Raw genomic sequence first — 48,651 nt, forward strand, 5'->3', positions numbered from 1 at the left:
GCATTGTCGGCATCTACATCTCCGCCGACGCCAAGCTTGGCGCGATGGTGGAAGTGAACTGCGAGACCGACTTCGTGGCCAAGAACGACGAGTTTCTGGCTCTGGTCCAGAATGTCGCCGAACTGGTCGCCACCAAGAATCCCGCCGACGTGGAGGCGCTGTCTGCGCTCGAGATCAACGGTCAGAGCGTCGAAGAAGTCCGCAAGGCGCTGATCGGCAAGATCGGTGAAAACATGTCCATCCGCCGCTTCGTGCGCGTGGATGCCAAGGGCGCTGTCGCCAGCTACATCCACGGTGGTTCCAAGATCGGCGTGCTGATCGACCTCGTGGGCGGCGACGAAGCCCTTGCGAAGGACCTGGCCATGCACATCGCCGCGTCCAAGCCGAAGTCTCTCGACGCCTCCGGCGTACCCGCCGAGCTGCTCGAAGTCGAGCGTCGCATCGCCATCGAGAAGGCCCGCGAAGCCGGCAAGCCGGACGCCATGCTCGAGAAGATCGCCGACGGCACCGTCCAGAAGTTCCTCAAGGACGTGACCTTGCTGGATCAGGTCTTCGTCAAGGCGGAAGACGGCAAGCAGACGGTCAGCCAGCTCCTGAAGGCCAAGGGTGCATCCGTGGCCGGCTTCACGCTGTTCATCGTCGGTGAAGGCATCGAGAAGAAAGTGACCGACTTCGCTGCTGAAGTGGCTGCCCAGGCCGCCGCGGCTGCGCAGAAGTAAGAGGTAGATCACAATGAGTCAGCCTGCCTACAAGCGAATTCTCCTCAAGCTCTCCGGCGAAGCCCTGATGGGCGACGACGCCTATGGTATCAATCAGGATGTCGTTGGCGGGATTGTCCGGGATGTGGTCGAGGTGACCCGTCTCGGTGTCGAGGTCGGAGTCGTTATTGGAGGCGGGAACATCTTCCGTGGAATGGCAGGGGCGGCATCCGGTATGGATCGCGCTACTGCCGACTACATGGGGATGCTGGCCACCGTGATGAACGCCATGGCCCTTGCGGACGCATTTCGCGCCGCGGGGGTCAATGCGCGTGTCCAGTCCGCATTGCGGATCGACCAGGTGGTCGAGCCCTACATACGCGGCAAGGCAATTCGTTACCTCGAAGAGGGACGTGTCGTCATTTTCGGTGCCGGAACAGGTAACCCGTTTTTTACGACCGATACGGCTGCCGCGCTGCGCGGCTCCGAGATCGGTGCAGATATCGTGCTTAAAGCCACCAAGGTGGATGGCATCTACACCGCCGATCCGAAGAAGGATCCGACAGCGACGCGCTTTCAGCGGATTTCCTTCGACGAGGCAATCAGTCGGAATCTGGCGGTGATGGACGCGACTGCGTTCGCTTTGTGCCGTGATCAGCGTCTGCCGATCAATGTCTTCAGCCTCTTCAAGAGCGGCGCGCTGAAGCGCGTCGTGATGGGCGAGGATGAAGGTACACTGGTTTATTGCTGAGGATGAACCGATGATTTCGGAACTCAAGAAAACTACTGAAGCCAAGATGCAGAAGTCCATCGAGTCGCTCAAGCTGGATCTCGCCAAAGTGAGAACCGGACGCGCGCATACCGGGATTCTGGATCATGTTACGGTTGATTATTACGGCAGCCCCGTGCCGATCAGTCAGGTTGCCAACGTGACGCTGATCGACTCCCGCACGCTGGGTGTTCAACCGTGGGAAAAGCCGATGGTCGGCAAGGTTGAAAAGGCCATCCGCGACGCTGATCTGGGGCTGAATCCTGCGTCCCAAGGCGAAATTATTCGCGTTCCCATGCCCGCACTGACCGAAGAGCGCCGCAAGGAACTGATCAAGGTGGTCAAGGGCGAAGGCGAAGGTACCAAGGTTGCTGTGCGCAATCTGCGCCGTGACGCCAATGCTTCGCTCAAGGACGCGCTCAAGGCGAAAACGATTTCCGAGGACGACGAACGTCGGACTCAGGACGAAATCCAGAAGCTGACCGACAAGGCTGTCATTGAAATCGACAAGCTTCTCGCACAGAAGGAACAAGAGCTGATGCAGATCTGACACGCGTGTCAGTTGCTGCTTTTACGGTTCTTGTCAGGCGGAGATAACATGGTGCGATTGCCGTTTACGAGCTCCACGCGGAGCGTGCCCGAGGCCGTTCAGGTCCCGCGGCATATCGCGATAATCATGGACGGCAACGGGCGCTGGGCGCGAAAGCGTTTTATGCCGCGGGTCGCTGGTCATGCAAAGGGTGTCGACTCCCTGCGCGAGGTTATCCGGACCTGCCTCGATCGGGGCGTCGAGTACCTCACCGTCTTTGCCTTCAGTTCCGAAAACTGGCGTCGGCCTCAGGACGAGGTGTCTTTCCTGATGCAGTTGTTCGTGAAATCCCTCAAGGCGGAAATCGAGCGGATTCACCGAAATAACATTCGTCTGCGCGTGGTGGGTGAGCTCGAGCGTTTCGACAAGGCGCTGGTGGATCTCATTCGCGACGGGGAGACGCTTACCGCCGGCAACACCAAGATGAATCTGACGATCTGCGCGAATTACGGCGGACGCTGGGACATCATGCAGGCCGTCGGTAAAATGATCGCTGCAGGCCAAGGCAGTCCTGGCGGGTTCTCGGAAGAGGATCTGGTGCCCCATCTCGCTCTGGGTTTCAGCCCTGAGCCTGATCTCTTCATCCGTACGGGTGGCGAGAAGCGGATCAGCAATTTCATGCTCTGGCAGCTCGCCTATTCCGAATTGTATTTCACCGACAAGCTGTGGCCGGAGTTTGGTGAAGCCGAACTCGACGAGGCGATTGCGTCTTACCAAGGACGCGAGCGTCGCTTCGGCAGGACCAGCGAGCAGCTCGTCAAGGGCGAATCCGACCCCTCAGCGCCCGGCCATGCTTAAGGCGCGGGTCATCACCGCGCTGCTCCTTCTTGCGGGCCTGCTTTCCGCTGTATTCCTGCTTCCAGCCTTCGGCTGGCTTGTTTTCGTGTCGGTCGTGTGTGGCGCGGCGGCTGCGGAGTGGGGCGGAATCGTCGGTTTTTCGGTTGTCCGTCAACGTGTGTATGCGCTCTTGCTCGGACTCATCTGCCTGGCTGGTGGGCTGGTTGCAGGCTTGCACCGCGAAGAAACCGTAGCCCCATTCAGCCTGATTCCAGTTTATGCAGTCAGTGCGTTGTTCTGGATACTCTGCGCTCCGTTCTGGTTAAGGGCTCGCTGGGCCTTGTCTGGCAACGCAGCATCGGCCATCGTCGGTGTCGTCCTGTTGTTGCCTCCCAGCCTGGCGATGGCTCATCTGCGACTCCTCAGTCCGTGGCTCTTGCTTGGCGTGATGGCGGCAGTGTGGGTCGCCGATATTGCTGCCTACTTCACCGGTCGTGCTTTCGGGAGGCGCAAGCTTGCCCCTTCGATCAGTCCCGGCAAAAGCTGGGAAGGTGCTTACGGTGCGGTGGTTGGCGTGGTGATTTATGGCTTCCTGTGCCTTTCATTCACAGGTCACGGCGTGACCGACGCCGGCACGGTTGCTGTCATCGTTGGCGCCTTGGTTGCGTTCACGGCGATCAGCATCATGGGTGACCTGTTTGAATCGATGCTCAAGCGTCAGGCCGGAGTCAAGGATAGCGGAACCCTTCTTCCTGGCCACGGTGGAATTCTCGACCGGATCGACAGTCTGACGTCGACCTTGCCTTTTGCCGGTCTGCTGGTGCTCTGGTTCGCACGATAAGTCATGGCCCACGACAAAAAATTCATCACTGTTCTTGGCGCGACGGGCTCCATTGGCGTCAGCACGCTTGACGTAGCGTCACGTCACCCTGAGCGCTACGGGGTTTTTGCATTGACTGCTCACCGTCAGGTGGACAAGCTTTTCGAGCAGTGCATGACCCATCGTCCCGCCTACGCAGTGCTGGATCGCACAGAGGACGCCCAGCGCCTGCAGTCGCGCCTCGATAGTGCCGGGTGCTGCACCGAAGTGCTTGCTGGACCCGGTTCGCTTGCTGCTGTGGCGTCGGCACCAGAGGTGGATATGGTGATGGCGGCGATCGTGGGTGCCGCCGGTCTCGTTCCGGCTCTCGCCGCTGCGCGTAGTGGAAAGCGCATCCTGCTCGCCAACAAGGAGGCGCTTGTGATGTCGGGAGCGCTGTTCATGCAGGAGGTTGCATCCAATGGTGCAACCCTGCTGCCCATCGACAGCGAACACAACGCGATATTTCAGGCCCTGCCGGCTGGCTTCCGGCAGAAGATAGACGGAACCGAAGTCACCCGTATCCTGCTCACCGCTTCAGGAGGGCCGTTCCGATGCAAGCCTGTTGAGGAGCTCGCAGCCGTGACGCCGGAAATGGCCTGTGCTCATCCGAACTGGGTCATGGGGCGGAAAATCTCAGTCGATTCGGCGACGATGATGAACAAGGGGCTGGAGGTTATCGAGGCGCACTGGTTGTTCAGCGCGCCTGCCGAACGGATCGAGGTCGTCATCCACCCTGAGAGCGTGATCCACTCGATGGTGGCTTACGTGGATGGCTCCGTTCTCGCGCAGCTCGGTAACCCTGACATGCGCACGCCGATTGCACATGCCATGGCCTATCCGGAGCGCGTGGATGCTGGCGTCCGGCCGCTGGATCTCTTTGCAATAGGGCAGCTCAACTTCGAGCGCCCTGACCTCGAGCGTTTTCCTTGTCTTGCGCTCGCCTATCGCGCGCTCGAAGTGGGCGCCACGGCACCGGCTGTGCTCAACGCAGCCAATGAGGTGGCGGTGGGGAGTTTCCTTGAGGGGGGGCTGCGTTTCGACCGGATCTCGGGCGTTATCGCTGCAACTCTCGATGCCATGGAAATGCAGCCTGCCGATTCGCTGGATAGCGTGCTGGAGGCTGATCGGCGCGCCCGGCTGGTGGCGGCGAATTTCGTTCGCCAGTTCCTTCAGTGACGGGTATGCGCCCGGCGCTTCCGAAGGGCGCGCGTCGCCTGTGTCTTGAGGTCTCCCGATGAGTCTGCTGGATTACGTCCTGCCTTTCCTGCTGGCGCTCGGCATTCTGATTGTCGTGCATGAGTTTGGCCACTATCTGGTGGCCCGCTTGTGCGGTGTCCGCGTGCTGCGTTTTTCCCTGGGTTTCGGAAAGCCCCTTTTGGTGTGGCGTGCCGGCGCGGACAAGACGGAATGGGTGTTGTCGCTGTTCCCGCTGGGCGGCTACGTAAAAATGCTCGATGAGCGCGAGGCGCCCGTGCATTCCGATGAGCTGCATCGGGCATTCAACAGGCAGAGTGTGTGGCGCAGAATTGCCATCGTGGTCGCGGGGCCGGTTGCCAACCTCTTGCTGGCTATCGCGCTTTACTGGGGCCTGTACGTAGGTGGAGTCGAGGAGTTGCGGCCGCGCCTCGGTGCACCTGTGGCTGGGAGCCAGGCAGAGCGGGTCGGTTTCCGGGATGGTGAGCTGATTCGTTCGGTGAATGGACGAGCGGTTGAAACCTGGCAGGAGTTTCGCTGGCGTCTGCTCGACGATGCGCTTGAGCGCCGCGGAGCACGTATCGAGACGATCAATGGTGCTCGGGAAATCGTGATTCGAGATCTGGATCTGGTGGCCGTCGACGTGGATCAGAGCCAGAGTGATGTTGCCAGCCAGCTGGGCCTGCAGCTTTACCGCCCCAATCTGCCGGCGGTGCTCGGCAAGCTGACTCCGGACGGCCCCGCTCAGGCAGCCGGCATGCGATCGGGTGACCGCGTGTTGCGTATCGGCGAAAAGCGGGTCAATGGATGGGGAGACCTGGTGGCTATCGTGCGTGATGCGCCGGGGCAGTCGCTCGAAGTGGAGGTCGAGCGTGACGGTCAGTCTGCGGTCTTCCGCCTGGAGCCCAGGGGGGTCGAAGAAAACGGTCGCAGGATCGGCCGTATCGGTGTTTCGATGGCCGATGCCGAAGCGCAGCGCGAGCTGCTCTTCGTGACCGTGCGCTACGGTGTGGTCGATGCGCTGATCAAGGGGTTCGACCAGACATGGGATACTGCAGCCATGAGCCTGAGCGTAATGGGGCGCATGATAACGGGTGACGTTTCCGTAAAAAACCTCAGTGGCCCTGTGACGATCGCCGATTTTGCAGGACAGTCGGCGCGTATGGGTTTGTCCCATTACATCAAGTTTCTCGCGCTCATCAGCATCAGCCTGGGGGTTCTCAATCTGCTGCCGGTGCCTGTGCTTGATGGCGGGCACTTGCTGTATTATGTGATCGAGATCATCAAGGGCGGCCCGGTTTCCGAGCGGATTATGGAGATCGGTCAGCAGATTGGAATGGCTCTGCTGGCGGCGCTAATGGCTTTTGCCTTCTACAACGACATCAACCGCCTTGTTGCTAGCTGAAATCGGATGAAATCCAAGCTCCTCTCCGGGGCGATCGCTGCGCTTTTCGCTGCGTCGCCCGTCTTGGCCTTCGAGCCATTCGTCGTCAAAGATATTCGTGTTGAAGGAATCCAGCGGACCGAAGCCGGGACGGTGTTCAGCTATCTTCCTGTCAAGGTGGGTGAACGCTTCTCCGAGGACAAGGCGTCCCAGGCGATCAAATCCCTTTTCGCGACCGGCTTCTTCAAGGATGTACGAATCGAAGTCGAAAGTGACGTGATCATCGTGCTGGTTGACGAGCGGCCTGCCATTTCCCAGGTTGATTTCGTTGGCATCAAGGAATTCGACAAGGACGCCTTGAAAAAGGGTCTCAAGGAAGTGGGTCTGGCTGAGTCCCGCATTTTCGACAGGGCCGTGCTCGAGCGCGCAGAGCAGGAGTTGAAACGCCAGTATCTCTCCAAAGGCCTTTACGGCGTCCAGATCACCACCACCGTCACACCGCTTGAGCGAAACCGGGTTGGTGTGAACTTCAATGTGGTCGAAGGTGACGCGGCGAAGATCCGGCAGATCAGTATTCTCGGGAACAAGGTCTTCAAGGAAAAGGAACTCATCGAGCTGTTTTCGTTGACGACGCCGGGCTTGATGACCTGGTACTCGAAATCCGATCAGTATTCGAAGCAAAAGCTTTCGGCCGACATCGAGGCGCTTCGCTCCTTTTACCTGAACCGCGGCTATCTGGATTTCAGCATCGACTCGACCCAGGTGTCGATCACGCCGGACAAGAAGGATATCTACATCACCCTCAGCATCACAGAGGGTGAAAAATACACCGTTTCCGACGTGAAGCTGGCGGGCAACATGGTTCTGCCCGAGGCTGACTTGCAGAAGCTCGTCAAGCTCAAGGCGGGCGAAACCTTTGTTCGTGATGATGTGACCGCGACGACCAAGGCGATCAGCGACCGGCTTGGCAACGAGGGTTACGCTTTCGCCAACGTCAATGCGGCACCCGAAGTGGACAAGGTCAAGCGTGAAGTGGCTTTCACCTTTTTCGTCGATCCGGGGCGTCGCGTGTACGTGCGCAAGATCAGCTTTGCAGGCAATGCCCGTACCCGCGACGAAGTGCTGCGTCGCGAGATTCGCCAGATGGAAGGTGCCTGGTACGACGGAGCCGCCATCAACCGATCCAAGGTGCGCCTGGACCGCCTTGGCTATTTCGAGGATGTGGCGATCGATACGCCCGCAGTGGCTGGCGTTACCGACCAGGTGGACGCCAATTTCACGGTCAAGGAGCGCGCGACGGGTAACCTGATGCTCGGCGCGGGTTTCTCCAGTGCCGAAAAAGTCATCTTGTCGGCGTCGATTGCCCAGCAGAACCTGTTTGGTACCGGCAATGCAATGACCCTGCAGATGAACACCGGCAGGATCAACCGGACAATCGCTCTGTCCTTCACCAATCCTTACTGGTCGATCGACGGCGTCAGCATGGGCTGGGATATTTATCAGCGGAACGTTGATCCGACCTCCCTGTCCGTGGCCACCTACAAATCGTCGTCCATTGGCGCCGGGGTGCGGTTCGGTTATCCGATTGCCGAGGATGACCGGATCAACTTCGGTCTGTCCGTCGATCAGACTACGATCAAGGTCTACGATACGAGCCCGGCGCCGTATATCAGCTTTGTGAATACCTTTGGCGATACCGCCCGGAGCCTTGTAGCAACGGCGGGTTGGGGTCGGGACCGGCGCGACAGTTTTCTGTACCCGACGTCCGGCGTCTATCAGCGTGCCTCTGTCGAGGTGGCTACGCCGGTGCTCGACATGCGTTATGCGCGCGCCAGCTACCAGCATCAGCGCTGGTTCCCGTTTGGTGGCGGCCATGCGTTGATGCTGAACGGAGATATCGGCTACGCGCACGGCTACGACGGCAAGGAGCTGCCGTTCTACAAGAATTTCTATGCCGGTGGTATCGGTTCTGTGCGTGGCTACCAGCAGAGCACGCTGGGTCCGCACTACACGGATAGCTCTGGTTACGTCCGCTCCTTGGGGGGTAACCGTCGCGCTATTGCCAACGCGGAGTACTATTTCCCGATGCCGGGAGGCGGCAAGGACAAGTCGATGCGGCTTTCCGTGTTCGCCGATACAGGCTACGTGTGGGCGGCGGACGACAAGGTTCGTGCCTCGGATTTGCGTTACAGTGCGGGGTTGGCGTTCAGCTGGAGTTCTCCGGTTGGTCCGCTCAAGTTCAGTCTTGGGCATGCACTCAAGAAGGAAGAGGGCGACAGGACGCAAAAATTCCAGTTCCAGTTGGGTACGGTTTTCTGATTGCTGCCGTATTGCATGAAGATGGAGGTTTCAATGAAGGGTATCGGTTTATCTGCGCTGGCAGCAGTCATGCTTGCCGCGTTCGCTCAGACGGCAGTTGCCGAGGTCAAGGTCGGCTTTGTCAATTCCGATCGGGTCATGAAGGAAGCACCTCCGGCTAAGAAGGCCCAGCAGAAGCTCGAGAAGGAATTCGAGAAGCGTGATCAGGAGCTTCAGCGCCTGGCCAAGCAGCTGCAAGGCATGCAGGAGGCGCTCGAGAAAAACGGCATGACCATGGCCGAAGGCGATCGCCGCAACAAGGAGCGCGAGTTCAATGAACTTAACCGGGATTTCCAGCGCAAGCAGCGGGAGTTTCGTGAAGATCTGAACCAGCGTCGCAACGAGGAACTTGCGGGTGTACTCGAGCGTGCCAACAAGACGATCAAACAGATCGCCGAGGCCGAAAAGTACGACATCATTTTCCAGGAAGCTGTTTATGCCAGCCCGCGCATTGATATCACCGACAAAGTGATCAAGGCGCTGATTGAAGCCAAGTAAGCGTTCGCTCCGATGGAATTTTCCCTTGGCGAACTTGTGTCCCGGCTGGGTGGAGAACTGGTCGGAGACCCGTCTTTACGCGTACGGCAGATTGCAACGCTGGAGAAGGCGAGGAATGGCGATCTGGCTTTTCTCGCCAATCCCAAATACCGCTCTGCACTTGAGTCGAGCCAGGCTTCTGCATTCATCCTTTCGCCCAAGTCTGCCGCGCTGACTGATCGGCCGAGCGTCCTGACGCCTGATCCTTACCTGTACTTCGCACGCGCGGCTCAGTTGTTCAATCCTCCGAAGCGTCCGGCGCCCGGGATTCATCCGTCTGCGGTCGTGGCTTCAAGCCTCCCTGCATCGGTGTCGGTTGGGCCGAATGCCGTCATCGGCGAGGGGTGCGTTATTGCCGAAAACTGTGTGATCGGCCCGGGTTGTGTTCTCGGCGACGGGGTCGCTCTCGGCGCTGATTCGTTACTGCACGCAGGGGTCCGGATTTACGCCGACTGTGTCCTGGGTGCCCGCGCGATCGTTCATTCGGGTGCCGTAATCGGCTCAGATGGTTTTGGCTTCGCCCGCGACCCGGACAAGCGCTGGGTCAAGATTCCGCAGATCGGGCGCGTCGTGATCGGCGATGACGTGGAAATCGGTGCCAACACGACCATTGATCGAGGCGCCCTCGACGATACCGTGATTGGCAACGGGGTCAAGCTGGACAACCTGATTCAGGTTGCCCACAACGTGCACATTGGTGACGACACCATCATGGCAGGCCAATCGGGCATTGCCGGCAGCTCTCACGTCGGCAAGCGCTTGATGATGGGCGGGCAGTCGGGAATTTCAGGACATCTGTCCGTGGCTGACGATGTCGTTGTCTCGGCGGCGACCGTGATCACCAAGTCGATTGACAAGGCTGGTGTCTATACGGCGATGTTGCCGCAGATGCCCCATGCGGACTGGATCAGGAATTTTGCTCATCTGCGTCGCCTCGATGCGATGGCGGACCGGGTGCGCGAGCTTGAGAAACAACTCGCGGCCAAGGAATCATGAGGAAAAAGGAATCATGAGCATCATCGATATCAACGAAATCAAGAAGTACATTCCGCATCGCTACCCGTTCCTGCTGGTGGATCGCATCATTGAGCTGGAAGTGGGCAAGCGCGTCGTCGGTCTCAAGAATGTGACGGTCAACGAGCCTTTCTTCCCCGGTCATTTTCCGCACAGCCCGGTAATGCCCGGCGTGTTGATCATCGAAGCGCTCGCCCAGGCGGCCGCTGTGCTGGCGTTCAAGACCGAAGGCACGGTGCCCGACGAAAATTCGATGGTGTATTTTGCGTCCGTGGACAACGTCCGTTTCAAGCGGCCCGTGGTGCCGGGGGATCAGTTGATCCTCGAGGCCGAGATTGTGCGCACAATCCGCAATATCTGGAAGTTCAAGGCGGTTGCCCGTGTAGAAGGCGAAGTGGCGACCGAAGCTGAATTCATGTGTGCGATCAAGCGATGACCATTCACCCGACTGCCATCGTTCATCCGGGCGCGCGCCTTGCTGAAGGCGTGCAGGTCGGGCCGTATTCGGTCATCGGCGAGCACGTGGAAATCGCTGAAGGGACGACGATCGGGCCGCATGTCGTTGTCGAGGGGCATACCCGAATCGGCAGCAATAACCGGATTTTCCAGTTCTGCTCGATCGGTTCCGAGCCGCAGGACAAGAAATACGCCGCTGAGCCGACCCGGCTCGAGATCGGTAACGGCAACACGATTCGCGAGTTCTGCAGCTTTAGCACCGGCACCGCGCAGGATGGTGGCCTGACCCGCGTCGGCAACGACAACTGGATCATGGCCTATGTGCATGTGGCACATGACTGCATGGTCGGCAGCAACACCATCTTCGCCAACAACGCGACCCTGGCTGGCCACGTGAGCGTGGGCGACTGGGCAATTCTCGGCGGCTTTACCGGTGTGCATCAGTTCGTGCGGGTCGGTGCGCACAGCTTTTGCGGTGTCGGTACCGTGCTGCTGCAGGATTTGCCGCCGTTCGTGACGGTGTCCGGCAATCCGGCTTCGCCCCACGGGATCAACAGCGAAGGTCTCAAGCGGCGCGGTTTCAGCAGTGCCGGGATCATGGCCATCAAACGTGCCTATAAAACCCTGTACCGCAGCGGTCTGACCCTCGACGAGGCGCGGCGGCAGATTGCCGAGGCAGTCGCCGAGGCGCCGGAGTTGCAGCAGTTTTCAGACTTCATCGCCGAATCCGGGCGTGGCATCGTTCGTTAATCCATGGCTTTGCGCATCGCCATGGTGGCGGGCGAGGCGTCCAGCGACCTCCTCGCCAGTCACCTGATCCGGGCGCTCAAGCGCCATTTGCCGGATGCCGTGTTTTTCGGCATCGGTGGCCCCAAGATGCAGGCGGAAGGCTTCGAGGCTTGGTGGCCTGCCGAGAAGCTTTCGGTTCACGGCTACGTGGATGCCCTCAAGAACTACCGGGAGCTGTCGGGCATTCGCCGTGATCTGCGTGACCGGCTGATTGCCGATCCGCCGGCCGCCTTCATCGGTGTGGATGCACCGGACTTCAGTTTGTGGCTCGAAAAGCGCCTCAAGGACAAGGGCATTCCGGCAATCCACTTCGTCAGTCCGTCGATCTGGGCCTGGCGCAAGGGCCGGCTGAAGGGGATCGCCCGTTCGGTCAGCCACATGTTGTGCCTGTTTCCCTTCGAGCCCGAGCTCTACAAAACGGCCGGCGTGCCGGTGACTTATGTCGGGCATCCGCTGGCGGACGTCTTTCCGCTGGAGCCGGATCGGGCCGGAACCCGTGAATTGCTGCAGATTCCTGCAGGCGGCCCGGTGTTTGCCTTCCTGCCGGGCAGCCGCCAGTCCGAGGTGCGCAACCTTGCCGACACCTACATCGCGACGGCGGCCATCCTTCACGAGCGCCATCCGACGGCCCGTTTCCTCGTACCGCTGGCGACGCGTGAAACACGGCTGCTTTTCGAGGACGCGCTGCGTCGACATGCCAATCTCGATTTGCCGATCCGCATCCTGTTCGGTCACGCCGTCGAGGCGATGATCGCCGCCGACGTGGTTCTGGTGGCGAGCGGAACGGCCAGCCTGGAGGCGGCGCTTCTCAAGCGCCCGATGGTCATCACCTACAAGATCGGCAAGTGGTCGTTCAAGCTGATGCGCCGCATGGCCTACCTGCCGTGGGTGGGGCTTCCCAATGTGCTGGCGGGGCGTGAAGTGGTGCCGGAAATCCTGCAGGACGCAGCCACGCCCCAGACCCTGGCTGACGCGCTGGATGGCTGGCTGGCCGATCCCGAGCGCAGCGCCGAGATCGTCCGGATATTTACCGACATGCATCTGCAATTGCGCCAGAACACCGCCGACAAGGCCGCCGCTGCGATCCTTCCGTATCTGCGGGAGAGCCGGCGCTGATGGAAAAACTGTGCGGTGTCGACGAGGCGGGTCGAGGGCCCCTTTGCGGGCCGGTGGTTGCGGCGGCGGTGATCCTCGATCCGGCACGCCCGATTGCGGGACTTGCCGATTCCAAGAAGCTGAGCGAGAAGCGTCGCGAAAAGCTGGCCATCGAGATTCGCGAAAAAGCCCTGGCCTGGTGCATCGCCGAGGCCAGCGTCGAGGAGATCGACCGGCTCAATATTCTTCATGCAACGATGCTCGCGATGCAGCGCGCTGTGGCCGGGCTGGCGCTGGTGCCTGACCGGGTATTGGTGGATGGCAACCGCTGCCCGCGGCTCGATGTGCCCTGTGAAGCGGTGGTGAAGGGGGATTCCCTCGTCGCAGAGATCTCGGCGGCGTCCATTCTGGCCAAAACGGCGCGGGATGCGCAGTTGCTTGAACTGGATAAACGTTATCCCCAATATGGCCTCGCCGGCCACAAGGGCTACCCGACGGCGGCCCATCTGGCTGCGCTGCGGGCCCACGGGGCCTGCGACATCTATCGCAAGAGTTTTGGGCCGGTGCGGGACGTGATCGCCAACCCGCCGTTGTGGACCGACGAGGACTGAACGTGAAACTCCATCATGTGTTGTTGTTCGTGCATCTGGCCGGCGTGATCGTGTGGGTCGGCGGCATGAGTTTTGCCCATTTCTGCCTTCGTCCGGCGGCGCTCGCCCTGCCGCCCGCCCAGCGTCTCGCCCTGTGGAGTGGCGTGTTCAGGCGTTTTTTTCCGCTGGTCTGGCTGGCGATTGGTGCGATCGTGCTGTCCGGTTTCGCGATGCTCATCGAAGTCGGCATGGCCCGCGCGCCGCTTGCGTGGCATGCGATGGCCGGAACCGGGCTGCTCATGACTGCGGTTTTTGCGAGCATCTGGTTTGGCCCCTGGCGCGCTTTGCAGCGGGCGGTGGCCGCCGAGAGCTGGGCGCAGGGTGCCCAGGCTCTCAACCAGATCCGCCAGCGTGTGACGTTCAATCTTGTTCTCGGCGCATTGACCGTGTTGCTGGCAACCCTCGGCCTGGCCTTCTGAATCGTGAAGCTGATCAGCTCCCGCGACAACGCCACGGTCAAGCACCTGCATGCCCTCGCGACCTCGGCGCGAGAGCGGCGCGGCAGCGGTGAAACCCTGATCGACGGGGCCCATCTGCTTGGCGTCGCGCTGGAGCGGGGGGTTAAGCCGACGAGGGTGGTGGTGAGCGAAAGCGGTCGCGGGCAGGCTGAGATTGCCGCGCTGCTCGAAGCTTGCTCCGCTTTCGACTGTATCGAGTTGCCGGATCGCCTGTTTGCCCATGTGAGTCCGGTGGATGCGCCGAGCGGCGTGCTGGCGGTCATCACGATTCCGCCGGCCGCACCGGAGGTTTCGGTGACCGGCAGCTGCGTCGTGCTGGATGGCGTACAAGACCCGGGCAACCTGGGCACCATCCTGCGCACCGCTGCGGCGGTTGGCGTCGCTGACGTGCTGCTCGCACCCGGCTGTGCCCAGGCCTGGTCGCCGCGGGTGTTGCGGGCGGCGATGGGTGCGCACTTCGGTTTGCGCATCTTTGAGAACGTCGATGCCCAGGCGGCGCTGGCCGGTTTCCCGGGCGCGATTCTGGCCGCCGATCTGCAGGATTCGGTCGAGCTTTACGACCTGGATTTGCGCGGGCCGGTGGCCTGGCTGTTTGGCTCGGAAGGCCAGGGGCTGTCGCCAGCCATGCTGGCACTGGCCACGCAGCGGGTGCTGATTCCCATGCCGGGCGGCATGGAATCGCTCAATGTGGGCGTCGCGGCTGGCGTGTGTCTTTTTGAGCAGCTGCGCCAGCAGCGCTCACTGGGGTAGCGTCAGGCCGCTTGCCGCGGTAGCGGCGTTGCCGTCGGGCTGGAAGGGCACAATGCCGAGCAGCGGCGCCGGCATGCGCCGGGTCAGCGCTTCCAGGTTCTGTTCGAAGCGCAGCATGGCCGGATCGATCTGGTTGGCGACCCATCCGGCCAGGGTAAGGCCGCGGGCTGCAATGGCCTCGGCGGTAAGGAGCGCATGGTTGATGCAGCCGAGGCGCATGCCCACCACCAGGATTACCGGCAGGCCCAGGTCGCGGGCCAGGTCGGCGGTGTCGTAGTCCTCGCCCAGCGGCACGCGAAATCCGCCCACGCCTTCCACCAGCACCACATCGGCCTGCTCTGTTAGCGCCGCAAAAGCTTCTCGAATCTTGCCGGGCTCGATCACCACGCCCTCTTCAGCTGCTGCAATGTGCGGCGCGATGGGGCTGGCGAGGCAGAACGGGTTGAGCAGCGCGAGGCCAGGGTCGAAGCTGCCGGCGGCGCGCAGGCGGGCGGCGTCTTCGTTGATGAATTCACCCTTCACTATTTCGGCACCGGCCGCGACTGGCTTCATGCCGAGGGCCGTGAGCCCCTTTGCGCGCACGGCGTGGAGGAGGGTGCAGGTGACGAAGGTCTTGCCGATCTCGGTATCGGTGCCGGTGATGAAGAAGGCGGTCATTTCGAATTCAGATTCAGATTTTCTCGGCGATGAGCCAGAAGGTGTCGTAGGAGGCCGGGAGTCCGTTGGGGCCGCGGTAGGCCTCGTAGGCGGCGACGAGGCGGAGCCAGGCGGATTTTCCGAGGGGGGCGCGATGCGCTGAGCCGGTCTGGTGGGCGCCGAGGGTCTTGATGTCGTAGAGCAGGCTGCGCAGGTCGGGCGCCCACGCGTGGAGGGTGCGGCGTTCGCTTTTCAACACGCGAAGGCCGGCGGATTCGGCGGCCTTGAGAATGGCTTCGGGGGGCTGGAAGCTCAGTACGTGTTCGTTGTTATCCACGTGCAGGAAGGCTTCGTGCAGCTCGCCGAGGGTGCCGGGGCCGAGGGTGGCGAGCCATAGCTGGCCGCCGGGGCGCAGGCTGCGCGCGAGTTCCGGCAGGGCTCGCTGCGGGTTGCACCATTGCAGCGCGTAGCTGGACCACAGGGCGTCGAGGCTGGCCCCGGCGATCGGCAGGTGTTCGAGGTCGGCGCACAGGGGGCGGGCGAGGCCCGGCGCGTGCTGGCGGAGCATGGCCGGGGCGAAGTCGAGGGCGAGGAGGTCGGCGGCCGGGAAGCTGCGCTTGAGGCCGGCGAGCGCATAGCCGGTGCCGCAGCCGGCGTCCAGGATGCGGTCGGGCGAAAAATCCTGAGTTGAAACGAGGGCGAGCAGGTGATCGCAGGCGGTGCGCTGCACCGAGGCGACGGCATCGTATTGGCCGGCGGCCTTGTCGAAGGCGGCGCGGACGGCGCGCTTTGGGGCGGGTGCGTGAGTCACCGGAAAACCTCGCGAGCGAAGCTTTCGATCAGCGTGGCGCATTCGGTCGGGCGGGAGACGAAAGGCGCGTGACCGGTGTGCTTGAGCACCGACATGCGGCCGAGCGGTAGCGCATCGGCCAGCCATTCGGCGGCTGCGACGGGCATCAGTTTGTCTTCGCTGCCGTGCAGCAGGCGCACCGGCTGGGTGATGCTGCGGGCGAGTGCGCGCTGGTCGGTTTCGGCAAGGAGACGCAGGCCGGTGGCGAGCGCCGGCAGGTGGAGGGTGTCGGCGGGGGTGAGGGCCTCGCCCAGTCTTGCGGCGACATTCTTGCGGGCGGCGTCACCGAGGCTTTGCAGTGCGACGAAGCGGCGCTGGGTGGCGTCCGGGTCGAGTTCGAAGTGGTTCCGGAATTCTTCGAGCGTGGTTTCTGGCAGCGCGGCAGGCCAGTTGTCGGCCTGCACGAAGCGGGGGCTGGCGGCGATCAGTACGAGACGGGCGACTTTTTGAGGGGCATGCACGGCGAGGTGCATGGCGAGCTGGGCGCCGAGGGACCAGCCGACGAGGATGCTGCCATCCGGAATGTGGGCGAGCAGGGCTTCGGTCCAGCTCGCCAGCGTGTCGCCGGCGGGGGCGGCGTTGCCGTGGCCGGGAAGATCAGGGGCGAGGACCGTGAGCTGCGGGTCGAGCTGCGCTTGCAGCGGTGCCCACACCGCGGACGACAGGCCCCAGCCGTGAAGGAGAACGATGGGCGGGGTCATGGGTGCTGCGCCTCCAGCCGCTTGAGGGCTTCGACGAGGCGGTCGACCTGCGCAAAGCTGTGCGCCGCCGACAGGGTGATGCGCAGCCGTGCCGCGCCCCTGGGCACCGTGGGCGGGCGAATGGCTGGCACCCACAGGCCTTCGGCCTCGAGGGCGCGGGAGACGGCCAGGGTTTCGTGGTTGTCGCCGATGACGACCGGCTGGATCGGGGTGTCGGAGGGCAGCAGTTGCCAGCGCTTGAGGCGCAGGCCGCTTTTGAGGTGCCCGATGAGCGCCGCGAGGTGGGCGCGGCGGGCGTCGCCGTGTTCGATCAGGTCCAGCGCGGTGAGCAGGGTGTCGGCCAGCAGCGGTGGGGCGCCGGTGGTGAAAATGTAGCTGCGGCTCTTGTTGACCAGCCATTCGATGAGGCTGCGCTCACCGGCGACGAAAGCGCCGGAAACGCCGGCGGCCTTGCCAAGGGTACCCATGTAGATCAGGCGCTTCGAGCGCAGCGCGAAATGTGCGAGGCTGCCGCGCCCCTGTGGCCCGAGCACGCCGAAGCCGTGGGCGTCGTCCACCAGCAACCAGGCCTTGTGGGCTTCGGCGAGGGCGAGGAGTTTGGGCAGCGGGGCAAGGTCGCCGTCCATGCTGAACACGCTGTCGGTGACGATCAGTTTGCGTGGCGCGCTGGAGGCGGCCAGGCGGGCGGCTAGGGCGTTGAGGTCGCAGTGCGGATAGCGGATGAAATCGGCGCGGGAGAGCAGGGCCCCGTCGACCAGCGAGGCGTGGTTCACCTTGTCGGCGAAGATGGCGTCGCCGCGCCCGACCAAGGCCGGCATCACGCCGATGTTGGCCATGTAGCCGGTGGAAAAATACAGCGCGTCGTCCATGCCTGTGAAGGCGGCGAGGCGGGTTTCGAGGGCCTGGTGGCTGGCGTAGTGGCCGCTGACGAGGTGCGAGGCGCCAGACCCGACGCCCCAGTGTCGGCCGCCCCGGGCAAGGGTGTCGATCAGTGCCGGTTCGGCGGCAAGGCCGAGGTAGTCGTTGGAGCAGAAGGCCAGAACGGGATCGGGACGATCGGCCACGTGTACATCGGGTGCGCAGGGCGTGGTGACGATGCGGCGGCGGCGGCGCAGGCCGGCAGCGTCGAGATCGGCAAGGTTTGCCTGGATTTCGTCCAGCGGGTCTGCGCTTTTAAATGGCGTGGGCTCAGCCAAGGCTGGCCTCCAGGGCGGCAGCCGTCTGGCCGGCGAGGTGGGCGATCTCGTCGTCGGAGACGATGTAGGGCGGCATGGTGTAGACGGTGTTGCCGATCGGGCGCAACAGGAGTTCCCGCTCAAGGGCTGCGCCGAAGAAGCGGCGGGCAAAGCCGGCGGGGGCGCCGTCCACATCGAAGGCGAGGATCATGCCCTGCTGGCGCAGGTGGCGAACCTGGGGGTGGGCACCTACGGCGGCGCTGAAGGCGTCCTTGAGGCGAGCGGATTTGCGCCGGTTGGCTGCAATCACATCGTCCTGCACGAAGATGTCGAGGGTTGCCAGCGCCGCCCGGCAGGCCAGCGGGTTGCCGGTGTAGGAATGGGAATGCAGGAAGCCGCGGGCGGTGTCGTCGTCGTAGAAGGCCTTGAAGACGTCGTCGGTGGTGAGCACGATCGAAAGTGGCAGGTAGCCGCCGGAGATGCCTTTGGAGAGCAGCAGGAAATCGGGCCAGATGCCGGCCTGCTCGCAGGCGAAGAAGGTGCCGCTGCGCCCGCAACCGACGGCGATCTCGTCGGCGATGAGGTGCACCTGGTGGCGCTTGCAGATCTCACGGGCGAGGCGCAGGTATTCCGGATCGTACATGGCCATGCCGGAGGCGCACTGCACCAGCGGTTCGACAATCAGTGCGGCGGTCTGGCCGGCGTGTTCGGCGAGGTGGGCGTCGAGCGCGGCGGCGGCGCGGCGGGCCACGTCGACGGCGGTTTCAAAGGGCAGGGCATTGCGGGCGTCGGGGCTGGGCACGCAGCTGCCGGCGCGCACCAGCGGCGCGTAGGCGTCGCGGAAGAGGGCGACATCGGTGACGGCCAGCGCTCCCACGGTTTCGCCGTGGTAGCTGCCTTGGATGCTGACGAAGCGGTTTTTTTCGGGCTGGCCGTGGTTGCGCCAGTAATGGGCGCTCATCTTGAGGGCGATTTCGGTGGCCGAGGCACCGTCCGACGCGTAGAAGGCGTGGCCGAGACGGTGGCCGGTGAGGGCGGCGAGGCGTTCCGAGAGTTCGACGACCGGCTCGTGGGTGAAGCCGGCCAGCATGACGTGTTCCAGCGTGTCGAGTTGCTGCTTGAGGGCGTTGCCGATACGCGGGTTGGCGTGGCCGAAGAGATTGACCCACCAGGAGCTGATGCCGTCGAGGTAGCGGCGGCCGTCCATGTCGTAAAGCCAGGCGCCTTCGCCACGCTTGATCGGCACCAGCGGAAGTTGCTCGTGGTGCTTCATCTGGGTGCAGGGGTGCCAGACGGCGGCGAGGGAGCGGGCGAGGAAGTCGGGGTTGGCTGAGCGGTGCGGCATGGGCAATCCGGATGCAGGCTGAAAGCGACAAGTGGAGCGGCCGGGGTTCGGCGGCTCCACTTGTCGGGCCGGGGCAGGTTTTAGTACGAGTAGAGGCTGAGGCTGTTGCTGCCGACCGCGGTGTAGGTGTTCTGGGCGTTGAGCAGGCCGAAGATGGTTTCGGTGGTGGTGGGCTTGGTTGGCGGCACGACCCAGCTTACGCAGGGGATTTCGCAGGTGAAGATGGCGCCGTTGGTGCCCGCGGCGACCAGGCGTGAGCCCGCGGATGCGGCATAGAACGAGCCGGTGAGGGTCTGGGCGCTCCAGGCGTTGTCGTCGGTGCGGGTGAGTACCGTGCCGTCGGACCCGACCGCGACGAAGGCGTAGGTGATGACGCTGTTGGCGACATGGGTAACGGCGGCAACGCTTTTCAGCGCTCCCGACTGGGTGGTGGCCGTCCAGTTGCTGCCGTCGGTGCTGGTGAGCACGGTGCCGCCGTCGCCGACCGCAACCCATTCACCCTTGGCGGAGTAGGCCACGCCGTAAAGATTGGCGCTGGTGGCCGGAGTGATGGCATTGGCTGCCGTCCAGCTGGTGCCATCGGTCGAGTAACGGATCGTGCCGTTGTCGCCAACCGCGACCACCAGGCTTGCGCCGTTGCTGGCGACGGCGTTGAGGGTGTTGGTCGTGCCGGTGGTGGTGCTGTCGAGGGTGGTCCAGTTGTTGATGTCGGAGCTGTAGGCCACGCTGCCCGCCGTGCCGACGGCGATGTACTTTCTGGGGCTGACGGCATAGACGACGCCCTTGAGATCAATGCTGCCGGAAACCTGCGTGCCGGTCGGGCTGATCCATTTGAGGGGCTGGAGCACGCTGCTGGTGATGGCGCCGTAGCTGCGTTCGCCATCGGTGTCGGGTGTTGTGTAGATCTTGCCGCCATGGCCGACTGCGACATAGGAGTAGGTGCTGGCGCTGCTGGTGGTCAGGCCGTAGGCAACGCTGCGCATGAGTTTGTCGCTGAGCAGGGGGGTGCCGCTGCTCAAGGGGTTGCCGCCGAGCCATGCGGTGCCTGACTGGCGGGGTGTTTTCGGGCTCAGGCTGGCCGTCGGGCCGCCTTCGCCGCCGTCAGTGCGGCCGTTGAGCAGGAAGTCGTAGCTCTTGTCGTTGGTGAGGCCGGTGATGACATAGGGCGAGGAGATACCCTTGCCCTTGTCGCCAACCTTGGAGAGGGCGCCGGGGGTTTTTTTCCAGCTGTCGACCGTGGCGATGTCGGCGGTGGTCGGGGCGTAGAAGAGCCAGTACTGCACGCCGGCTTCCTGCTTCCAGGTGATCGTGACCTGCGAATCGCCTTCGACGACCTGGAAGTTCTCCGGCATGGCCGAGGAGCTTCCGCCACCGCCGCCGCATGCGGATACGAGGGTGGCGGCAATGAGGGCGGGGAGGGCAGCTTTGAGTCGGTTCGGGAACATGGAATGGGCCGGCAATGAACGGATCGAACCGGAATTCTACAACACCGCGGCTGTCCGGCCCGGCTCCAGTGTGCGCTGGAGCGGTGCCGGATGGGTGGCTCAGGGGGTGATCACGCCGGTGAGTTCCTTCAGCAGTATTTCCTGCGCCGCGCGGCGGGTGGTGCGGGGGTTTTTGCGACGATAGTGGTTGTCGCCTTCCAGTTCCCAGGCCTGGCAGTTGTCGCCGAGGTAGGGGCGGAGGCCTTCCTTCATGACGCGGCGCTTGACCTTCGGGTCGAGGATGGGGAAGGCCACCTCGATGCGCTTGAAGAAGTTGCGTTCCATCCAGTCGGCGCTGGAGAGGTAGAGCTTCTCGGCGCCGTCGGCGTGGAAGTAGAAGATCCGGTGATGCTCGAGGAAGCGTCCGACGACGGAGCGCACGCGGATGTTTTCCGACAGGCCGGGGACGCCGGGCTTGAGGGCGCACACGCTGCGGGCGATGACGTCGATCTCGACGCCGGCCTGGGAGGCTTCGTACAGGGCTTCGATGGTTTCGGGTTCGAGCAGTGCATTCACCTTGACGATGATGCGGCCCTTGCGGCCGGCGCGGGCAATTTCGGCTTCTTCGCGAATGGCCGCCACGACGTTGGGCTGCAGCGTGAAGGGTGCCTGCCACAGGTGCTTGAGCCGGCCGGCCTGGCCGAGGCCGGTGAGCTGCTTGAAGAGTTCGGCCACGTCGGCGCCGATTTCCTCGTTGGCGGTGAGCAGGCCGAAGTCGGTGTAGAAGCGGGTGGTGCGCGGGTGGTAGTTGCCGGTGCCCAGGTGAACATAACGCCGCAGCGCGCCTTCTTCGCGGCGCACGATCAGCAGCAGTTTGGCGTGGGTCTTGTAGCCGAAGACGCCGTACACCACGTGGGCGCCAACCTCCTCGAGCTGGGCGGCCCAGCTGATGTTGGCTTCCTCGTCGAAACGGGCCATCAGTTCGAGAGCGACGGTGACTTCCTTGCCCTTCTGGGCCGCGCGTACGAGATGTTCCATCAACACGGAGTCGGTGCCGGTGCGGTAAACCGTCATCTTGACGGCAACCACCTGCGGGTCGTCGGCGGCGGCCTTGAGCATTTCGATAACGGGCTCGAAGCTCTGGAAAGGGTGGTGGAGCAGGATGTCCTCGTGGCGGATGGCGGCGAAGATGTTCTCGCGCTTGTCGAGGCCTTTCGGGCGTGCCGGCTGGAAAGGACGGTATTTCAGGTCGGGGCGTTCGACCCAGTCGGGAACCTGGTTGAGGCGCACCGGATTGACCATGCCGGGCACGCGGTAGACGTCGGCCGGGCCGAGTCCGAACTGGTGCATCAGGAAGCCGGCCATGGCGCCCGAGCAGTTGTCGGCCAGCTCCAGGCGCACGGCGTTGCCGAAGTGGCGCTGCTGCAGTTCGCCCTTGAGGGTGGCGCGCAGATCCTTCACCTCTTCTTCGTCCACGAACATGTCGGAGTTGCGGGTGACGCGGAACTGGTAGCAGCCGAGCACGTTCATGCCTTCGAACAGCTCACCCACATGGGCGTGGAGCAGCGAGGACAGGAACACGAAACCGTAATCGACGCCGGTGAGCTCCTGCGGCAGGCGGATGACTCGCGGCAGGGCGCGCGGGGCCTGGACGATGGCGGCGCCGGAGTTGCGTCCGAAGGCATCGCGCCCTTCGAGTTCGACGGCGAAGTTGAGGCTCTTGTTGAGCACCCGCGGGAAGGGGTGGGCCGGATCGAGTCCGATCGGCGTGAGGATGGGCATCACCTCGCGCATGAAGTAGTCGCGGGCCCAGGCGTGCTGGGCTTCGGTCCACACGCTGCGGCGCAGGAACACGATGCCTTCGTCGGCGAGGGCCGGCAGGATGGTGTTGTTGAGCAGGTTGTACTGCTCGGTGATGATGCCGTGCACTTCGCGGCTGATGCGCCCATGCAGCGCGGCCGGCGTGAGTCCGTCGGTGGTCAGGGCCTGGCTGCCGAGGAGCAGCTGCTCCTTGACGCCGGCCACGCGGACTTCGAAAAATTCGTCAAGGTTGCTCGACACGATGCACAGGAAACGCAGTCGTTCCAGCAGCGGCACCGAGGGGTCGGCGGCCTGGGCGAGCACGCGGCGCTGGAATTGCAGCAGCGACAGCTCGCGGTTGATGAAGTGATCGCTGCTGAAGTGGCGCTCGGCGGGGAGATGTGGCATGGACTTTCCTGTCGAATTTCCCGATTGACTGATAATTATGTGACGTATTTGTTACCGCCGCATGACGCCGGTCATTGAGTTTGATCAACGTCGGGCGCTCACCGGCGGGTGCTAGAATTCGCGGCTCCTGCGCCGTCCGGCGCCTTTTCCGCCGCATTCATGAATCGTGAGTTGATCGCCGCCATTGATCTGGGTTCCAACAGTTTTCGCCTGCAGATCGGGCGAATCGTTAACGACCAGATTTATCCCCTCGATGGCATCAAGGAGGCCGTGCGTCTTGCCGCCGGCTTGTCCCCTGACCGAATGCTCGATGCTGCGGCCCAGTTTCGCGGTATCAGCGCGCTGCGCTGCTTCAACGAGCGCATTCGCGACTATCCGCTCGATGCGGTGCGGGCCGTGGCCACCAACACCCTGCGCGTGGCCAAGAATGCGCCGCACTTCCTGGTGCAGGCGGAAGCCGCGCTGGGCTTCCCGATCGAAGTCATCGCCGGACGCGAGGAAGCGCGGCTGATCTACGTGGGCGTGGCGCACACCCTGCCCAATCCCCACAAGCAGCAACTGGTCGTGGATATCGGTGGCGGTTCGACCGAGTTCGTGATCGGCAAGAGCTTCAAGCCCATCGCGCTGGAATCGCTCTACATGGGCTGCGTCAGCTATTCGATGCGCTACTTTCCCGAAGGCCGCATCGACAAGCGCGGCCTGCGCGACGCCGAGCTGGCGGCCCAGAAGGAAATCCAGACCATCACCCACGCCTATCGCGAAGTGGGCTGGGACGAGGCGGTGGGCTCGAGCGGTTCGGCCAAGGCGCTGGTGGATATACTCGAGCTCAACGGCCTTTCCGACGGCGGCATCACCCGCAGTGGTCTCGAGCGCCTGCGTAACCTGATGCTCAAGGCCGGCAGCCTGGACAACCTCCACCTCGAAGGCCTGCGCCCCGATCGCCTGCCGGTGCTGACCGGCGGTTTCGCCATCATGTGGGCGGTTTTCCAGGAGTTCGGACTCGAGCGCATGACTTTCTCGGAAGGCGCCCTGCGCCTCGGCGTGCTCTACGACCTGCTCGGCCGCTATCACCACCATGACCTGCGCGATGCCACCGTGTCGGCCTTTGTCGAGCGCTACGGTGTCGACCTCGCCCACGCCCGCGAAGTGGCCGAAACCGCGCGGGCCTTCCTGCTGCAGCTCGAGCCCTCCGCGGCCGACGCCGAGAACACCGATCGCCGCTTTCTCGAATGGGCGGCAATGCTCCACGAAGTGGGCGTTTCCGTCGCCCATTCCAGCTACCACAAGCACAGCGCCTACATTCTGGGCAACGCCGACATGCCGGGTTTCTCGCGCATGGATCAGGGGCGTCTGGCGCGCATGGTGCTGGCCCACCGGGGCAAGTTGTCGCGGCTCGGCCCCCTCGACCCCGAAAGCCAGGAATGGCGCTTGATCTTGTGCCTGCGCCTGTCGGCCGTCGTGCACCGGGCCCGTGACGGGCGAGGTGTTCCGCCGCTGCGCCTCAAGCGCGAAGGGCGCGGGTTCGTGATCGTGGCCGATGCCGAGTGGTTGCGAAACCTGCCGCTCACCGCCGCTGCGCTGGACGAGGAAGAGCGCCAGTGGCAGACGATCGGCCTGCCGGTGAAGATGCGGGTCGAGCGTTCCGCGCCACGCAGCCCGGCCGGCATCTAGCCTTTCAGTCATGTCCATCCAGCTCCGGGGGGCTCGTCCGCAACCTGCGATAAACGTCGACGGGGCAGGAGCCAGGGTGGTGTTGTCCGGCGACTGGACGCTGAGCGTGTTGAATCCCCGTTGCGTCGACATCCGTCGGCAGCTCGAGGCGGCTTCCGGCGCGCCGGCCTGGGATCTGGCCGGCGTGAGCCGTCTCGACAGTTTTGGCGCGCTGCTGCTGTGGCGCGCCTGGGGCCGCCGGCGACCGCCGCAACTGGTGCTGCCCGAAGCACTCGAATCCGTCTTCAACCGGCTGGCCGACCTCGGCGATGCCAGCCTGCCGGTCGAGCCGCCTTACCGTTTTCTGGATGCGACCGCCCATCTCGGCCGGCTGCTGCTCGGCCTGGTGCGCCATCTGGGGCATTTCGTGGTGCTCCTAGGCCAGTTGCTGCTCGATCTGCTCTACCTGCTGCGCAACCGGGAACACTGGCCCCTGCACGAAATGTCGGCCAATTTCTACAAGGTGGGCGTCAAGGCGATGCCGGTCACGGCGCTGGTCGGCTTCCTGATCGGCGTCGTGATGTCGTATTTGTCGGCCTTGCAGTTGCGGGCCTTCGGGGCGGATACCTTCATCGTCAATATCCTCGGACTCGGCATCATCCGCGAACTCGGCCCGGTGCTGGTGTCGGTGCTGGTGGCCGGCCGCTCGGGTTCGGCAATGACCGCCCAGCTCGGCGTGATGCGGGTTACCGAGGAAATCGACGCGCTGACCACGATGGGCGTCTCGCGCTACGTGCGTCTGGTGCTGCCCAAGGTGGTGGCGCTCACGCTGGCGATGCCGCTGCTCACCCTGTGGGGCTCGTCGGTGGCGATCTTCGGCGGCATGGTGTCGGCCAACGTGCAGCTCGACATGAGTTTCGACTATTTTCTGAACGCGCTGCCCCGGGCCGTGCCGGCGGCCAACCTGGTCATCGGCCTGGCCAAGGGCGCCGTGTTCGGCTTGCTCATTGCGCTGGTGGCCTGCCACTTCGGCCTGCGCGTCAAGCCCAATACCGAAAGTCTGTCGGCCAACACCACGGCTTCGGTGGTCACGTCCATCACCGTGGTGATCCTGGTGGACGCGGTCTTCGCCATTCTTACCCGCACCATCGGGTTGCCGTACCGATGAACGCCGCGACGAACAAGGTGCCGGTCGAGCTGAAGGGCTTGTCGACCCGCTTTGGCGCCACCTGGGTTCACCGCAACATCGACCTGGCCGTGCCGGTTGGCGAAGTGGTGGCGCTGGTGGGAGGGTCGGGCACCGGCAAGACCACGCTGCTGCGCCAGATGGTGGGCCTCCTGCAGCCGGCCGAGGGCGAGGTGCGTCTCTTCGGCGAGCCGCTGTTTGCCGGCAGCCGCGCCGAGCAACTGGCGCGGCGGCGGCGCTTTGGCATGCTCTTTCAGCAGGGAGCGCTGTTTTCGGCGCTCAATGTGTTTGCCAATGTGGCCTTTCCGCTGCGCGAATTCGGCGTGCGCGACGAAACCATGCTGCGCGATCTCGTGCTGCTCAAGCTGGCCATGGTCGAGCTTGGGCCGGAGGTGGCCCTGCGCATGCCGGCCGAGCTTTCGGGCGGCATGATCAAGCGGGTGGCGCTGGCCCGTGCGCTGGCGCTGGAGCCCGAGTTGCTGCTGCTCGACGAACCGACCGCCGGCCTCGACCCCGACCGCAGCGCCGGTTTTGTGCGCCTGATCCGCGCGCTGCAGAAGGCGCTCGGCCTGACGGTGATCCTCGTCACCCACGACCTCGACACCCTGGCTGCGCTGGCCACCCGCGTGGCTGTGCTATCCGAAGGGCGTATACTCGCCTTCGCCCCCCTTGACGAAATCATGACTGTGCAGGATCCCTTCATCGAACGCTTTTTTCATAGCGAGCGCAGTCAGGCGGCGCTGGCCCGCGGTCGTTCTGAAGTCTGATGGAAAGCCGTTCCCACGCGCTCGCCGCAGGCCTTTTCGCGATTGTCCTCAGCCTTGGCATCGCCCTCGCGCTGTGGTGGTTTTCCGACGGTCGCGAGACCACCCGCGAAGTGCTGCTGGTGAGTTCCGGCAGCGTGAATGGCCTCAATCCGCAGGCCACCGTGCGCTACCGCGGCATCATCGCCGGCAAGGTTTCGTCGATCGCCCTCGATCCGGCCAACCCCCGCGATCTGCTGGTCACCGCGCGCATCCGCACCGATCTGCCAATCACCAAAGGCACGCGGGCTCGGCTGGCCTCCCAGGGCGTGACTGGGCTGGCCTTCATCGCCCTCGACGACAGTGGCGACAATCCCGAGCCGCTGGCAGGCGAGGCGGGTGGCCTGCCGCGGCTGCGCCTGGCGCCGGGTATTGTGGATGAAGCGACCGAAGCCTCCCTGCAAACCCTCAAGCGGGTGCGCGAACTGGCCGAGCGGCTGGCGCTCCTGGCCGCGCCGGACAACCTGGCCCGCGTCGAGCGAATCCTCGCCCATCTCGAATCGTCCAGCCAGGGCCTCGACCGCAGCCTGAAGGAAGTGCCGCAGACGCTGGCTGCCGTGCGCCAGGTTTTCAGCAAGGACAACCTCGTGCGCATCGGCCGCACGCTGGACAACATCGAGCGCCTGAGCGCCGACGCCGTGCCGCTGGCCCGCGAGGGACGCAGCCTGATCGTCAAGCTGCAAGCGCTTGGCGAGCGCATTGACAGCCTGGCCGGCACCACCGGCGAAGGCCTTGCCACCAATACCCTGCCACGCGTCAACGTGCTGCTGCAGGAACTCACCGTCACTTCGCGGCAGCTCTCCGATCTGCTCGACGAGATCGACAATTCCCCGCAACTCCTGCTCCTCGGCCGGCGCAAGCCGCCTCCCGGGCCCGGCGAGGCCGGCTTCCAGGCAGGCGAGGGCCGGCCCTGAGCGGCAGCCAATCCGGAAACCCCAGCCATGGCGCGAAAGCTCCTTTCCCGAACCCTGACGGCCATGATCTGTGTGTTCGCACTGGGCGCCTGCGGCAGCGTGCCCAGGGCCGCACCGGGCTATTCCGTCCATGATTTCGGCCCCCTCGGCACCGCGTCGGCGCGGCCGCCGGCCTTGCCGATCCGCAACACCGAAGTGGTGTCCGCGCCCTGGCTCGCGTCCACCTCGATGCACTACCGGCTGATGTATGCCCAGCCGACCCGTCGCCAGGTTTTTGTCGAAAGCCGCTGGGCCGCCCAACCGGGGCAATTGTTTGAGCTGGCCGTCAAGCGCACCCTGAAAGCCAACGACTCGACGCCGACGGCCAGCGGCTGCCGGCTGCGCGTCGAGCTTGACGAGTTTGCCCAGGTTTTTGCATCCGAGCGCGAGAGCAGCGGCGTCCTCGAGGCCCGCGTGTTTTTGCTCGCGCCGCGCAGCGACCAGCTCGTCGCCTCGCGTAGCTTCAGCCTTGCCCGCCCGGCGCCGTCGGCCAATGCGGCGGGCGGCGTGGCGGCCCTGCGTGAAGGCGTCGAACAGTTCAACCGCGAACTCCTCGGCTGGCTTGACGCCCTGGCTGGCGAAGGCGCGGGCCCGCGCGGGCGCTGTGGCACCTGATTTTTACGACCGGCAGGCACTTGCCGGCGTTATACAACCAAGGAGGAAAACACAATGAATGCAGTCGTCGATACCAACACCGAACCCATGCTGCTGCGGGAGGATGCCAACGGCGTCGCCACGCTGACGCTCAACCGTCCGGGGCAGTTCAATTCCTTGTCCCGGTCCATGCTCGAGGTGCTGCTTGCCGAGCTGGAAAGCATTGCCGCCGACAAATCCGTGCGCGCCGTGGTGCTTGCCGGCGCCGGCAAGGCTTTCTGTGCCGGACACGACCTCAAGGAAATGCGCGGCAATCACACCAAGGCCTTCATGCAGGCGCTGTTCCGCCTGTGCGGCAAGGTGATGATGCAGATCGTGAACATGCCCCAGCCGGTGATCGCCCGCATCCACGGCATCGCCACCGCCGCCGGGTGTCAGCTGGTGTCCATGTGCGATCTGGCGGTGGCGTCCGACGTGGCGCGTTTTGCGGTGTCGGGCATCAACGTCGGCTTGTTTTGTGCAACGCCCAGCGTGGGTTTGTCGCGCAACATGGGCCGCAAGCAGGCCTTCGAGATGCTGGTCACCGGCGATTTCATCGACGCCGCCGAGGCCCAGCGCCGCGGGCTGGTGAATCGCGTTGTGCCGCTGGATGCGCTGGACGACGAAGTGGCGAAGCTTGCCGCGTCGATCTGCGCCAAGTCGCCGGCCGCCATCGCAATGGGCAAGCAGATGTTCTACTCGCAGCTCGAAATGGGCCTCGACGCCGCCTACCAGCATGCTGCCGAAGTCATGGCCTGCAACATGATGTGCGACGATGCCGCCGAAGGCATCGATGCCTTCATGGCCAAGCGCAAGCCGGTCTGGACCGGCAAGTAAGCAGCCGGCGCCATGCTGATCGACACCCACTGCCACCTGGACGCCGCCGAGTTCGACAGCGACCGGGAGGGTGTGCTGGAGGCCGCGCGGGCGGCGGGTGTCGGTGGTTTTCTGGTTCCGGCTGTGTGTGCTGACAATTTCGATGCGGTCGCGGCCTTGAGTGCGTCCCGCAGATCGTGTTGCCATGCCCTCGGGATTCATCCGCTTTACGTGCAGCGGGCGCAGGAATCCGATCTCGAACTGCTGCGTGCCCGGCTGGCCGAGGGCGCGGCCGTGGCGGTGGGCGAGATCGGTCTCGACGGCTTTGTGGCCGATGGCGACCTGCCGCTGCAGCGGCGTTATTTCGAGGCCCAGTTGAAAATCGCCCGCGATTTCGAGTTGCCGGTGGTTCTGCACATCCGGCGCGCCCAGGACGAAATCCTCAAATACCTGCGCCGGATTGCGGTGCCGGGTGGCATTGCCCACGCTTTCAACGGCAGTCGCCAGCAGGCCGAGGCCTTCATCAAGCTGGGGTTTCGGCTCGGCTTTGGCGGAGCGATGACCTTTGACGGCTCCCGGCGTATCCGCGAACTGGCGGCCAGCCTGCCGTTATCGTCCATCGTGCTGGAAACCGATGCGCCCGACATGCCGCCGGCGTGGGCGGGCGGGCAGCGCAACGAGCCGGCCAACCTGGCGCGTTTTGCCCGGGTGCTGGCCGAACTTCGGGGGATGTCGGTCGAAGATGTGATTGAGGCAACCGGCGCCAATGCGCTGGCGGCGCTTCCCGGGCTGGCGGGGCTCACGCAGGGGGAGGCTTGACCGGGTGCCTGCTGCGGGTGATGAGTTCGTTGATGTCGGCTTTGGTTGCCGCCAGATCGCCTTCGAATTTCTCGCAGTTCATCATCGATACGCCGAACACGTAGGCGTAAAGCAGCACGCTGCGGGTGGACGCTTCGCCCAGGGGCACGCCGCAGGCTACAAAGAGATCACGGGCGCAGCGCAGGCGTTCGGCATCCGCCTCTTCGACGATCAGCGCGGCCGCCGGATCGCGGCGGGCCCACTCGCGCACGGCCAGTTCGATCAGGATGCCCTTGTTGTTGCGGCTGGCGCTGTAGACGTCGATGACGTGAAAAAGCTGCGCCTCCTCGTGGCCGGCTTCCGGCCGGGTCTGCTTGACGATGTCGCGGATGCGGCCCACTTTCCAGGTTTCCAGGACGCCGTCGAGCAGATCCTGACGGTCCTTGAAGTGCCAGTAGAAACTGCCTTTGGTGACGTGCAGGCGCCGGGCCAGGATTTCGACCCGAATGCCGCCCACGCCCTCGTCGGCAAGGGTATCGAAGGCGGCCTGGATCCATGCGGAACGGTCAAGCTGGGGGCGGGGTGTCTTTTGCATACGGAGTAGTATTGACGCTTATGTTTCCATACGCTACCGTACGGAAAGTGACAAAGCAAGGCTGGCTGTGAGAAGCTGCCTGTTGCTGATCCGAATCAGTTCCGGCTGCTGGCTGCGAGCCGACGCGGATCGTCGAGAAGAGGCTTGCCAGCGGGGGCCGAAAGGTGCCCGCGTTCAGTCGCAAGCCCGTGGAAAATGGTGGAGAACCCTTAAATTTAAGGAGCGCAGCATTGAAGATTCTGGTTCCCGTTAAACGCGTGGTCGACTACAACGTCAAAGTGCGTGTGAAAAGCGACGGTACAGGCGTAGATATCGCCAACGTCAAAATGTCCATGAACCCCTTCGACGAAATCGCCGTCGAAGAAGCCGTCCGCCTCAAGGAAGCCGGCGTGGCAACCGAAGTCGTGGCCGTGTCCTGCGGCGTCGGCGCGTGCCAGGAAACCCTGCGCACCGCGATGGCGATCGGTGCCGACCGCGGCATCCTCGTCGAAACCGACGTGGACCTGCAGCCGCTGGCCGTGGCCAAGCTGCTCAAGGCCCTGTGTGACAAGGAACAACCCCAGATCGTCATCTGCGGCAAGCAGGCCATCGATGACGACGCCAACCAGACCGGCCAGATGCTGTCGGCGCTGATGGGCTGGCCGCAGGCCACCTTCGCCTCCAAGGTGGCGGTGGGCAGCGGCAAGGCAACCGTGACCCGCGAAATCGACGGTGGCCTCGAAACCCTCGAGATTTCCCTGCCGGCTGTGATCACCACCGATCTGCGTCTCAACGAGCCGCGCTACGCGACTCTGCCGAACATCATGAAAGCCAAGAAGAAGCCGCTTGAAACCCTCAAGCCGGCCGATCTGGGCGTCGATGTGACGCCGCGCCTGACGACCCTCAAGGTCGTCGAGCCGGCCAAGCGCAGCGCGGGCGTGATGGTGGCTGACGTGGCTCAGCTGGTCGAAAAACTCAAGAACGAAGCGAAGGTGCTGTAATGACGATTCTGGTTATTGCCGAGCACGATAATGCGTCCCTGAAGGGCGCAACCCTCAACACCGTTTCGGCTGCCGCCAAGCTGGGTGGCGACATCGCGATCCTCGTGGCGGGCTCCGGTGCGGCTGCGGTTGCCGCGGCTGCCGCAAAGGTGGCTGGCGTGGCCAAGGTGCTGGTGGTCGATGCGGCGGCCTTTGCCGATCAGTCCGCCGAAAACCTGGCCGCCCAGGTGGTGGCCGTGGTCAAGGCTGCGGGTGGTGCGATCAGCCACGTGCTGGCGCCTGCCACCACCGCCGGCAAGAATGTGCTGCCCCGCGTGGCCGCCTTGCTCGATGTGGCGCAGATTTCGGAAATCGTCGCCATCGAATCCGCCGATACCTTCGTGCGTCCGATCTACGCTGGCAACGCGCTGGCCACGGTCAAGTCCGCTGATGCGGTCAAGGTCATCACCGTGCGCACCACCGCCTTCGAGGCGGCTGCCGCCGAGGGTGGCGCGGCCGCTGTCGAGCAGGTCGCTGAAGCTGGAGACCAGGGCCTTTCGAAGCTGGTTGGCCGCGAGCTGACCAAGTCGGCCCGCCCCGAACTGGGCGCCGCCAAGATCATCGTTTCCGGTGGTCGCGGCATGGGCAGCAGCGAGAACTACCACAATGTTCTGGAGCCGCTGGCCGACAAGCTGGGTGCCGCACTGGGCGCCAGCCGCGCAGCCGTCGATGCCGGCTACGTGCCCAACGACTACCAGGTCGGCCAGACCGGCAAGATCGTCGCTCCGCAGCTTTACCTTGCGGTCGGCATCTCCGGCGCCATTCAGCACCTGGCGGGCATGAAGGATTCCAAGGTGATCGTCGCGATCAACAAGGATCCCGAAGCCCCGATCTTCCAGGTGGCCGACTACGGCCTCGTGGCCGATCTGTTCGAAGCGGTTCCGCAACTGACCGCCGCCGTCTGAGGAAGTATTCCAGACGCGGGGCTGTCTGAATGAATCTTGCGCCCGATCTCTTTTCCTCGGCATGGCATGTTTTTGCCATCGCCTGCGGGATCGGGGTCGGAGCGTGGGTCGTTCTCACGGCCCCCTGGCGGCGCCTTCTCGACGGGCATCAGTTCAATGCCCTGCTCGGCGCCGCCGTTATCCTCACCCTGCTGTGGAGCCTGAATGCCGGCGTTCGTCCCGGTCTCAATCTCCATCTCGTGGGCGCCATGGCGACCTGCCTGATCTTCGGGCCGCAGCTTGCCCTGGTCGTCCTGGCACTGGCGCTGGCCGGCATCACCTTCAACGGAAGTACCGAATGGGCGGCCTATCCGCTCAACCTGCTGGTCATGGCGATCGTGCCCTTGGCCGTCAGCACGCTGTACTTCAGGATCGTCGAACGCTGGCTGCCCAAGCATTTCTTTGTCTATGTTTTTGTGAACGCCTTCATCGGTGCGGCGCTGGTTGTGATTGTCCAGGGTGTTGTTGCATCGTTGATGCTGGTTGCCGCCGGTGCTTACCCGGCGGATCTGCTGTTGTCCGAGTACCTTCCGTTCTTCCTGCTGCTGGGCTTTTCCGAAGCCTGGCTGACGGGCATGGCGCTGACCGTGCTGGTGATTTACTGTCCGGAATGGGTGGCGACCTTTGATGACCGCAGCTATCTGTTGAACAAGTAAGCCGGCCCGAAGGGTCGTCCAAACCTAAAACAATATTCAGTGGAGAAAAAACGATGAGCTCATACAACGCCCCCATTCGTGACATGCAATTCGTCATGCGCGAACTGGCCGACCTTGACGCCGTGGCTGCGCTGCCGGGCTGCGAGGATGCCGCTTCCGACGTGGTCGATGCGATTCTCGAAGAAGCCGGCAAGTTTGCCGGCGGGGTTCTGGCGCCCCTCAACTGGACGGGCGACCAGGAAGGTGCCCGCTGGGACAACGGCGTCGTGCACACCGCCACCGGCTGGAAGGAAGCCTACAAGCAGTTCGCCGAAGCCGGCTGGACCGCGCTTGCCGGTGACCCCGAGTTTGGCGGCCAGGGCCTGCCGAAGCTGGTTTCCACCGCCGTGATGGAAATGTGGAAGTCGGCCAACATGGCCTTCTCCCTGTGTCCGATGCTGACCACCGGCGCCATCGAATCCATCAAGCTGCGTGGTAGCGACGAGCAGAAGGCTGCCTTCCTGCCCAAGATGGTGAGCGGCGAATGGACCGGCACCATGAACCTGACCGAGCCGTCCGCCGGCTCAGACCTCGCTGCCGTGCGCACCCGCGCCGTGCCCGAGGGTGATGGCACCTACAAGATCTTCGGCCAGAAGATCTTCATCACCTACGGCGAGCATGACATGACCGACAACATCATCCACCTGGTGCTGGCCCGCCTGCCGGATGCGCCCGAAGGTGTGAAGGGCATTTCGCTGTTCGTGGTGCCGAAGTTCCTGCTCAACGCCGACGGCACGCCGGGCGAGCGCAACGACGTGCATTGCGTGTCGATCGAGCACAAGCTCGGCATCCACGCCAGCCCGACGGCCGTGCTGGCCTTCGGCGACAACGGTGGCGCGATCGGCACCCTGATCGGCGAAGCCAACCGTGGCCTGGAGTACATGTTCATCATGATGAACGAGGCCCGTTTTGCGGTGGGCATGGAAGGCCTGGCGCTTTCCGAACGTGCCTATCAGCTTGCGCTGGCCTACGCCAAGGACCGCGTCCAGGGCACCGAGGCCGGTGTTCGCGGCGGGCCGAAGGTGAGCATCCTGCATCACTCCGACGTGCGTCGCCTGCTGCTGAATATGAAGTCCACCACCGAAGCCATGCGTGCGCTGGCGTATGTGGTCGGCTCCGCCACCGACATGGCTCACCACCACCCGGATGAAGCGGTGCGCACCCGCAACCAGGCTTTCGTCGATCTGATGATTCCGGTGGTCAAGGGCTGGTGCACCGAAAACTCCATCGCCGTGACTTCCGATGGTGTGCAGGTGCACGGCGGCATGGGCTTCATCGAGGAAACCGGCGCGGCCCAGCATTTCCGCGATTCGCGCATCACCTCGATTTACGAAGGCACCACGGCCATCCAGGCCAACGACCTGATCGGCCGCAAGATCGCCCGTGAAAACGGCCTTACCGTGCTGGCGCTGGTTGCCGAGATGCGCAAGGTCGAAGGCCAGCTGGCCGAGGCCGCTGGCGACGAGTTCACGGCGATCCGCAAGTCGCTGTCCGCCGGCATCACCGCGGTGGAAGAGGCGGTTGCCTACATCGTTGCCACCTACGGCAAGGACATCAAGGCCGCTTCGGTGGGCTCGGTGCCTTTCCTCAAGCTGCTCGGCATTGTTGCGGGCGGCTGGCAGATGGGCCGTGCGGCACTGGTTTCGGCCCGCCGTCTGGCCGAGGGCAGTGGTGATGCGTCGTTCTACAAGGCCAAGATCACCACGGCGCGTTTCTACGCCGACCATGTGTTGTCGCAGGCGCCGGGCATTGCCTACTCGGTGGTCAATGGTGCGGCCGGCGCGCTCGATCTGACGGAAGACCAGTTCTAAGTTTTTTTGCAGACGTTTGCAGCAAGGGAAAGGGGCCGCGAGGCCCCTTTCTTCGTCAACGTCGCCCCGTCAGTGCAGCTCCGGGAAACGCTGCAGCCACAGCCAGGCGACGACGATCTGGACCAGTATGGCCAGCGTGCAGGTTCCGGTGACATAACAGCAGGCGGCCGGCAGCACGTGCTCGAACCATTCTTCGAAGAGCATGCCGAGCGCAAAGAAGAGCAGGCTCAGCGTGACCCACTTGAGCATGAAGCCGGGCAGGTGGCTGCCCATTTTTCGGTTGTAGCGGTAGTTTTGCCGGCGTTCGAGAAGGCTGCCGCGGGTCACGTCGCGGAAGTAGCGAAAGGGCCACAGGAAGCGGTACAGGAGATGCCAGACGGCCTCCTGGCTGGGCGGGGAAATCCTGTTCATGATGCGCTCCTTCCGTGGCGGCCGGATCGGTTAAGTCTGCACCGAGTCCGGGAAGGAGGGAAGGGGGCGCTCCAGGGAGAACCACGCGAGCATGGCGCCGGCTGCAGAATGTTTCATACTTTCCCGGTGAGACTCGTTCGATTTCAACCCACTGCAAGAGGCCGACCATGAATGCTAAAACCCTGATCCTGCTGGCAGCCACCCTGGCTGGCGGCGCTGCCTGGGCCGGCGACCCTGCCGCCGGCGAAAAATTGGCCACCGCTAAAAACTGTGCGGCCTGCCACCAGCGCCTGGTGGGTGGCGATGGCTCAAAGCTCTACACACGTGCGGATCGAAAGGTTAAAACACGGGCCCAGCTCGCGTCCCAGGTGCACTTTTGCAGCACCCAGTTCAAGACCGGCTGGCTCCCCGAGGACGAGGAGCATGTCGTGGCCTGGCTGAATCATCGCTACTACCAGTTCAAGTGACAGGCGCCGGGGCGCGATCCATGGCTTGCCTGGTTTTTCGGGGGCAACGATCAAATGGAACGGCCAGGGCACTCGCCGCTTCGGCTGATTCAATGAGGAGACGGGAATGAAACTGCTTCGATGGGTGGCCGGGCTCGGCCTTGCCGGTACGCTGGGCGCAGTGTGGGCCGCGGGCCAGCCGGACCCGAACCTGGCGCGCAACCTGGCCGCCACCTGCGCCAACTGCCATGGCACCGACGGGCGCAGTGTGGCGGGCGCGGGTAACGAAGGCCTTGCCGGCACCGACAAGGACACGCTCATGCAGAAGCTGCGCGACTTTCGCTCCGGCGCCCGGCCCGCGACGATCATGCACCAGATCTCCAGGGGCTATACCGAAGCACAACTCGAACTGATTGCGGCGTACTTTGCCGCCCGCAAGTAAGCGGGGAGCGACCATGCACAATCGACGCAATTTCCTGAAGACAGCCGCCCTTGCCGGCGGCGCGGTGGCATTGTCCGGCTTGACGGGCTGCGCGATGGGCTCACGCCCGCGGGGGCACGTGGTGGTGGTGGGCGGCGGCTACGGCGGCGCCACGGCGGCCAAATATCTGCGCATGTGGAGCCAGAAGGGGGTCGATGTCACCCTCGTCGAGCGCAATCCGCAGTTCATCTCCTGCCCGATTTCCAACCTCGTGATTGGCGGCGACAAACAGATGGCCGACATCACCATGAGCTACACGGGCCTTCGCGACACATGGGGTGTGAAGGTGATCGAGGACAGCGTGATCGCCCTGGATGCGGCGGCCCGCAAGCTGCGGCTGGCCAGTGGCGGCGAACTGGGCTATGACCGGCTGGTGCTCTCGCCAGGCGTGGATTTCATGTTCGAGCAGGTTCCCGGCCTCGAGCGCGAAGAGGCTCGCAGCAGGGTGCTCCACGCCTGGAAAGCCGGCGCCCAGACGGTGGCCCTGAGAAAGCAGCTCGAAGACATGCCGGACGGCGGTGTTTATGCGCTGACGATTCCCAGGGCGCCTTACCGCTGCCCGCCGGGGCCCTACGAGCGCGCCTGCCTGGTGGCCAACTACCTCAAGAAGAGCAAGCCGAAATCCAAGGTGCTGGTGCTCGACGCCAACGAGGAAATCACCTCCAAGAAAGCCCTGTTCACCACGGCTTTTGAAAGGTATGCAGGCATTCTCGAATACCGCCCGAACAGCGAACTGCGCGAAGTGGATGCCGCCAGCCGCACGGCAACTTTCGACTTCGACACGGTGAAAGCCGACGTGCTCAACGTGGTGCCGCCCCAGCGCGCCGGCGACATCGCGGCAGGCTCGGGCGTGAAGCTCGTCAACAAGCGCTGGGTGGATATCGACTGGCTGAGTTTCGAGTCGGTGAACACGCCGGGTGTGCATGTGATTGGCGACGCGATCTTTCCGGCGCCGACGATGCCCAAGTCGGGCCACATTGCCAATCAGCACGCCAAGATTGCGGCGGCAGCCATTCTCAACCTGCTGGCGGGCGAGGCGCCGAACCCTGAGCCGGTGCTGATGAATACCTGCTACAGCTTCGTGGATTCGAAAAACGTCATCCACGTCAGCTCAATACACCAGTACGACGCAGCGAAGAAAGTGGTTCTGCCGGTGCCGGGCTCGGGGGGTGTTTCCGCCGCGGCCAACGAACTGGAAGGCAAGTACGCAATGGCCTGGGCGAAGAACATCTGGGCCGACATGCTGGTTTGAGTGTTTGCGCCGGGCCGGGGCGGTTGCGCGCCTCCGGCCTGGATCACTCCAGCGTCGAAAGATAACTGGACACGGCCTTCACCTCGAGTTCGGTCAGCTTCGAGGCGATGGAGTGCATCACCGCATTGTCGTTGTTGCGCTCGCGGGTGTTGAACTGCTTGAGCTGGTTTTCGAGGTAGAGCGGCTGCTGGCCGGCAAGGCGGGGCAATTGCGGCGTGCCGTGGCCCTTGGCGCCATGGCACGAGACGCAGGCGGCCACGCCGGAAAACGGGTTGCCCTTGACGAAGATGTAGCGCCCGACACCGGCCAGATCCGCGTCGCCCGCTGCGCTGCGGGCTGCCGGCTTTTTCTGGAAGAAGGCGCCAAGGGATTTCATCTCGTCCGGTGTCAGGTCGCCAACCATGCCGGCCATGGTTTCGCTCTTGCGCCTGCCGCTCTTGAAGTCGCCAAGCTGCCGGGCGATGTAGTCGGCGTTCTGGCCCGCCAGACGCGGGTAGAGCGCCGATGCAGCTTCGCCTTCCATGCCGTGGCACAGAAAGCAGCGCCCCCCGACGATCTCCTCGGCTCGCTGCAGGTCGGCCGCCTGGGCTGCGAGGGGTAAACCCAGCGCGAAGGCCAGGCTGGCGGCGATGAATCCCTCTTTCATGTGTCTCTCCTCGTTGTTTCGATCCGCAACGGGAAATTATCAGAATCTTCCAGTGCGCTTGATGGGCCTGTGTTGCGCTGGCAGTCAGTTCCAACTCAATGTCGCCGACCTTCTACTCCCCGCAACATCTCCAAACGACGCTGTGCCTCCTCAAGCACATTAAAACCGCCCCTTCCTGTCTGCGCGTAGCGTGCCAACATGCCTGACTGCAGTTCGTCGGACTGGGATTCGAACACTCTCCAGACCTCAGCCTCATCGTCGTCTGGACTCAAGAAGCCCAGCTCATCAGCGTACTGCCTCATACGTTCTAGGGTTGTCAGCGCATACTTCCAATTGACCAAAGGCTTGAGCAGCAGAACCGTGCGGCGCTCCACGGATGCGTGCGCCAAGTCGTGAATCCTGGCTGACCAGTCGTCGCCCGGACGATGTTCGGCACCGATTGCCGAGAGCGCTAGGTCGAACTGGGCCAGTCGCTCCTCCAAAGTGGGAGGGGATGTCTTGTGCGGCACCTCGACGATTCGACCTGCTATCTCGAACGCGTCAGCAAAAGAACGAGCCGCAAGAGGCTGAGCCCCCCGTCGGTCCAGCGCTTCAATCAACAGATTTCTGTCTTCGATCGACGGAGCCCAAAGGTCCAGATCCCGAGGAGGACGGCCTGTAAGCAGGGACTTGAACGCGCCGCCCGCGAGGAGGAATCTAGCGCCGCTGTCGAGCCCCACCGTTCTGGCAACTTCACGCCTTGCGAATTCGATGACGTCCATCTCCCGAAGATCGCAGAGCGGCTCCGGTACGGAGACCCGGTGCTCGTCCCGGTAGGCTGCATGGAGACCTTCGTCGTCACGCCAGAAAAATGCCCCCTCAAGGTACCAAGGCCATGACTCTGGCCCCAGAGGCTTTCTTAGCAGGCGTGCCGCAGTTGCCGTTACCAGCGAGTCATGCGTGACGAAGACGTGCAGCCCCGGCGTCTGCGCCGCGCTTGCAAGCATGTGGTGCACCAGGTGGCGCGCGGCAGCATCAGGGTTGGCCATCCCGGGCAAGGAGTTCTCGCCGCTCACCAGATGCTGCATCACGCCTTCGTGGCCGAGTGCAACCCAGTTTTCCCATGCCGTGCGACCGTCGAGAACAAAAACACCCGGATCACCGAGAAGCAGGTCGGGCACGATCGGGAGCTCGGCCCCCGCGCCGGCGCACAACATCTCGGCAGTCTGGATGCAGCGGGGAAGGGGGCTCGCGTGTAGCGTTCTCAATCGACCTCTGAGGGCATGGCCCAGCAACTGAGCCAGTTTCACGCCGGCTTCATTGATGGGAACCGCGTTTCCGGCGTCCCCCGGTGGGAGAGCATCTCGAACGGAGTGACGAAGCAATAGGGCGACTGGGCGATCCAGGGGAATCGCCATCAGCCACCGCTCAATGGACGGTGGTATCTGCCAGATAGCCTCGTCCTTCATCGTGCTCGTCCCACCAGGATTGACGGCAAGGCTGGCAAGGGCCGTACCTCGACGAGCTCAAACCCCGCAGCCGCCAAGATGGATGCGTATCCAGCCTCTGTGCGCTCCTGGCCGCCAGTGACCATCAGAAGGTGGAGGTCGCACAAAGCCCCCGCGAGGCCCGTCTCAGGCAGCACCATCTCGATCACGAAGATCTCGTTGCCGACAGCCAGGGCTTGCCGGGCCCGCCTGAGGATATGGATGGCGGCGCAGTCGTCCCAGTCATGGAGAATGCGAGCCATCACTACCGCATCAGCCGAAACCTGCCACGGTTCAAACAGGTCTGCTGCCCGCAGTTCGATGCGTGGTTCCGACGAAAGGCCATGCTGCGCTTGGTCGATGACTTCGGGGCGATCCAGCAGGGTGATCCCAAGCTCGGGATATTGCTCCAGCAACGCGAGAGACAAGGCGCCCAAGCCGCCGCCGGCGTCGACGACCCGCTCATCGCCCCGCAGATGCAGTGCAGCTGGCACATTCGGGTAGTCGTGACGTGCGTAACTGAGCAGCATCCGGTGATGAGACGACTGTCGGGTATCGTCCTTGGCCACGTCGCCGAAAACATCCGGCGCATGCCACTGCCCAGACCTGCGGATGGCTTCAGGAAGGGGTTTCCACATCTTGGAAAAATGCTGCGCGTACTCGCCTGCTGCACCGGCAAGTGTCAGGGGGTGATCCCTGCATAGATACTCGCCACGGGGAGTTCGCCGCCACTGCGCGCCCTCCATCGTGACCAGAGAGAGTTCGCCCAGGGCACGCAAGAGGCGGAGGGTTCGATCCTGATGAAGGTCACAGCGCATTGCGACCTCGGCCGAGGTTCCGGGTAGCGCCTCGAAAACACCCAGCTCGACTGCCGCCGCGATGGTTTCAGTCCGCCAGAAGCCAACCATGTCGGCGGATAGCGCCGCAAATTCGGATCGCTGTGCAGGTCGGAGCTCGACGAGCTGATGCCCCGACTCGTCGATGACTTCGAGTCCGCCGTCGAAGCGCTCAACCCTTGCCTGACCATTGTAGAAGGGCTCCACGTTGGCAAAACGGCGTGCGTAGATGGGTTCGCCAGCACGGTCAATGTGCATCCATCCCGCTTCATCCCGGGCCCGGGCGTACGCCTTGTGGAACACATCAAGGTCGAGGAACCAGGCCCCGTGGAGTGGGGTTCCATCCGGTCTGATGTGTGTCGATCGCCCATCTAGGTGCTGAACGACGCCAACTCCATCACGAAAGTCCCCCACATAACGCCAGCGAGCAGCGTAGGCCGGGAGGCCGCTGGGGGTGATGTGCAGATAAGTGCCGTCCTGCATGCGGACGGGACAGCGCTGCTCCTGAAAATTGCCACACCAGGCATAGCGTTGGGGGTAGGCGTCTGCTCCGTGAGGCGTGATGTGATGCCAGCCGTCGATATCCGCAACCGCGGCAAGCGCTTCATAGAAGCCGAAGATTCGCAGGAATCGCCTTGAGTAGGCCGGACTGCCATCAGGGCGGATGTGCCACGCTTCCGCCCGTCGCCGCACTGGCGCCAGCCCCGGCGCGTGAAACTTCAGCACCTCATCGAAGCGCTCCAAGTAGGCGGGTATGCCCTCCGCGACGTGGTGGGTGCAGTCCTCGGCGACGGTCAGTGCCTGCCAGGTCATAACTGTGCCTCAACGGGCTTTCGCATGTTGCAGCCTAGGCAGAGCTGGCGGTTGCGATACGTCGCAACCAACTCACGGTAGGTTGCGCCGTTCCAGATGTCCATCAGCTTCTGTTCGTGGAGATTGCCGAACTCGCCAAGGCTTCGGCGCTGGGCATCCGGAGCGCAGCAGGGATCGAACCGTCCTGCTGCACTCACCCAAGCCTCTTGCCCGAGAAACGGACATGGCCCTCCTGGCGCGAGGTCCGTCGAGGCGTCCTCGTCGAGCAGGAATATGTTCTCGAGAAGAATCTGCTTCCCGTTGGGCAGGGCATGTGCTGCTGCGATCTCCCGAGCATCCAGTACCGCCTTGTTCCACCGCCTGATCGCCTCCGCGTTACGCCGCATCGACAGGTCTTCGATTTCCTTGAAGTGGGCCCACAGGTGATGTCCTTTCACCCGGTCGACACCCAACTCGATGGCGAGGCGCACGATGTCGGCCAGTTCGCCCACATTGCTTTCAAGATAGGTGAGCTGGAAGGTCACCCTGCACCGGTTGCCGCCGTTGGCGGCGTGCTCATCACGAACTGCGATGAAGGTTCGGACGTTTTCGAGCAGGGTCTCCCAGTGACCGCCTTGCATGATGGCTTCCTGCGTTGCTTTGGTTGCGCCATTCCAGGAAATCTTGACGTCAGACGTCACCGGAACAATGCGTTCGGCCCAGGCCTTCGCACCGAGACGCGGGAAGGTGCCGTTGGTCGTCAGGTTCAGCCGGATCGCGTGACGCGAGCACAGTTCGAGGATGCCCTCGAAATGCTCGTAGAGCAGGGGCTCACCCATCGTTGATGGAATGATTTCTCGCAGGCCGCGTGGTGCTGCCTCCGCGACGATGCGCTTGATCAGCTCGAAGGGCATCACCCGACGCGGCAGGCCTGCCGCTCGGCGATCCGTCTGACGCGGGCTGTGCGGCGAGTGCTCCTCGCACATGATGCAGCGCATGTTGCAGGTGTCGGGGTTTGTGTCGAAAGTGATGCGCCACGGGCCGTCTCCCTGGCTGACACGCGCGCTGTCGCGGCGTTTGAGCACCTGAGCGTAGAGGGCTTCAACGTCCCTGACGTGTTCCGCAACGTCTGGGATGTCACCTGTTGGACTATCGATGTACCCCCGTGCTCCAAGCCGGGCGGCGAGTTCGGGGTCGTCGACAAAGCGCTGCATCTGCTCGGCCAGGGAGGCGTGGCTGCGGTGTTCAAAGAGGAGTCCGTTGACTTCATCATGAACGTACTCCCCCATTCCCCCGGCGTTGGCAGTGATGACCGGCACCCGGGCCTGCTGGGCTTCATGAATGACCAGGGGGGAGTTCTCCACCCACACTGAGGGCACGACGATCGCGTCGACCTTGTCGAAGACGTCCTGGACGATCTCTTGGTTGCGGTACTCCGACAGCCACTCGACGCGCTCCGCGACGCCGGCCGGCAACGAGGCCGCGATGGCCTTCAGTGCCTTGGTCTCCTGCCCGTTGGGGCGGCCCCAGATACGCAGCCGGGCATCATCTCTCAGCATGCCGAAAGCCCGGATCAGGTCATGAATGCCTTTGGCCGGAATGTGCGTCCCGATGTAGCCGAACGTGAAGGGCTCCCCCTCCGTCCGCTTGCGGCCCGCCATGCGCTCCCGGGCGAAGCCATAGTCGAGATAGACGAGCTTGCGCGCAGGGAGCCCGAACGCATCCCGATAGCGATCGTGCAGGTAGCGGGCGGGGGCGATGAAGACGTCGACGAGTTCAACCATCTCGCGAACATGCTCCATCCGCCTTGCCACCCAATCTGTCCAGTATCCCGCGTCGGCCTCGAAGTCCTCCGGGCCGCCGCCGAAGTAGCGGGCGTAGCACCGTTCGGCGCATTTCCGGTCCTCCTGACCATCGCAGGCGGCCCAGAGGTTGTTGGGGTCTTCCGGGAACATCTGCATGAACTGACCGCGGGGACACATCAGCCAGTAGTCGTGCAGGGTGTAGACGATCGGAATCTCCCGATTGGCCGCCTCGCGAAGCAGGGACGTCGAGAGGTGGTTGAGGTGGCCCACATGCACGACATCCGGTTGAACCCGGTCGAGCACTTCGGCAAATCGCTGATCGATCCCGGCGGCCCTATAGCGATCCTTGTTGCGCGGGTTGTTCACAACGTGAAGGGTGATCGCCGGATTGTCCGGATCGTGCTCGACCCGGAGTCGGTAGTCGGGGGCAAAGGAGTCTTCCTCTCGGGTGAAGACATGCACTTCGTGATGGTCCGCGAGGCCGAGACACAGGGTCTGGCTATAGACCTCGGATCCCGCGTTGTAGCGCATCGGATAGCCGTGGATGACCTTCAGGATTTTCATGATGCTTCCTTTGCTGCGTGCTGTTTGTACATGGTGCTGAAGTCGTTGATCAGGGCCGTCAGCCCCTGGCGGAGTGAGGTGCGAGGCGACCAGCCCAGCAGCGACTCAGCCCGCCCTGGACAGCCATGGAACTTCGCCACATCGAAATTGCGTGGAGGTGCATGTGTGACCGTGGAGCCACTCTGCGCGATGTCGATAGCCAGCTTCGCCAGGTGGCCGAGCGTCGTCGGTACGCCGGAGACGAAGTGAATCGGGGGAGGTGGGGCGACACCCCGATCCAGCAACTCCACAAGCGCAGCGATCCCTTGTACGACATCGCTGATGTGGGTGAAGTCGAACGTATGGTCACAGCCGTCGATGCGAAGTGGCTGTCCAAGAAGTGCAGCACGGGCAAACGCGGGAACCACACGGTCGAGGTGGTCCTGCGTGCTTCCGTACACGTTCGAGAGCCGGATGACGCAGGCTCGCAGCCCCCGGTCTCGGGCCCCTGCGATCAACTGCTCGCCGGCCACCTTGGAGCGGGCATAGACATTGACCGGCCTGAGAGGCGTATCCTCGTCGGCGGGCAGTCGCTCAGGCTGACCATAGACTTCACGGCTGCTGGCGAAGACCACCCATGGCTTGATGGCCAGTTGATCTGCCGCTTCGAGCACGTTGCGAAAGCCTTCGACGTTCGTCTTCCAGCACAGGTCTGGGTCGCGCTCGCCCCACACGACGCGCGAAACGGCCGCAAGGTGAACGACGCCAACGCAGCCCCACATTGCGTTCCTCACATCAATGGGGTCTCGTACATCGCCGGCTTCCGAGTGGCCGGCACGGATGTCGAGGCCGCAAACCTCAAACTCCGACGACTCCAGCTTTCGGCGCAAGGCGCTGCCCACCAGGCCTTCCGAGCCTGTGATAAGGATTTTTCCACTCATGGGATATCTCCAGGAGTCTTCCGCCTCTTGGCGCTAGAACGCCAGGATGCGGAAGACGAACTAAGCTACCGCTGGATTACGGATGTTGTTTGGAGGGGGAGGGGGCCGACTTGCCGGGCTGAACACTCGGCCGAGTCCCGGGGTATTCAGGATTGTTCGGATTGAGTTGCCCGGAGCGGTTGTCGAGTACAGGCTTGCTCTGTGCCGCCCGAGCCTGAGCTTCAGATGCCGAAGCACCCCGAGAGAGATGGTAGGCAGGGTGGCAGGGGTTGAGCTGGTTGGCGCGATTGTCCAGCGCGCACTTCGAGGCAGCGGATTTCATGCAGATTTCTCCAAGCGTTACAGCCAGTTCCGACCGTCATTCCCCCCGTGGGTCTCGGAGGTCGTCTGGAGAAACGACGTGCGCAAGCGCGCAAATGGAGTCAAAGCTGGCTTAGGGTCGTTTTCAGCGGGGATACTGCCTCACCAGCTTTGCTGTCACCCATGACCCAAATCGGGGTGTGAAGAGAAGTAGTCTCGCCGGGAAGGATTCTGCGACGCTGGCATGAGGTAGGTCAACAGGTGCGACTTGCATGGCAGTAGCTGCAGGGCCATGCCTGAAGGATGTCGTGCTTTGCAAGTGCGGGGACGTCGGTAACGAAGGCGTGAGTGTCCGTGGGCTTGAAGTTAGTCAGGTATCGTGGCGACCGCGAATGGCCGGGTTGCGACGCAGGACAACAAAAAAGGAACCCTCGGGTTCCTTTTTGCGCATCGTTATCGATGTGCCGCTTGAAATGAAAAAGGCGCCTGGAGGCGCCTGTTTTCTTGTGCTGCTTGATACGTATCGTTAGCCAAACTACTGAAAACGCTACGTTATATCTGGTGGGCGGTACTGGGATCGAACCAGTGGCTTCCACCGTGTGAAGGTGGCACTCTACCGCTGAGTTAACCGCCCGGTAGGTGAGAGCGCGTATTATAGGCAGGCGATCAGGGGTCGTCAACCTGTTTCTGTTTTTATGTTGTCGGGTGAATCCATGCGTTGAAGCAGTGGCGGGCCGACGGGGCGAGTTCGTCGGCGAGGAGGCCGCTGTCGATGCCGTGGGCGGCACAGATGTGGTCGCCGGCGAGGCCGTGCAGGTGTACGCCGGCGAGCAGGGCGTCCTGGGCGCTCCAGCCGCGGGCGAGGAGGGCCGTGATCAGGCCGGTGAGCACGTCGCCCATGCCGGCGGTGGCCATTGCGGGGTTGCCGCTGGTGTTGATCCACCACTGCCCGTCCGGGCCGGCAACGATGCTGCCGCAGCCCTTGAGCACCACCCAGGCCTTGAATCGTGTGGCCAGCCTGCAGGCGGCGACGACGCGGTCGGCCTGGATGTCGCGCGTGGTGCAGGCGAGCAGGCGGGCGGCTTCGGCCGGATGGGGGGTGAGGAGGGTCGGGCTTTTGCGCGCGGCAAGGGCGTTTTGCAGCACGGGCTCACGGGCGACGAGGTTGAGGGCGTCGGCGTCGAGGACGAGGGGTTGGGGCTTGCCGATTGCGGTGCCGACCAGCGCCATCGCGGTGTCGGACTGCCCGAGGCCGGGGCCGACCGCGAAGGCGCCGATTCCGGTTTCGGCCAGCAGATCGGGTGCGCTGCGAAACATCAGCTCGGGTCGCAGGATGTCCACGGGCAGTGCGGCGGGGTCGAGCAGCCCGATCAGCACGCGTCCGGCGCCCAGGTAGGCCGCGGCCCGGCCGGCGAGCACCGCGGCGCCGACCATGCCCGGCGCGCCGCCGATCAGTGCCGCGTCGCCGTAGCTGCCCTTGTGGCTGTTGCTGCGCCGGGGGCGCAGGCGTTCGGCGAAGAGGACCGGGGTGATTTCGCGGCCGGGGGCCGGGTGGTGTTCTTCGGGTTCGAGGTCGATGCTGTCGACCAGTATTTCGCCGCACAGGTCGGGGCCGTCGAGGGTGAGCAGGCCGGGCTTGAGGGCGATGAAGGTGATCGTGTGGCTGGCTTCAAAGCAGGGGCCGACGTGCTGGCCGGTGTCAGCGTCAAGGCCGCTCGGGATGTCCAGCGCCAGGCGCGGGCAGGTTTGGGCGTTGAGTGCTTCGATCCAGGTGGCGTAGAGGCCTTCGAGGGGGCGCTGCAGGCCGATGCCGAACAGGGCGTCGGCGACCAGCGCCCAGCCGCCCGGCGGGGGCGGTGGCAGGTCGGGCGTTGTGCTGCCGCCTTGCTCCAGCCATGCGAGACGGGCGGCGGCAGCGTCGGCCGGCAGGCGGGCTGGATCGCCGGCGAAGGCAACCTGCACCGAGAGCCCGGCTTGGCGCAGGTGACGGGCGAGTACGAATCCGTCGCCGCCATTGTTGCCGGGGCCGCAGGCGACGAGCACCGCGCCCGGCCGATCGAACAGGAGGCGCAGGGCCAGTGCCGCGGCGGCGGCTCCGGCGCGTTCCATCAGCGGGGGGACGGCGCCGGGCAGGGCCCGGGCTTCGATGTCGCGGATTCCGGCGACGGGGTAGATCGGGCGGGACGGAGCGAACTTGGCGGTGGGCATCGGGTGCGGGGTGGGCTACATGTGTTCGAGGGTTTCGAAGGCCGTTTCGCGGAGGTCGAAAAGATCGTTCTCGTTGATGCCCAGGTGGGCCATGACAGGCTCGCGTCCGCGTTGCCAGATGGAGTCCTCGCTCATGCGCGTGAAGCTGCCGACGAAATAGCCGGCCAGTGTGGCCAGCGCGACCAGCGTGCGCGATTTGGCGGCGGTGGCATCGGCGCCGTGCGTAAAGATCGAGAGATCGTGATGGAGCAGGGTGGCGTTGCAGATATCTTCGGGCAGGCCCCAGTTGCGGCACAGCAGGTAGCCGAGCACGGCATGGTTGGTGGCGTGCCGGGCGTCTTCGATGCTGGTGAAGGTCTGGTCGAGGTTGGTGTTGGCCAGTTGCAGGGTGTCCCGGTAGTCGGGAAAGCGCCCCATCAGCACGGCGATTCCGCAATCGTGGAAAAGGCCGTAGCTGTAGGCGCTCTCGGCCGGTACACCGCGGAACTCCTTGGTGAGGCGGGCGCACAGGTGGGCGATGCGGGTGGTGGAATCCCAGAAACGGTCGAGGCGGGGGCCGCCGCCGATGGCATTGCGCAGGGCAACGCCGGCGACGAGGCTGGAGATCGTCCGCATGCCGAGCACCGGCAGTGCCTGCTGGATCGTGCTGACCTTGCGGCTGAGGCCGAAGGCGGGTGAGTTGGCGGCTTTCAGAACCGAGGCGGAGAGGGCGACGTCGTTACCCAGGATGCTTCCGAGGGTTGCAAGCGAGGTGTTGGACGAGGCGATCTCTTTTTGCAGACGGCTGAGGATTGCCGGACAGGCGGGAACGTCGACGCCTTTCAGGAGGCGATCGATCTCGGCCTGGTCGGGTGCTTGCATGGAATGGGGACTCGCGTGGATGGGCAGTGCCGATTCTAGCCGACCGCGGCTGTTCCCACGGGAACTTCGCCGGCCGGGGGCTGCACGGCCTGCCGATCGAATCACCTGTCACGGGTTTGCGGTATGCTGCACGGGCGTTCAATGCCGGCAGCGTTTCGGCCCTGGGACGCCTCGGGTTTCTGACTACCAACACGCACGAAAAGGGAACAGTAATGAGCGAACAGACCAATAATTTCGAAGAGTTTTACGGCTACAAGTTTGAAGAGCTGTCCGTCGGCCAGAGCGCCGTGTATGCCCGCACCGTGACTGAAGCGGACATCCTGATGTTTGCCGGCGTTTCGGGTGACTACAACCCGGTGCACATCAACGAAGAGCTGGCTGCCTCCACGATGTTCGGTGGCCGGATTGCCCACGGCATGCTGTCGGCCGGCTTCATCTCCACCGTGCTGGGCACCAAGCTGCCCGGCCCTGGCGCCATCTATCTGGCCCAGACCCTCAAGTTCAAGGCTCCGGTCAAGATTGGCGATACCGTGGTGGCCCGCTGCACCATCAAGGAACTCAACGCTGAAAAGCGCAAGGCCAAGTTCGACACCATCTGTACCGTTCGCGGCAAGGTCGTGCTCGAAGGCGAAGCCGACATCATGGTGCCCGCCCGCTGATCGTCAGTCGCTATAGGTAAGCACGAAGGGGCCCATCGGCCCCTTTTTTTTGGCTCTGTCATCGTTGTCTGTGGAAATTCATCAACCCGACGATGCAGGGGCCAAGCAGGGGCGAGTTCAGTCGCCCGCGGAGGCTGATCAACGGTTTGCCAGTGACTCAACGCGCGGATGGGCGACTGAAGTCGCCCCCACACAAGCACAACAACGCACCTGCAATCGACGCAAAGATTCCACAGGTCACGGTTACATAGCCCTTTTTTTGGGCCACGGGCGTCCAGCAGGCACACACTCAGGCTCAAACAGCTTTCTTACACTTCGATCACGCCGGCGCGCACGGCGGCCATCGCCAGTTCGGCCATGTTCTGGATGCCGAGTTTTTGCT

At 63.7% G+C, this 48,651-nt stretch carries 47 protein-coding genes and 1 tRNA gene (1 of these 48 running past the window's edge); 31 read left to right on the forward strand and 17 right to left on the reverse strand.

Annotated features, from left to right (window positions below; translation table 11 throughout):
- The 16 genes in view from tsf to Q1W26_RS15575 are tightly spaced (at most 58 nt apart) and all read left to right on the forward strand, a layout consistent with a single transcriptional unit that may run on beyond the window.
- Positions 1–719, forward strand: partial view of a translation elongation factor Ts gene (gene tsf / locus Q1W26_RS15500; protein ID WP_300442103.1) — the 3' portion only. 178 nt of this gene lie to the left of the window's left edge; 719 of the gene's 897 nt are visible here — the last part of the coding sequence; its start codon lies beyond the left edge, outside the window; its stop codon occupies positions 717–719.
- A gap of 13 nt (positions 720–732) precedes the next feature.
- Entirely contained in the window at positions 733–1,449 is a 717-nt protein-coding gene (gene pyrH, locus Q1W26_RS15505; RefSeq protein WP_300442105.1) for a UMP kinase, read from the forward strand.
- Between the two features lie 10 nt (positions 1,450–1,459).
- On the forward strand, positions 1,460–2,017 hold the full coding sequence (gene frr, locus Q1W26_RS15510) for a ribosome recycling factor (RefSeq protein WP_300442107.1): 558 nt from the start codon (positions 1,460–1,462) through the stop codon (positions 2,015–2,017).
- A 48-nt stretch (positions 2,018–2,065) separates the two neighbouring features.
- On the forward strand, positions 2,066–2,854 hold the full coding sequence (gene uppS / locus Q1W26_RS15515; protein ID WP_300442110.1) for a polyprenyl diphosphate synthase: 789 nt from the start codon (positions 2,066–2,068) through the stop codon (positions 2,852–2,854).
- A complete protein-coding gene (locus tag Q1W26_RS15520; RefSeq protein WP_300442113.1) occupies positions 2,847–3,674 on the forward strand; it encodes a phosphatidate cytidylyltransferase in 828 nt (275 codons plus the stop codon). Before uppS ends, Q1W26_RS15520 begins: the two co-directional genes overlap by 8 nt.
- 3 nt (positions 3,675–3,677) lie before the next feature.
- Positions 3,678–4,871, forward strand: a complete 1,194-nt coding sequence (gene ispC, locus Q1W26_RS15525) for a 1-deoxy-D-xylulose-5-phosphate reductoisomerase (RefSeq protein WP_300442116.1) — start codon at positions 3,678–3,680, stop codon at positions 4,869–4,871.
- Positions 4,872–4,929: 58 nt separating this feature from the next.
- Positions 4,930–6,294 carry an RIP metalloprotease RseP gene (gene rseP, locus Q1W26_RS15530; protein WP_300442120.1) on the forward strand — a complete coding sequence of 455 codons (1,365 nt, stop codon included), beginning with the start codon at positions 4,930–4,932 and terminating at the stop codon, positions 6,292–6,294.
- A gap of 6 nt (positions 6,295–6,300) precedes the next feature.
- Positions 6,301–8,592 (forward strand): outer membrane protein assembly factor BamA, encoded by a 2,292-nt coding sequence (gene bamA, locus Q1W26_RS15535; RefSeq protein WP_300442122.1) that lies wholly within the window; start codon positions 6,301–6,303, stop codon positions 8,590–8,592.
- A 33-nt stretch (positions 8,593–8,625) separates the two neighbouring features.
- Positions 8,626–9,129: an OmpH family outer membrane protein gene (locus Q1W26_RS15540; protein ID WP_300442194.1), complete on the forward strand. Its 504-nt coding sequence runs from the start codon at positions 8,626–8,628 to the stop codon at positions 9,127–9,129.
- 12 nt (positions 9,130–9,141) lie between these two features.
- Complete coding sequence (gene lpxD, locus Q1W26_RS15545) at positions 9,142–10,164, forward strand: UDP-3-O-(3-hydroxymyristoyl)glucosamine N-acyltransferase (protein WP_300442124.1); 1,023 nt, start codon at positions 9,142–9,144, stop codon at positions 10,162–10,164.
- A 19-nt stretch (positions 10,165–10,183) separates the two neighbouring features.
- Positions 10,184–10,618: a 3-hydroxyacyl-ACP dehydratase FabZ gene (fabZ, locus tag Q1W26_RS15550; protein ID WP_366143686.1), complete on the forward strand. Its 435-nt coding sequence runs from the start codon at positions 10,184–10,186 to the stop codon at positions 10,616–10,618.
- The gene (gene lpxA / locus Q1W26_RS15555) at positions 10,615–11,388 is read left to right on the forward strand and encodes an acyl-ACP--UDP-N-acetylglucosamine O-acyltransferase (RefSeq protein WP_300442127.1); all 774 of its coding nucleotides are present in this window, start codon (positions 10,615–10,617) and stop codon (positions 11,386–11,388) included. The genes fabZ and lpxA overlap by 4 nt, the downstream gene beginning before the upstream one ends.
- A gap of 3 nt (positions 11,389–11,391) precedes the next feature.
- The gene (gene lpxB, locus Q1W26_RS15560) at positions 11,392–12,543 is read left to right on the forward strand and encodes a lipid-A-disaccharide synthase (protein WP_300442130.1); all 1,152 of its coding nucleotides are present in this window, start codon (positions 11,392–11,394) and stop codon (positions 12,541–12,543) included.
- Positions 12,543–13,133, forward strand: a complete 591-nt coding sequence (gene rnhB / locus Q1W26_RS15565) for a ribonuclease HII (RefSeq protein ID WP_300442132.1) — start codon at positions 12,543–12,545, stop codon at positions 13,131–13,133. The genes lpxB and rnhB overlap by 1 nt, the downstream gene beginning before the upstream one ends.
- 2 nt (positions 13,134–13,135) lie before the next feature.
- Positions 13,136–13,591: a CopD family protein gene (locus Q1W26_RS15570; RefSeq protein ID WP_300442134.1), complete on the forward strand. Its 456-nt coding sequence runs from the start codon at positions 13,136–13,138 to the stop codon at positions 13,589–13,591.
- A gap of 3 nt (positions 13,592–13,594) precedes the next feature.
- Entirely contained in the window at positions 13,595–14,380 is a 786-nt protein-coding gene (locus Q1W26_RS15575) for an RNA methyltransferase (RefSeq protein WP_300442135.1), read from the forward strand.
- Here the strand turns inward: Q1W26_RS15575 and bioD are convergent.
- From bioD to ppk1, 7 genes are all read right to left on the reverse strand, one after another.
- Positions 14,369–15,037, reverse strand: coding sequence for a dethiobiotin synthase (gene bioD / locus Q1W26_RS15580; RefSeq protein ID WP_300442137.1), 669 nt, complete (start codon positions 15,035–15,037; stop codon positions 14,369–14,371). The two genes, Q1W26_RS15575 and bioD, sit on opposite strands and share 12 nt — an antisense overlap.
- Positions 15,038–15,050: 13 nt before the next feature.
- The gene (locus Q1W26_RS15585; RefSeq protein ID WP_300442139.1) at positions 15,051–15,827 is read right to left on the reverse strand and encodes a malonyl-ACP O-methyltransferase; all 777 of its coding nucleotides are present in this window, start codon (positions 15,825–15,827) and stop codon (positions 15,051–15,053) included.
- Positions 15,824–16,567 carry an alpha/beta fold hydrolase gene (locus tag Q1W26_RS15590; protein WP_300442140.1) on the reverse strand — a complete coding sequence of 248 codons (744 nt, stop codon included), beginning with the start codon at positions 16,565–16,567 and terminating at the stop codon, positions 15,824–15,826. The genes Q1W26_RS15585 and Q1W26_RS15590 overlap by 4 nt, the downstream gene beginning before the upstream one ends.
- Complete coding sequence (gene bioF, locus Q1W26_RS15595) at positions 16,564–17,763, reverse strand: 8-amino-7-oxononanoate synthase (RefSeq protein ID WP_300442142.1); 1,200 nt, start codon at positions 17,761–17,763, stop codon at positions 16,564–16,566. The genes Q1W26_RS15590 and bioF overlap by 4 nt, the downstream gene beginning before the upstream one ends.
- Positions 17,756–19,087 carry an adenosylmethionine--8-amino-7-oxononanoate transaminase gene (locus Q1W26_RS15600; RefSeq protein ID WP_300442144.1) on the reverse strand — a complete coding sequence of 444 codons (1,332 nt, stop codon included), beginning with the start codon at positions 19,085–19,087 and terminating at the stop codon, positions 17,756–17,758. The genes bioF and Q1W26_RS15600 overlap by 8 nt, the downstream gene beginning before the upstream one ends.
- 80 nt (positions 19,088–19,167) lie before the next feature.
- The gene (locus tag Q1W26_RS15605; protein WP_300442146.1) at positions 19,168–20,532 is read right to left on the reverse strand and encodes a fibronectin type III domain-containing protein; all 1,365 of its coding nucleotides are present in this window, start codon (positions 20,530–20,532) and stop codon (positions 19,168–19,170) included.
- 99 nt (positions 20,533–20,631) lie between these two features.
- A complete protein-coding gene (gene ppk1, locus Q1W26_RS15610; RefSeq protein ID WP_300442148.1) occupies positions 20,632–22,719 on the reverse strand; it encodes a polyphosphate kinase 1 in 2,088 nt (695 codons plus the stop codon).
- Positions 22,720–22,878: 159 nt separating this feature from the next.
- On the opposite strand from ppk1, the gene ppx reads away from it, so the two are divergent.
- The 7 genes from ppx to Q1W26_RS15645 are packed head-to-tail and all read left to right on the forward strand — an operon-like array spanning position 22,879 to position 29,579.
- On the forward strand, positions 22,879–24,390 hold the full coding sequence (ppx, locus tag Q1W26_RS15615) for an exopolyphosphatase (protein ID WP_300442150.1): 1,512 nt from the start codon (positions 22,879–22,881) through the stop codon (positions 24,388–24,390).
- A gap of 10 nt (positions 24,391–24,400) precedes the next feature.
- Positions 24,401–25,537, forward strand: a complete 1,137-nt coding sequence (locus Q1W26_RS15620) for an ABC transporter permease (RefSeq protein WP_300442152.1) — start codon at positions 24,401–24,403, stop codon at positions 25,535–25,537.
- Positions 25,534–26,322 (forward strand): ATP-binding cassette domain-containing protein, encoded by a 789-nt coding sequence (locus tag Q1W26_RS15625; RefSeq protein WP_300442154.1) that lies wholly within the window; start codon positions 25,534–25,536, stop codon positions 26,320–26,322. The genes Q1W26_RS15620 and Q1W26_RS15625 overlap by 4 nt, the downstream gene beginning before the upstream one ends.
- Positions 26,322–27,272 carry an MlaD family protein gene (locus Q1W26_RS15630; RefSeq protein ID WP_300442156.1) on the forward strand — a complete coding sequence of 317 codons (951 nt, stop codon included), beginning with the start codon at positions 26,322–26,324 and terminating at the stop codon, positions 27,270–27,272. Before Q1W26_RS15625 ends, Q1W26_RS15630 begins: the two co-directional genes overlap by 1 nt.
- Positions 27,273–27,299: 27 nt before the next feature.
- A complete protein-coding gene (locus Q1W26_RS15635; RefSeq protein WP_300442157.1) occupies positions 27,300–27,926 on the forward strand; it encodes an ABC-type transport auxiliary lipoprotein family protein in 627 nt (208 codons plus the stop codon).
- A 54-nt stretch (positions 27,927–27,980) separates the two neighbouring features.
- Positions 27,981–28,781: an enoyl-CoA hydratase gene (locus Q1W26_RS15640; RefSeq protein WP_300442159.1), complete on the forward strand. Its 801-nt coding sequence runs from the start codon at positions 27,981–27,983 to the stop codon at positions 28,779–28,781.
- A gap of 12 nt (positions 28,782–28,793) precedes the next feature.
- Entirely contained in the window at positions 28,794–29,579 is a 786-nt protein-coding gene (locus tag Q1W26_RS15645) for a TatD family hydrolase (RefSeq protein WP_300442161.1), read from the forward strand.
- Here the strand turns inward: Q1W26_RS15645 and Q1W26_RS15650 are convergent.
- Positions 29,560–30,153, reverse strand: coding sequence for a TetR/AcrR family transcriptional regulator (locus Q1W26_RS15650; RefSeq protein ID WP_300442163.1), 594 nt, complete (start codon positions 30,151–30,153; stop codon positions 29,560–29,562). The genes Q1W26_RS15645 and Q1W26_RS15650 overlap by 20 nt on opposite strands.
- Positions 30,154–30,383: 230 nt before the next feature.
- Between Q1W26_RS15650 and Q1W26_RS15655 the strand changes: the two genes are divergently transcribed.
- Genes Q1W26_RS15655 through Q1W26_RS15670 form a run of 4 tightly spaced genes read left to right on the forward strand, consistent with a single transcriptional unit; the run spans position 30,384 to position 34,622 of the window.
- A complete protein-coding gene (locus Q1W26_RS15655; RefSeq protein ID WP_300442164.1) occupies positions 30,384–31,133 on the forward strand; it encodes an electron transfer flavoprotein subunit beta/FixA family protein in 750 nt (249 codons plus the stop codon).
- The gene (locus tag Q1W26_RS15660; RefSeq protein WP_300442166.1) at positions 31,133–32,077 is read left to right on the forward strand and encodes an FAD-binding protein; all 945 of its coding nucleotides are present in this window, start codon (positions 31,133–31,135) and stop codon (positions 32,075–32,077) included. Before Q1W26_RS15655 ends, Q1W26_RS15660 begins: the two co-directional genes overlap by 1 nt.
- Positions 32,078–32,106: 29 nt before the next feature.
- Positions 32,107–32,772, forward strand: a complete 666-nt coding sequence (locus Q1W26_RS15665; protein WP_300442167.1) for an energy-coupling factor ABC transporter permease — start codon at positions 32,107–32,109, stop codon at positions 32,770–32,772.
- A 53-nt stretch (positions 32,773–32,825) separates the two neighbouring features.
- Entirely contained in the window at positions 32,826–34,622 is a 1,797-nt protein-coding gene (locus Q1W26_RS15670) for an acyl-CoA dehydrogenase (protein WP_300442169.1), read from the forward strand.
- 69 nt (positions 34,623–34,691) lie between these two features.
- On the opposite strand, the gene Q1W26_RS15675 is transcribed toward Q1W26_RS15670, so the two are convergent.
- A complete protein-coding gene (locus Q1W26_RS15675; RefSeq protein ID WP_300442171.1) occupies positions 34,692–35,033 on the reverse strand; it encodes a hypothetical protein in 342 nt (113 codons plus the stop codon).
- Between the two features lie 167 nt (positions 35,034–35,200).
- On the opposite strand from Q1W26_RS15675, the gene Q1W26_RS15680 reads away from it, so the two are divergent.
- The 3 genes from Q1W26_RS15680 (at position 35,201) to Q1W26_RS15690 (ending at position 37,212) form a co-directional block, all read left to right on the forward strand.
- Complete coding sequence (locus tag Q1W26_RS15680) at positions 35,201–35,500, forward strand: c-type cytochrome (RefSeq protein WP_300442172.1); 300 nt, start codon at positions 35,201–35,203, stop codon at positions 35,498–35,500.
- A 106-nt stretch (positions 35,501–35,606) separates the two neighbouring features.
- Positions 35,607–35,921 carry a c-type cytochrome gene (locus Q1W26_RS15685; protein WP_300442173.1) on the forward strand — a complete coding sequence of 105 codons (315 nt, stop codon included), beginning with the start codon at positions 35,607–35,609 and terminating at the stop codon, positions 35,919–35,921.
- Between the two features lie 13 nt (positions 35,922–35,934).
- The gene (locus tag Q1W26_RS15690; protein ID WP_300442175.1) at positions 35,935–37,212 is read left to right on the forward strand and encodes an NAD(P)/FAD-dependent oxidoreductase; all 1,278 of its coding nucleotides are present in this window, start codon (positions 35,935–35,937) and stop codon (positions 37,210–37,212) included.
- A gap of 43 nt (positions 37,213–37,255) precedes the next feature.
- Here Q1W26_RS15690 and Q1W26_RS15695 read toward each other — a convergent pair whose 3' ends face one another.
- From Q1W26_RS15695 to Q1W26_RS15730, 8 genes are all read right to left on the reverse strand, one after another.
- Positions 37,256–37,858, reverse strand: coding sequence for a c-type cytochrome (locus Q1W26_RS15695; protein ID WP_300442177.1), 603 nt, complete (start codon positions 37,856–37,858; stop codon positions 37,256–37,258).
- Positions 37,859–37,953: 95 nt separating this feature from the next.
- The gene (locus Q1W26_RS15700) at positions 37,954–39,306 is read right to left on the reverse strand and encodes a histidine phosphatase family protein (RefSeq protein ID WP_300442179.1); all 1,353 of its coding nucleotides are present in this window, start codon (positions 39,304–39,306) and stop codon (positions 37,954–37,956) included.
- A complete protein-coding gene (locus Q1W26_RS15705) occupies positions 39,303–40,973 on the reverse strand; it encodes a methyltransferase (RefSeq protein ID WP_300442181.1) in 1,671 nt (556 codons plus the stop codon). The genes Q1W26_RS15700 and Q1W26_RS15705 overlap by 4 nt, the downstream gene beginning before the upstream one ends.
- The gene (locus Q1W26_RS15710) at positions 40,970–43,321 is read right to left on the reverse strand and encodes a glycosyltransferase (protein WP_300442182.1); all 2,352 of its coding nucleotides are present in this window, start codon (positions 43,319–43,321) and stop codon (positions 40,970–40,972) included. The genes Q1W26_RS15705 and Q1W26_RS15710 overlap by 4 nt, the downstream gene beginning before the upstream one ends.
- Positions 43,318–44,241: an NAD-dependent epimerase/dehydratase family protein gene (locus tag Q1W26_RS15715; protein WP_300442184.1), complete on the reverse strand. Its 924-nt coding sequence runs from the start codon at positions 44,239–44,241 to the stop codon at positions 43,318–43,320. The genes Q1W26_RS15710 and Q1W26_RS15715 overlap by 4 nt, the downstream gene beginning before the upstream one ends.
- An 859-nt stretch (positions 44,242–45,100) precedes the next feature.
- A tRNA-Val gene (locus Q1W26_RS15720) sits at positions 45,101–45,175 on the reverse strand.
- A 59-nt stretch (positions 45,176–45,234) separates the two neighbouring features.
- A complete protein-coding gene (locus Q1W26_RS15725) occupies positions 45,235–46,749 on the reverse strand; it encodes an NAD(P)H-hydrate dehydratase (RefSeq protein WP_300442186.1) in 1,515 nt (504 codons plus the stop codon).
- Positions 46,750–46,764: 15 nt separating this feature from the next.
- On the reverse strand, positions 46,765–47,610 hold the full coding sequence (locus Q1W26_RS15730; RefSeq protein ID WP_300442188.1) for an HDOD domain-containing protein: 846 nt from the start codon (positions 47,608–47,610) through the stop codon (positions 46,765–46,767).
- 212 nt (positions 47,611–47,822) lie between these two features.
- Here Q1W26_RS15730 and Q1W26_RS15735 point away from each other — a divergent pair, with 212 nt between their 5' ends.
- Positions 47,823–48,269 carry a MaoC family dehydratase gene (locus Q1W26_RS15735; RefSeq protein WP_300442190.1) on the forward strand — a complete coding sequence of 149 codons (447 nt, stop codon included), beginning with the start codon at positions 47,823–47,825 and terminating at the stop codon, positions 48,267–48,269.
- The last annotated feature ends 382 nt before the right edge of the window (positions 48,270–48,651 follow it).

This window comes from Zoogloea sp. (assembly GCF_030157465.1).
Lineage (GTDB): Bacteria > Pseudomonadota > Gammaproteobacteria > Burkholderiales > Rhodocyclaceae > Zoogloea.

Excerpts from the sequence above, each read along its gene's own strand:
- pyrH (WP_300442105.1), top strand. The coding sequence starts at position 733 with ATGAGTCAGCCTGCCTACAAGCGAATTCTCCTCAAGCTCTCCGGCGAA.
- frr (WP_300442107.1), top strand. The coding sequence starts at position 1,460 with ATGATTTCGGAACTCAAGAAAACTACTGAAGCCAAGATGCAGAAGTCC.
- uppS (WP_300442110.1), top strand. The coding sequence starts at position 2,066 with ATGGTGCGATTGCCGTTTACGAGCTCCACGCGGAGCGTGCCCGAGGCC.
- Q1W26_RS15520 (WP_300442113.1), top strand. The coding sequence starts at position 2,847 with ATGCTTAAGGCGCGGGTCATCACCGCGCTGCTCCTTCTTGCGGGCCTG.
- ispC (WP_300442116.1), top strand. The coding sequence starts at position 3,678 with ATGGCCCACGACAAAAAATTCATCACTGTTCTTGGCGCGACGGGCTCC.
- rseP (WP_300442120.1), top strand. The coding sequence starts at position 4,930 with ATGAGTCTGCTGGATTACGTCCTGCCTTTCCTGCTGGCGCTCGGCATT.
- bamA (WP_300442122.1), top strand. The coding sequence starts at position 6,301 with ATGAAATCCAAGCTCCTCTCCGGGGCGATCGCTGCGCTTTTCGCTGCG.
- Q1W26_RS15540 (WP_300442194.1), top strand. The coding sequence starts at position 8,626 with ATGAAGGGTATCGGTTTATCTGCGCTGGCAGCAGTCATGCTTGCCGCG.
- lpxD (WP_300442124.1), top strand. The coding sequence starts at position 9,142 with ATGGAATTTTCCCTTGGCGAACTTGTGTCCCGGCTGGGTGGAGAACTG.
- lpxA (WP_300442127.1), top strand. The coding sequence starts at position 10,615 with ATGACCATTCACCCGACTGCCATCGTTCATCCGGGCGCGCGCCTTGCT.
- lpxB (WP_300442130.1), top strand. The coding sequence starts at position 11,392 with ATGGCTTTGCGCATCGCCATGGTGGCGGGCGAGGCGTCCAGCGACCTC.
- rnhB (WP_300442132.1), top strand. The coding sequence starts at position 12,543 with ATGGAAAAACTGTGCGGTGTCGACGAGGCGGGTCGAGGGCCCCTTTGC.
- bioD (WP_300442137.1), bottom strand. The coding sequence starts at position 15,037 with ATGACCGCCTTCTTCATCACCGGCACCGATACCGAGATCGGCAAGACC.
- Q1W26_RS15590 (WP_300442140.1), bottom strand. The coding sequence starts at position 16,567 with ATGACCCCGCCCATCGTTCTCCTTCACGGCTGGGGCCTGTCGTCCGCG.
- Q1W26_RS15600 (WP_300442144.1), bottom strand. The coding sequence starts at position 19,087 with ATGCCGCACCGCTCAGCCAACCCCGACTTCCTCGCCCGCTCCCTCGCC.
- Q1W26_RS15605 (WP_300442146.1), bottom strand. The coding sequence starts at position 20,532 with ATGTTCCCGAACCGACTCAAAGCTGCCCTCCCCGCCCTCATTGCCGCC.
- ppk1 (WP_300442148.1), bottom strand. The coding sequence starts at position 22,719 with ATGCCACATCTCCCCGCCGAGCGCCACTTCAGCAGCGATCACTTCATC.
- ppx (WP_300442150.1), top strand. The coding sequence starts at position 22,879 with ATGAATCGTGAGTTGATCGCCGCCATTGATCTGGGTTCCAACAGTTTT.
- Q1W26_RS15620 (WP_300442152.1), top strand. The coding sequence starts at position 24,401 with ATGTCCATCCAGCTCCGGGGGGCTCGTCCGCAACCTGCGATAAACGTC.
- Q1W26_RS15625 (WP_300442154.1), top strand. The coding sequence starts at position 25,534 with ATGAACGCCGCGACGAACAAGGTGCCGGTCGAGCTGAAGGGCTTGTCG.
- Q1W26_RS15630 (WP_300442156.1), top strand. The coding sequence starts at position 26,322 with ATGGAAAGCCGTTCCCACGCGCTCGCCGCAGGCCTTTTCGCGATTGTC.
- Q1W26_RS15635 (WP_300442157.1), top strand. The coding sequence starts at position 27,300 with ATGGCGCGAAAGCTCCTTTCCCGAACCCTGACGGCCATGATCTGTGTG.
- Q1W26_RS15640 (WP_300442159.1), top strand. The coding sequence starts at position 27,981 with ATGAATGCAGTCGTCGATACCAACACCGAACCCATGCTGCTGCGGGAG.
- Q1W26_RS15645 (WP_300442161.1), top strand. The coding sequence starts at position 28,794 with ATGCTGATCGACACCCACTGCCACCTGGACGCCGCCGAGTTCGACAGC.
- Q1W26_RS15650 (WP_300442163.1), bottom strand. The coding sequence starts at position 30,153 with ATGCAAAAGACACCCCGCCCCCAGCTTGACCGTTCCGCATGGATCCAG.
- Q1W26_RS15660 (WP_300442166.1), top strand. The coding sequence starts at position 31,133 with ATGACGATTCTGGTTATTGCCGAGCACGATAATGCGTCCCTGAAGGGC.
- Q1W26_RS15665 (WP_300442167.1), top strand. The coding sequence starts at position 32,107 with ATGAATCTTGCGCCCGATCTCTTTTCCTCGGCATGGCATGTTTTTGCC.
- Q1W26_RS15670 (WP_300442169.1), top strand. The coding sequence starts at position 32,826 with ATGAGCTCATACAACGCCCCCATTCGTGACATGCAATTCGTCATGCGC.
- Q1W26_RS15675 (WP_300442171.1), bottom strand. The coding sequence starts at position 35,033 with ATGAACAGGATTTCCCCGCCCAGCCAGGAGGCCGTCTGGCATCTCCTG.
- Q1W26_RS15680 (WP_300442172.1), top strand. The coding sequence starts at position 35,201 with ATGAATGCTAAAACCCTGATCCTGCTGGCAGCCACCCTGGCTGGCGGC.
- Q1W26_RS15685 (WP_300442173.1), top strand. The coding sequence starts at position 35,607 with ATGAAACTGCTTCGATGGGTGGCCGGGCTCGGCCTTGCCGGTACGCTG.
- Q1W26_RS15690 (WP_300442175.1), top strand. The coding sequence starts at position 35,935 with ATGCACAATCGACGCAATTTCCTGAAGACAGCCGCCCTTGCCGGCGGC.
- Q1W26_RS15695 (WP_300442177.1), bottom strand. The coding sequence starts at position 37,858 with ATGAAAGAGGGATTCATCGCCGCCAGCCTGGCCTTCGCGCTGGGTTTA.
- Q1W26_RS15700 (WP_300442179.1), bottom strand. The coding sequence starts at position 39,306 with ATGAAGGACGAGGCTATCTGGCAGATACCACCGTCCATTGAGCGGTGG.
- Q1W26_RS15705 (WP_300442181.1), bottom strand. The coding sequence starts at position 40,973 with ATGACCTGGCAGGCACTGACCGTCGCCGAGGACTGCACCCACCACGTC.
- Q1W26_RS15710 (WP_300442182.1), bottom strand. The coding sequence starts at position 43,321 with ATGAAAATCCTGAAGGTCATCCACGGCTATCCGATGCGCTACAACGCG.
- Q1W26_RS15715 (WP_300442184.1), bottom strand. The coding sequence starts at position 44,241 with ATGAGTGGAAAAATCCTTATCACAGGCTCGGAAGGCCTGGTGGGCAGC.
- Q1W26_RS15725 (WP_300442186.1), bottom strand. The coding sequence starts at position 46,749 with ATGCCCACCGCCAAGTTCGCTCCGTCCCGCCCGATCTACCCCGTCGCC.
- Q1W26_RS15730 (WP_300442188.1), bottom strand. The coding sequence starts at position 47,610 with ATGCAAGCACCCGACCAGGCCGAGATCGATCGCCTCCTGAAAGGCGTC.
- Q1W26_RS15735 (WP_300442190.1), top strand. The coding sequence starts at position 47,823 with ATGAGCGAACAGACCAATAATTTCGAAGAGTTTTACGGCTACAAGTTT.